Source organism: Enterobacter sp. SECR19-1250 (assembly GCF_013391025.1).
GTDB classification, from domain to species: domain Bacteria; phylum Pseudomonadota; class Gammaproteobacteria; order Enterobacterales; family Enterobacteriaceae; genus Enterobacter; species Enterobacter cloacae.
Genome location: NZ_JACASJ010000010.1, coordinates 1 through 57,671, shown reverse-complemented (window position 1 = coordinate 57,671; position 57,671 = coordinate 1). Strand labels below are relative to the sequence as shown.

The following is a 57,671-nucleotide window of genomic DNA, read 5'->3' as shown; positions in this document are numbered from 1 at the left end:
GGCGTACTTCGTGATTGTGGGCACCGGTAACGCGGTGAACCTGACCGATGGTCTGGATGGCCTGGCCATTATGCCAACGGTCTTCGTGGCCGCAGGTTTCGCGCTGGTGGCGTGGGCGACCGGCAACATGAACTTTGCCAACTATCTGCACATTCCTTATCTGCGTCACGCGGGCGAGCTGGTGATCGTCTGTACGGCCATTGTCGGGGCAGGGCTGGGCTTCCTGTGGTTCAACACCTATCCGGCCCAGGTCTTTATGGGTGACGTCGGTTCACTGGCTCTGGGCGGCGCGCTGGGTATTATTGCCGTGTTGCTGCGCCAGGAGTTCCTGCTGGTGATCATGGGCGGGGTATTCGTGGTTGAGACCCTGTCGGTGATCCTGCAGGTCGGTTCCTTTAAGCTGCGCGGCCAGCGCATCTTCCGTATGGCACCGATTCACCATCACTATGAACTGAAAGGCTGGCCAGAGCCACGCGTCATCGTGCGCTTCTGGATTATTTCGCTGATGCTGGTGCTGATTGGCCTGGCAACGCTGAAGGTACGTTAATCATGGCAGATTACCAGGGCAAAAAAGTCGTTATCATCGGGTTGGGCCTTACTGGCCTGTCCTGCGTGGACTTTTTCCTTGCGCGCGGCGTGACGCCGCGGGTGATGGATACGCGTGTTTCTCCGCCGGGTCTGGACAAACTGCCGGAACAGGTTGAACGCCACCTTGGTGGTCTGAATGATGACTGGCTGCTGGCAGCCGATCTGATTGTGGCCAGCCCCGGTATGGCGCTGGCGCACCCTTCACTGAGCGCCGCGGCGGATGCGGGCGTTGAGATTGTCGGTGATATCGAGCTGTTCTGCCGCGAAGCGCAGGCACCTGTTATCGCCATTACCGGCTCTAACGGAAAAAGCACCGTCACTACCCTGGTGGGTGAGATGGCGAAAGCGGCGGGCAGAAATGTCGGCGTTGGCGGCAACATTGGTTTGCCCGCGCTGATGCTGCTGGACAAAGGCTGCGAGCTGTACGTGCTGGAACTCTCCAGCTTCCAGCTGGAAACCACCTCCAGTCTGCATGCGGCCGCGGCCACAATCCTGAACGTGACCGAAGATCATATGGACAGGTATCCGTTTGGTCTACAGCAGTATCGCGCAGCCAAACTGCGTATATATGAAAATGCCAAAGTCTGCGTCGTTAACGCCGATGATGCCCTGACCATGCCGGTACGCGGTGCCGATGACCGCTGCATCAGCTTTGGTATCACTATGGGTGATTATCATCTGAACCGTCAGCTGGGTGAAACCTGGCTGCGGGTGAAAGGTGAGAAAGTGCTGAACGTGAAGGAGATGAAGCTTTCCGGTCAGCATAACTACACCAATGCGCTGGCGGCGCTGGCGCTGGCGGATGCCGTCGGTTTGCCACGCTCCTCCAGCCTGCAGGCGCTGACCACCTTTACCGGACTGGCACACCGTTTCCAGCTGGCGCTGGAGCATAACGGCGTACGCTGGATCAATGATTCCAAAGCCACCAACGTAGGCAGTACAGAGGCCGCGCTGAATGGTTTGCAGGTGGAAGGTACTCTGCATCTGCTGCTGGGTGGCGACGGTAAGTCCGCCGATTTCACCTCCCTGAAGCAGTATTTTTCTGGCGATAACATCCGTCTCTACTGCTTTGGTCGTGATGGCAGGGAACTGGCGGAACTGCGTCCTGAGATCGCCGAGCAGACCGAAACCATGGAACAGGCAATGCGCCTGATTGCTCCTCGCGTGAAGCCGGGCGATATGGTGCTGCTCTCTCCGGCATGCGCCAGCCTTGATCAATTCAAGAATTTCGAACAGCGTGGTGATCTCTTTACCCGCCTGGCGAAGGAGTTAGGCTGATGCGTTTATCTCTCCCTCGCCTGAAAATGCCACGCTTCCCAGGATTTGGTGTCCTGGTGTGGTTGTTTGCGGCACTGAAAGGCTGGGTGATGGGCTCTCGTCAGAAAGATAACGACAGCCTGATCATGTACGATCGCACGCTCTTCTGGCTCACCCTGGGGCTGGCGGCGGTCGGCTTTATTATGGTGACGTCAGCATCAATGCCCGTCGGGCAGCGACTGGCGAACGATCCTTTCCTGTTTGCCAAGCGTGATGGTCTGTACATCATCCTGGCGTTCTGTCTTGCGCTGATAACCTTACGTCTGCCAATGGCGTTCTGGCAGAGACACAGTACCGCGATGCTGATCGCCTCGATCATCATGCTGCTGATCGTGCTGGTGGTGGGGAGTTCCGTAAACGGGGCATCGCGCTGGATCGCCTTTGGTCCGCTGCGTATTCAGCCTGCAGAATTTACCAAACTGTCCCTGTTCTGCTACCTGGCGAACTACCTGGTGCGCAAAGTAGATGAAGTGCGTAACAACCTTCGCGGCTTCCTGAAACCGATGGGCGTGATTCTGGTGCTGGCGGTCTTACTGCTGGCGCAGCCTGACCTTGGTACTGTGGTGGTACTGTTTGTGACGACGCTGGCGATGCTGTTCCTGGCGGGGGCGAAACTGTGGCAGTTCATCGCCATTATCGGGATGGGTATTTCAGCGGTTGTCCTGTTGATCCTTGCTGAACCATACCGTATCCGCCGTGTGACCTCGTTCTGGAACCCGTGGGAAGACCCGTTTGGCAGTGGCTATCAGCTGACGCAGTCACTCATGGCGTTTGGCCGCGGTGAAGTCTGGGGACAAGGCCTGGGCAACTCGGTTCAGAAACTGGAGTATTTACCCGAAGCGCATACTGACTTCATCTTCTCCATTATTGCAGAAGAACTGGGTTATATCGGTGTGGTATTAGCGCTATTAATGGTATTCTTCGTCGCTTTCCGCGCCATGTCGATTGGGCGGAAAGCGCTGGAGATCGATCACCGCTTCTCAGGTTTCTTAGCCTGTTCAATTGGTATCTGGTTTAGCTTCCAGGCATTGGTTAACGTCGGGGCCGCAGCGGGTATGCTGCCGACCAAGGGCCTGACGTTGCCGTTGATCAGTTATGGTGGTTCCAGTCTGTTGATCATGTCGACGGCCATCATGATGTTGTTACGTATAGATTATGAAACGCGTCTGGAAAAAGCCCAGGCGTTTACACGAGGTTCACGATGAATCAACCGAAGCGGTTAATGGTGATGGCAGGCGGTACCGGTGGACATGTGTTCCCGGGGCTGGCGGTTGCGCACCATTTAATGGATCAGGGCTGGCAGGTACGCTGGCTGGGAACCGCAGACCGCATGGAGGCCGACCTGGTACCGAAGCACGGTATTGAGATCGATTTTATTCGTATTTCTGGCCTTCGTGGCAAAGGCATTAAGGCCCAGCTTCTGGCGCCGGTGCGCATTTTCAACGCATGGCGTCAGGCACGCAGCATCATGAAGCGCTTTCAGCCGGATGTGGTGCTGGGCATGGGCGGTTATGTTTCCGGTCCGGGCGGCCTTGCCGCGTGGTCGTTGGGCATTCCCGTTGTACTGCATGAGCAGAATGGTATTGCCGGACTGACCAATAAGTGGCTGGCGAAAATCGCCACCAAAGTGATGCAGGCATTTCCTGGTGCGTTCCCGAAAGCGGACGTCGTCGGGAACCCGGTGCGTGTGGATGTGCTGGCGCTGCCGTTTCCGGATACCCGCATGGCTGGCCGTGAAGGCCCTGTTCGCGTGCTGGTCGTCGGCGGATCGCAGGGCGCACGCATCCTGAACCAGACGATGCCGCAGGTTGCCGCAAAGCTGGGTGATGCCGTGACCATCTGGCATCAAAGCGGAAAAGGCGCTCAGCAGACCGTTGAGCAGGCTTATGCGGCAGAAGGTCAGCCGCAGCACAAAGTGACGGAATTTATCGACGATATGGCGGCAGCGTACGCCTGGGCCGATGTCGTGGTCTGTCGCTCCGGTGCATTAACGGTGAGTGAAATTGCCGCCGCGGGTTTACCGGCTCTGTTTGTGCCGTTCCAGCACAAAGATCGTCAGCAGTACTGGAATGCGCTGCCGCTTGAAAAAGCCGGTGCCGCGAAAATATTCGAGCAGCCACAATTTACCGCCGATGCGGTCGCCACCACCCTGGCGGGCTGGAACCGGGAAACATTAATGGAGATGGCGCAACGTGCACGTGCGGCGGCCATTCCTGATGCAACGGAGCGGGTGGCAAAAGAAGTGAGCCTGGCAGCCCAGGTTTAACCCTCGCAGCGCGTGTTGCGCTGCACGATTTTTTTAAGTAGTCGATGGCGTTTAGAGAATGAATACACAACAACTGGCAAAACTGCGTTCAATCGTGCCCGAGATGCGTCGCGTCCGGCACATTCACTTTGTTGGCATCGGTGGTGCTGGCATGGGCGGTATTGCCGAAGTGTTAGCTAACGAAGGCTATCAGATCAGCGGGTCTGACCTGGCGCCAAACCCTGTTACGCAGCAACTGGCGTCGCTTGGGGCGACTATCTATTTCAACCATCGCCCGGAAAACGTGCGCGATGCGAGTGTGGTGGTGGTATCCAGCGCCATCTCCTCTGATAACCCGGAAATTGTGGCCGCGCATGAAGCGCGTATTCCGGTGATCCGCCGCGCGGAAATGCTGGCAGAGCTGATGCGTTTTCGTCACGGGATTGCGATTGCCGGGACGCACGGTAAAACCACGACCACGGCGATGGTTTCCAGTATTTATGCCGAAGCGGGTCTCGACCCGACGTTCGTCAACGGCGGTCTGGTAAAAGCAGCAGGTGTGCATGCGCGTCTGGGCCACAGCCGTTATCTGATTGCGGAAGCGGATGAGAGCGATGCGTCGTTCCTGCATCTGCAGCCGATGGTGGCGATTGTCACTAACATCGAAGCTGACCACATGGATACCTACCAGGGCGACTTCGAGAACTTAAAGCAGACCTTTATCAACTTCCTGCATAACCTGCCGTTCTATGGACGCGCGGTAATGTGTGTGGACGATCCGGTCATTCGCGAGTTGTTGCCGCGGGTTGGTCGTCAGATCACCACCTATGGTTTCAGTGAAGACGCGGATGTTCGCGTGGAAGAGTACAAACAGATTGGTGCGCAGGGGCATTTCACCCTGGCGCGTCAGGACAAAGAGCTGCTGCACGTGACGCTGAACGCACCAGGCCGTCATAACGCCCTGAACGCAGCCGCGGCGGTGGCCGTCGCAACAGAAGAAGGCATTGATGACGATGCGATCCTGCGTGCTCTGGAAAGCTTCCAGGGAACTGGGCGTCGTTTCGACTTCCTTGGCGAATTCCCGCTGGATGCGGTAAACGGTAAACCGGGTACTGCCATGCTGGTAGACGACTATGGCCACCATCCAACCGAAGTGGACGCGACCATTAAGGCCGCACGTGCGGGATGGCCAGAGAAGAACCTGGTGATGATCTTCCAGCCACACCGTTTTACGCGTACGCGCGATCTGTATGACGATTTCGCCAGCGTGCTGTCCCAGGTGGACACATTGCTGATGCTGGATGTTTATTCTGCAGGTGAAACGCCGATCCCAGGCGCGGACAGCCGTTCTCTGTGTCGAACCATTCGCGGACGCGGTAAAGTAGACCCTATTTTGGTTTCGGATCCTGCTCAGGTCGCCGAAATTCTGGCGCCGGTACTGACAGGTAACGATTTGATTCTGATTCAGGGCGCGGGAAATATCGGCAAAATCGCCCGTACCTTAGCTGAAATCAAACTGAAGCCGCAAACTCAGGAGGATGAGCATCATGGCTGATAAGATTGCTGTCCTGTCTGGCGGCACCTCCGCCGAGCGCGAGGTTTCCCTGAATTCAGGCGCTGCGGTACTGGCGGGCCTGCGTGAGGCTGGCGTTAATGCACATCTGGTCGATCCGAAAGAGGTCGATGTAACGCAGTTGAAAGCAATGGGCTTCGATAAAGTCTTTATTGCTCTGCACGGTCGTGGGGGAGAAGACGGTACCCTGCAAGGGTTGCTGGATCTCATCGGTATGCCCTACACCGGCAGCGGCGTGATGGCCTCCGCCATCTCAATGGATAAACTGCGCAGTAAGCTGCTGTGGCAGGGAGCGGGGTTGCCGGTTGCGCCGTGGGTTGCGTTGACGCGCCGCGAATTTGAAATGGGCCTTCAGGATAGCGTTAATGCACGCATTGCTGAGCTGGGCTTACCGGTTATTGTAAAGCCCAGCCGTGAAGGGTCGAGCGTTGGGATGTCCAAAGTTGATAAAGCTGACGATTTATCGTCTGCTTTAGCGCTGGCATTTCAACACGATGAAGAAGTTCTGATTGAAAAATGGCTCAGCGGACCGGAATTTACCGTGGCGATGCTTGGTGAAGAAATTTTACCGTCGATTCGCATCCAACCTGCTGGCGTCTTCTATGATTATGAGGCGAAGTATCTCTCTGACGAGACGCAATATTTCTGCCCAGCAGGTCTTGAAGCAGAACGTGAAGCGGATTTACAGTCCCTGGTGCTTAAAGCCTGGCATATTCTTGGTTGCAGTGGCTGGGGACGCATTGATGTGATGCTCGACAGCGATGGGCAATTTTATTTGCTGGAAGCAAATACCTCTCCAGGCATGACCAGCCACAGCCTTGTGCCGATGGCCGCGCGTCAGGCGGGGATGAGCTTCTCGCAGTTAGTCGTACGTATTCTGGACCAGGCGGGCTGATATGTCTCAGGCTGCATTGAACACGCGCAACCGCGATGACGAGGAAGAATATTCTTCTTCACGCCGGAGTAATGGAACGCGTCTTGCAGGGATTATTTTCCTGCTCGGGGTGCTGTGCACCGTGTTTATCAGCGGCTGGATGGTACTGGGCTGGATGGAAGATGCGCAGCGGTTGCCGCTGTCGAAGCTGGTGGTCACCGGTGAACGCCACTACACGCGTAACGATGATATTCGCCAGTCGATTCTGGCACTGGGGTCGCCTGGCACCTTTATGACGCAGGATGTCAACATTATCCAGAGTCAGATTGAACGTCTGCCCTGGATAAAACAGGCGAGTGTAAGAAAGCAATGGCCTGATGAATTGAAGATTCATCTGGTTGAATATGTGCCCATTGCGCGTTGGAATGATCAGCACATGGTTGACGTAGACGGAAATTCCTTCAGCGTCCCGGCCGATCGTGTCAACAAGCAAAATGTACCGATGTTGTATGGTCCTGAAGGCAGCGAAAACGAAGTATTACAGGGTTTTCGCGAGATGGGGCAAGTGCTGGCGAAGGACAGGTTTACGTTAAAAGAAGCTGCGATGACGGCGCGCCGTTCGTGGCAGCTCACCTTAACGAATGGCATTAAGCTCAACCTTGGCCGCGGCGACACGATGAAGCGTCTGGCGCGTTTTGTAGAACTTTACCCGGTTTTACAGCAGCAGGCACAGACTGACGGCAAACGGATAAGCTACGTTGATTTGCGCTATGACTCAGGCGCAGCAGTCGGTTGGGTACCGGCTCCGGTCGAGGAACCTAATCAGCAACAGAATCAGGCACAGGTACAGGCAGAACAACAATGATCAAGGCGACGGACAGAAAACTGGTAGTTGGACTGGAGATTGGCACCGCGAAGGTTGCCGCTTTAGTAGGGGAAGTTCTGCCCGACGGTATGGTCAATATCATTGGCGTGGGCAGCTGCCCGTCCCGTGGTATGGATAAAGGTGGGGTAAACGATCTTGAGTCGGTGGTGAAATGCGTGCAGCGCGCCATCGATCAGGCTGAATTAATGGCAGATTGCCAGATTTCCTCTGTCTATCTGGCCCTCTCTGGTAAGCATATCAGCTGCCAGAACGAAATCGGCATGGTGCCCATTTCTGAAGAAGAAGTGACGCAGGAAGACGTTGAAAACGTAGTACACACGGCGAAATCTGTGCGTGTCCGCGATGAGCACCGCGTATTGCACGTGATCCCGCAGGAATATGCGATCGACTACCAGGAAGGGATCAAGAACCCGGTTGGTCTGTCTGGCGTGCGTATGCAGGCAAAAGTGCACCTGATCACATGTCATAACGATATGGCGAAGAACATCGTAAAAGCCGTTGAACGTTGTGGCCTGAAAGTTGACCAACTTATTTTCGCCGGTCTGGCGGCAAGCTATTCCGTGCTGACCGAAGATGAACGTGAACTGGGCGTCTGTGTGGTCGATATTGGTGGTGGTACAATGGATATGGCCGTGTATACCGGCGGTGCCCTGCGCCACACCAAAGTGATCCCTTACGCGGGGAACGTGGTGACCAGCGATATTGCCTACGCGTTTGGTACGCCGCCAAGCGATGCAGAAGCGATTAAAGTGCGCCACGGTTGTGCGCTGGGGTCTATCGTTGGCAAAGATGAGAGCGTTGAAGTGCCAAGTGTGGGCGGTCGTCCGCCGCGTAGCCTGCAGCGCCAGACGTTGGCAGAGGTGATTGAGCCACGCTATACCGAGCTGCTCAACCTGGTCAACGAAGAGATTTTGCAGTTACAGGAACAGCTTCGCCAGCAGGGCGTAAAACATCATCTTGCGGCGGGGATTGTATTAACCGGCGGTGCAGCGCAAATTGAAGGTCTTGCGGCCTGTGCGCAGCGTGTGTTCCATACGCAGGTGCGTATTGGCGCACCGCTGAATATTACCGGTTTAACGGATTATGCCCAGGAGCCTTACTATTCAACGGCTGTAGGCCTGCTCCACTACGGGAAAGAATCCCATCTCAGTGGTGAAGCAGAAGTGGAAAAACGCGTCTCAGTGGGGTCGTGGGTCAAACGACTGAACAACTGGCTGCGAAAAGAGTTTTAATTTTTTTAAGAGACCGGAGAGAATTAACGGTCTCGGGCGACAGGCACAACGGAGAGAGAAATTATGTTTGAACCTATGGAACTGACCAACGACGCGGTGATTAAAGTCATCGGCGTCGGTGGCGGCGGCGGTAACGCCGTAGAGCATATGGTGCGCGAGCGCATTGAAGGTGTTGAATTCTTTGCGGTTAACACCGATGCACAGGCACTGCGTAAGACGGCAGTCGGCCAGACTATCCAGATCGGTGGTGGCATCACCAAAGGTCTGGGCGCAGGGGCTAACCCGGAAGTAGGTCGCAATGCGGCTGAAGAAGATCGTGAAGCGCTGCGTGCTGCACTGGAAGGTGCGGACATGGTCTTCATCGCAGCAGGAATGGGTGGCGGTACAGGTACCGGCGCAGCACCTGTTGTGGCTGAAGTGGCTAAAGATTTAGGTATCCTGACCGTTGCTGTCGTGACCAAGCCTTTCAATTTTGAAGGCAAGAAACGTATGGCCTTCGCGGAGCAGGGTATCACCGAGCTGTCCAAGCATGTGGACTCGCTGATCACCATCCCGAACGACAAACTGCTGAAAGTGCTGGGTCGCGGTATCTCTCTGCTGGATGCCTTTGGCGCAGCAAACGACGTGCTGAAAGGCGCGGTTCAGGGTATCGCTGAACTGATTACCCGTCCTGGCCTGATGAACGTTGACTTTGCTGACGTTCGCACCGTGATGTCCGAAATGGGCTACGCGATGATGGGCTCCGGCGTGGCGAGCGGTGAAGACCGTGCGGAAGAAGCAGCAGAAATGGCTATCTCTTCTCCGCTGCTGGAAGATATCGATCTGTCGGGTGCGCGTGGCGTGCTGGTCAACATCACCGCTGGCTTCGACCTGCGTCTGGATGAGTTCGAAACCGTGGGTAACACCATCCGTGCGTTCGCCTCTGACAACGCGACCGTGGTAATCGGTACCTCCCTTGACCCGGAAATGAACGACGAGCTGCGTGTAACGGTTGTTGCTACCGGTATCGGTATGGACAAGCGCCCTGAAATCACTCTGGTGACGAACAAGCAGACTCAGCAACCGGTAATGGATCGTTACCAGCAGCACGGTATGTCTCCTCTGACTCAGGAGCAAAAACCGTCCGCGAAAGTGGTTAATGACCCAACGCCGCAAACGGCGAAAGAGCCAGATTATCTGGATATCCCGGCGTTCCTGCGTAAGCAAGCTGACTAAGAATTGGCTGGAATTTGGGGATTTCCGCTCTTTGTGCTAAACTGGCCCACCGTTAGTGATATACACTCTCGGTTGGATAGTTAATTTGGCGAGATTATACGATGATCAAACAAAGGACACTTAAACGTATCGTTCAGGCGACGGGTGTCGGTTTACATACCGGCAAGAAAGTCACCCTGACGTTACGCCCTGCGCCGGCCAATACCGGGGTCATCTATCGTCGCACCGACTTGAATCCACCGGTAGATTTTCCGGCCGATGCCAAATCTGTGCGTGATACTATGCTCTGTACTTGTCTGGTGAACGAGCATGACGTGCGGATTTCTACCGTAGAGCACCTGAACGCCGCCCTGGCGGGTCTGGGTATCGACAACATTATTGTTGAAGTCGATGCGCCAGAAATTCCGATCATGGATGGTAGTGCTGCTCCGTTCGTTTATCTGTTGCTGGATGCAGGTATCGAAGAACTGAACTGCGCGAAGAAATTTGTTCGCATCAAAGAGACCGTTCGCGTCGAAGATGGCGACAAGTGGGCTGAATTCAAACCGTACAATGGTTTCTCGTTGGACTTCACCATCGATTTTAACCATCCGGCGATTGATGCCAGTACCCAGCGCTATGCGATGAACTTCTCTGCTGATGCGTTTATGCGCCAGATCAGCCGTGCTCGTACTTTCGGCTTCATGCGTGATATCGAATATCTGCAGTCCCGCGGCCTGTGCCTGGGCGGCAGCTTCGATTGTGCCATCGTTGTTGACGATTATCGCGTACTGAACGAAGACGGTCTGCGTTTCGAAGATGAATTCGTTCGCCACAAAATGCTTGATGCAATTGGCGACCTGTTCATGTGTGGTCACAACATTATTGGTGCATTTACCGCGTTCAAATCCGGTCATGCGCTGAATAACAAACTCTTGCAGGCCGTCCTTGCAAAACAGGAAGCGTGGGAGTATGTGACCTTCGAAGACGAAGCTGAACTGCCGCTGGCCTTCAAAGCCCCTGGCCTGGTTCTGGCGTAACGGTTCAAGCCGTTTCGTAAAAAATCGACTGGTTAACCTGGTACTCTCTCCGACCAGGGAAACCAGTCGTTTTTATTTTTACCTTTCTTCATTTTGCCCCAGCTTCCCCTTTCGCTTAGCAGGCGTAGAAAATCTGTGCGTTAGCTGCATTCTTGACCGTTTTTCCCCGCTGCAGTACGTCATTCCTGCTGCTGTGTATTGGCTTTAGTGGTAATATCTGGGCGCTTAAAAGAATAACTGAACTCAGCCTGTGTAAGACGGGCTTATGTGGTGGAGCAAGTGAGCGGAATTCTGACGCGCTGGCGACAATTTGGCAGACGTTACTTCTGGCCGCATCTCTTATTAGGGATGGTCGCGGCGAGTTTCGGCTTGCCTGCGCTCAGCAACAGCGCCGAAGCTGCCACACCGGCAAAGACGTCAACCACCAAACACGATCTCACCGCGCGCGTTAACTTCACCAATCTTGCGTGGCTTGAAGCCAGCCGCCGTCCTAACTTTTCGGTAGATTACTGGCAGCAGCACGCCATCCGCACGGTTATTCGCCATCTGTCATTTGCAATGGCGCCACAGGCCATACCGGTTGCTGAAGAGACGCTGCCGGTTCAGGCGCAACACCTTGCGCTGCTGGATACGCTCAACGCGCTGTTGACGCAGGACAGCCAGCCAGCTGTTAGCGTTCCGCAGACAGCGCAATCCATCGTTGTTTCACCCGCCACATTCTCTGTCTCGACGTGGATAAGCCAGGTTCATGGCATCCGCGCCGGGCCTCAGCGCCTCAGTTAAATTAACCGTTTTCAATACCTTAATTTATCTGCCCGTTATGGGGCGTTTGAGAATTTATTATGCTAATCAAATTATTAACCAAAGTTTTTGGTAGTCGTAACGATCGTACCCTGCGCCGTATGCGCAAAGCTGTCGCTGTCATCAACGGTATGGAACCGGCGATGGAGAAGCTGTCTGATGACGAGCTGAAAGCGAAAACCGCAGAATTCCGCGCACGCCTGGAAAAAGGCGAAACCTTAGAAAGCCTGATCCCGGAAGCCTTCGCGGTTGTGCGTGAAGCGAGTAAACGTGTATTCGGCATGCGTCACTTCGACGTGCAGCTGCTGGGCGGTATGGTGCTCAACGAGCGCTGCATCGCGGAAATGCGTACCGGTGAAGGTAAAACCCTGACCGCGACGCTGCCTGCCTACCTGAATGCACTGACCGGTAAAGGCGTGCACGTCGTGACCGTCAACGACTATCTGGCACAGCGTGACGCCGAAAATAACCGTCCATTGTTCGAATTCCTGGGGATGACCGTCGGCATCAACATGTCCGGTCTTCCTGCGCCAGCCAAGCGCGAAGCGTATAACGCCGATATCACCTACGGTACCAACAACGAATACGGCTTCGACTACCTGCGTGACAACATGGCGTTCAGCCCTGAAGAACGTGTGCAGCGTAAACTGCATTATGCGCTGGTGGATGAGGTGGACTCCATTCTGATCGATGAAGCGCGTACCCCGCTGATCATCTCCGGTCCGGCCGAAGACAGCTCTGATATGTACCGTAAAGTCGACAAAATCATTCCACATCTGCTGCGTCAGGAGAAAGAAGACTCCGATACCTTCCAGGGTGAAGGCCACTTCTCCGTTGATGAAAAAGCGCGCCAGGTGAACCTGACTGAACGTGGTCTGGTTAAAATTGAAGAGCTGTTAGTGGCTGAAGGCATCATGGAAGAGGGCGAGTCTCTTTACTCCCCGAGCAACATCATGCTGATGCACCACGTGACTGCCGCACTGCGCGCCCATGCGCTGTTCACTCGCGACGTCGACTACATCGTCAAAGACGGCGAAGTCATCATCGTTGATGAGCACACCGGCCGTACCATGCAGGGTCGTCGCTGGTCTGACGGTCTGCACCAGGCCGTTGAAGCCAAAGAAGGCGTGGATATTCAAAACGAAAACCAGACGCTGGCGTCTATTACCTTCCAGAACTACTTCCGTCTGTACGAGAAGCTGGCAGGGATGACCGGTACAGCAGATACCGAAGCGTTTGAATTCAGCTCCATCTACAAACTGGATACCGTTGTCGTTCCAACCAACCGTCCAATGATCCGTAAGGACATGCCGGACCTGGTCTACATGACCGAAGCGGAAAAAATTCAGGCAATCATCGAAGATATTCGCGAGCGTACAGCTAAAGGCCAGCCGGTTCTGGTGGGGACCATCTCCATCGAGAAATCCGAAGTGGTGTCTAATGAGCTGACCAAAGCGGGTATCAAGCACAACGTACTGAACGCCAAATTCCACGCCAAAGAAGCAGATATCGTTGCGCAGGCGGGTTATCCGGCGGCTGTGACCATCGCCACCAACATGGCGGGTCGTGGTACCGATATTATGCTGGGCGGTAGCTGGCAGGCCGAAGTGGCTGAGCTGGAAAACCCAACGCCGGAACAGATTGCGCAGATCAAAGCCGACTGGCAGGTGCGTCATGACGCGGTTCTGGCATCTGGTGGTCTGCACATCATTGGTACCGAGCGTCACGAATCACGTCGTATCGATAACCAGCTGCGTGGTCGTGCAGGTCGTCAGGGGGATGCCGGTTCTTCCCGCTTCTACCTGTCGATGGAAGATGCGCTGATGCGTATCTTCGCCTCTGACCGTGTTTCCGGCATGATGCGTAAGCTGGGGATGAAACCTGGTGAAGCCATTGAGCACCCATGGGTGACCAAAGCGATTGCCAACGCGCAGCGTAAAGTGGAAAGCCGCAACTTCGATATTCGTAAGCAGCTGCTGGAATATGACGACGTCGCCAACGATCAGCGTCGTGCTATCTATACCCAGCGTAACGAACTGCTGGACGTATCCGACGTGAGCGAAACCATCAACAGCATTCGTGAAGATGTGTTCAAAGCGACTATCGATGCGCACATTCCGCCTCAGTCTCTGGAAGAGATGTGGGATATCGAAGGCCTTCAGGAGCGCCTGAAAAACGACTTCGACCTCGACCTGCCAATCAAAGAGTGGCTGGATAAAGAGCCTGAGCTGCACGAAGAGACCCTGCGCGAGCGTATCTACGAAACCGCGCTGGAGGTATATAAGCGTAAGGAAGAGGTTGTTGGCGCTGAGATGATGCGTCATTTCGAAAAAGGGGTGATGCTGCAGACGCTGGACTCACTGTGGAAAGAGCACCTGGCGGCGATGGACTACCTGCGTCAGGGGATCCACCTGCGTGGCTATGCGCAGAAAGATCCTAAGCAGGAGTACAAGCGCGAATCCTTCTCGATGTTTGCCTCCATGCTGGAGTCGCTGAAATATGAAGTTATCAGCACCCTGAGCAAAGTGCAGGTGCGTATGCCGGAAGAAGTGGAAGCGATGGAGCAACAGCGTCGTGAGGAAGCCGAGCGTCTGGCACAGATGCAGCAGCTCAGCCACCAGACTGACGATAGCGAAGCCGCTGCGGCGATCGCCGCGCAAACTGGCGATCGCAAAGTGGGGCGTAACGATCCGTGCCCATGCGGCTCCGGTAAAAAATATAAGGCGTGCCACGGCCGTCTGAGCTAAGTTCATAAAAAACGAAAAGGCGCAGAAATCTGCGCCTTTTTTATGGAAGTGACAATATGAAAATACTGCAAATTGCTGTCGGGATTATTCGCAACCCGCAAAACCAAATCTTCATCACGCAACGTGCCTCTGACGCCCACATGGCAAACAAGTGGGAGTTTCCTGGCGGGAAAATCGAGTCCGGTGAAACGCCGGAGCAGGCGCTGGTGCGTGAGCTTCAGGAAGAGGTCGGCATCACTCCGATTGGCGCAACGCTGTTTGATAAGCTGGAATACCAGTTTCCGGATCGTCACATCACGCTGTGGTTCTGGCTTGTGGAAAGCTGGCAGGGGGAACCCTGGGGGAAAGAGGGTCAACCGGGTGGCTGGGTTTCGCTTCACGCGAGTGATGCCGAAAAATTTCCTCCGGCAAATGCGCCCGTCATATCCCGGCTAACGGGCAACCTGTAGGCCTGCTAGGCGAAGCGCCAGCAGGCATCTACCGCTACTGCTGGTTTTCGCTCCAGTCATCGCTGTCTGAGAGGTCGCCTTCACTTGGAATGCGTTTCTCTTCCGCCGCCCATTCGCCCAGGTCAATTAACTGACAGCGCTTACAGCAGAATGGGCGAAACGGACTCACCTCTCCCCAGACAACAGTTTTGCCACAGGTTGGGCAGTTTACGGTGGTTACATCAGACATAGGCACTCCTTAACAACAGGCCAGTTCAAAATCGAGGCGTTCCGGCACGGTGCCATTTTCACTATCCAGCGGCATAAAGCGAATCGCAAAACGACTCTTATGTCCGGAGATTTGCGGGTAAAGCTGTTCACCCAGAGAGAGATTCAGACGCAGCAGATCCGCATCATCACCGTTGTCCTGGTAGAAACCGTTCAGGCTGGTTTGCTTGCGGAATGGCGCCGAGTTACGGATGAGATCGAGGATCAGGGATAACGTCTGATGCATTGGCTCCAGGCTGTCCAGCCAGCTTTTCACCTGTGCATCACGCTGGACCTGCGGCATATGCAACCACATATGCAGTGTCGGCAGGTCAAAGCTACAGCAGCCGCCCGGGATACTCAGGCGCTGGCGCACCAGCCCGATTAAGCGGTCTTCGCGCAAAAACTGCCCAACGCGGGGAGCGGCCATCAGCGTACTGCTGCTGTTTTTAAGCTGTTTACGGAGTGAATCAATGCGGCTCTGGTCAACGCCCGGTACTTCGGCCCAGGCCTGTAATTTACGCTGCTGGCGCTCCAGCTCTTTCAGTAGCTCGGTGCGAACGTCGCCTCGTTCAATTACATCCAGAAGATCGCCCACATTGCGGAAGAAGTGCAGCGCCGTCGCATGATCGTTGATGGGCAAATGTTGTGAGAGTTGTTGAATCAGAAATTCGATACGCAGCCAGGTACGCATTTTTTCGTTGAGCGGATGCTCAAAAAGGATGTGGGTCGACATTATGGTTTTTCCTGTGCAACGGCCTGCGCGGCATACGTCAGATACTGCGCGTGCAGGCGGGCAACATCCGATGCAATGGCATCTGGTGCGCCGTTATTATCAATAACATCATCCGCAACGGCAAGGCGCTGAGCGCGCGTGGCCTGAGCGGCAAGAATTTGTTCAGCCTGTTCGCGCGAGACATGGTCGCGCGCCACGGTGCGCTGGATTTGCGTTTCGGGTGAGACATCAATGACCAGTACCCGGTCCGCTTTATTGTGCAGTTGATTCTCTACCAGCAGCGGAACCACCCACAGAACATATGGCGAGCGGGCTGCAGCAATCTGACGCTGGGTTTCCTGGTGGATAATGGGGTGGAGCAGAGCATTAAGCCAGGTCTTTTCTGAAGAATCAGAAAAAATGCACTCACGAAGCTTGCGGCGATTTAGCGTGCCATCCGCGTTGATAATTGCCTGACCAAAATGTGCCTTAATGGCGTTTAGTGCGGGTGTATCTGGCTCTACCACCTGACGGGCAATGATATCGGCATCGATTATGGTGATACCCAGACGAGAAAATGCGTCCGCAACGGTACTTTTCCCGCTACCGATGCCGCCGGTTAATGCGACGATATACCCCATTAAATCAAATCCTGGGAATTATTCATTATTAAAATCAGTTGGTTAAAATTCAAACGTGCGCCAGCCACTGTTTGGCTCTCTTTACCGGCTTTTTACCAGGTAAATTTATAGGATTGTAGCGTAAAAAAAGAGAATTTCGCAGTCTTGCGGAGCAGGTATTAGTGCGTATGATAACGTCACTGGAGTTGTGCTTTTAACATATTTGCCTCTAACCCCAGGAATCCGCACATGCGTATCGAAGAAGATCTGAAGTTAGGTTTCAAAGACGTTCTTATCCGCCCTAAACGCTCTACACTGAAAAGTCGCTCAGACGTTGAACTCGAGCGTCAATTCACCTTTAAACATTCCGGTCAGACCTGGTCTGGCGTGCCGATCATCGCAGCCAATATGGATACGGTGGGAACCTTCGAGATGGCGACCGCGCTGGCGAAATTCGATATCCTTACCGCTGTGCATAAGCACTACAGCCCGGAAGAGTGGAATGCCTTTATCGCCTCTGCATCGGACGATGTGGTGAAGCATGTCATGGTTTCCACCGGTACCTCCGATGCCGATTTCGAGAAGACCAAACAGATTCTTGACGCTAACCCGGCGCTCAATTTTGTCTGTATTGATGTGGCAAATGGTTACTCCGAGCACTTCGTGCAGTTTGTCAGCAAGGCGCGTGAGGCCTGGCCCACCAAAACCATTATTGCGGGCAACGTGGTAACCGGTGAAATGTGTGAAGAGCTGATCCTTTCCGGTGCAGACATCGTAAAAGTGGGCATTGGCCCGGGTTCCGTGTGTACCACGCGTGTGAAGACCGGTGTGGGTTACCCGCAACTTTCTGCGGTGATTGAGTGTGCTGATGCCGCGCACGGTCTGGGCGGCCAGATCATCAGCGACGGCGGTTGCACCATGCCGGGTGATGTCGCGAAAGCCTTTGGCGGCGGCGCGGATTTCGTGATGCTCGGCGGCATGCTGGCGGGTCATGAAGAGAGCGGCGGTACCGTGGTTGAAGAGAACGGCGAGAAGTTCATGCTGTTCTACGGCATGAGCTCAGAATCAGCAATGACTCGTCACGTAGGTGGCGTGGCAAAATACCGTGCTGCGGAAGGCAAAACCGTGAAGCTGCCTCTGCGTGGCCCGGTCGAAAACACGGCTCGTGACATCCTGGGCGGCCTGCGTTCCGCATGTACCTACGTTGGGGCATCCCGTCTGAAAGAGCTGACAAAACGTACGACGTTTATCCGCGTTCAGGAGCAGGAAAACCGCGTTTTCAATAGCCTGTAATGTTTCTGCTGGCGTATGTCCGTACGCCAGCGTTATCCCGCGCTCATTGCATCCCCGAGAGGGAAAATGGGCAGATACATCGCCACCACCAGCGTACCGATAATCACCCCTTTCACAATCAGCAGCACTGGCTCCAGAAGCGCGGCCAGATTATCTGCCAGTTGAAAGGTTTGCTCCGTATGATGGCGGGCAAGGTTTTCCAGCATGATGTCGAGTGACCCAGAGACCTCTCCGGTGCGTATGAGTTGAATGCACAGCGGGGTAAATACGGCCGCTTTCTGAAATGAAGACCAGATGGTAAAGCCTTGTTCAATGTCCCCACGAACGCTGCGCAATATGCCTTGCCAGTACCGGCTATCAACGGTCTCTTCCGCGCTCTGTAATCCCTGTAAAAAGGGGATGCCCGCCTGCTGCGTGAGTGACAGTACGGTAAAGATCTGCCCCAGTTTTTGCCCTCTTGCCAGCCTTCCCGTCACGGGAATATGCATCAGGATACGTTGCCAGCGCGGATCCCGTCGCAGCGCCCAGGCGATGGCCACGGGAATAAGCAACAGCACGAACAGGGCGATGGCGTATGTCTGGATAAACGCCGACAGGCCCATGACCATCTGTGTCAGCAGCGGCAGGGGAGTATTAAACGTTTTGTAGATGGCCGCGAACTCCGGCAAGACCAGAGTGACCATGGCCAGAACGACAAGAATGGCCAGCGCCAGGATGATCGTCGGATAGCGCAACGCCTTCTTCACTTTTGCCGTGAGTTGCTGCTGGGATTGTTGCTGCTGAGCGAGCTGGCGGCAGCACGTTTCCAGCTTCCCCGTTAGCTCCCCTGTTTTTACCATCGAGACATACAGCGGGCTAAATACCGCAGGCCATCGCTTCAGCGCCTCGGAAAAGGCGCATCCCTCGCTCAGATCATCATTCATGTTTTCCAGCAGCGCCTGCCAGTGTTTGACAGGATGCTGCTCGGCCAGCATTTGCAGACTTTGCGATAACGTCAGGCCAGCCTGCAACAGCGTGGCAAGCTGGCGAAACATCTCATAGCAATGCTGGGGTCGCCAGCGGTGCGTCAGCGAGCATCGGGTGAGCGAAAGTGGATGTAACTCTTTACGCATCAGCCTGACGAAGGCCGTTTCGCGATCTGCCGCCCACAGCACCCCACACAGAGATTCGCCTTCACTGGATAGCGCCCGCCAGCGCCAGAGATGATTAATACTCATTGGGCATTCCCAGCACGCGCAGCAACTCTTCGAGCGTGGTCAGACCTTGCTCTACGGCCAGACAACCCTGCTCAAATAACGATGTCATTCCCGCCTGACGGGCGCTGGCTTCGATGACCTCTATCGAGGCACCACTGGCGATGGCCTGCCGGAGCGTGGTGTCGATGGCGAGGACTTCAAAAATGGCGACGCGGCCATAAAAGCCGTGATAGCAGCGATCGCAGCCGCCAGGTTGCCAGCGAGGAAGCGGCCGGGGCCATACGGTGCGCGGTAATTCTGCGCGGCTGCTGGCTTCCTGCCGACAGTGAGGACACAGACGACGCACCAGCCGCTGGGCAATCACCAGCGAAAGCGCAGAGGAGATCATCCAGCGTGCGACCCCCATCTGTTGCAGGCGAATGACGGTTTCCGTCGTGGAGTTGGTGTGCAGCGTCGACAGCACCAGATGCCCGGTCTGTGCGGCGTTAATGGCGATCTCTGCCGTTTCACTATCGCGGATTTCGCCTACCATAATGATGTCCGGATCCTGGCGCAGGAGCGCCCGCAGAACGCTTTGAAAGGTTAAGCCCGCACGGGGATTAATCTGCGTTTGGTTCAGCCCCGCAAGCGGGATCTCGATCGGATCTTCCACGCTGCAGATGTTAACGTCAGGGGTATTACGCGCCTGCAATGCGCTATAGAGCGTGACCGTTTTTCCGCTGCCAGTGGGGCCTGTGACCAAAATCAGCCCCTGCGGTTGATGAAGGATCTCGTTAAAGCGGGCCAGCTGTTTCGCACTCATTCCCAGTTTTTCGGGTTCCAGCGCCTGATGAACCTGATGCAGCAGGCGCAGCACAATTTTCTCTCCGCCGCTGCAGGGAAGCGTGGCGATGCGAAAAGAGACCGGCTCGCTTGCCAGTTCAATCGTAAATTGACCATCCTGCGGTAAACGGCGCTCCGCAATATCCAGTTGGCCCAGCACTTTTAAGCGAGCGGCGAGGGTATTTGCCACCGCTGCAGAAAGCGGTGGCAGCGGGCAAAGCACACCGTCAACACGCAAGCGGACCTGACAGATATCCCCCATCGGTTCGATATGAATGTCAGATGCGCGCTGGTTGATCGCCTGCTGCAGGGTGTGGTTGAGAATATCCACCGTGTTATGCGGTGTTAAAACAACCGGGAGGTGTGATTGCGCGGTTAACTGCCGGTGTTTTTCCATGCGCTCCGCTGTCCAGCATTCAATATCAATACGTTTTTGCGTGGCGAAACGCAGCGCTTCCATCATTTCAGCGGCGGGATTGCCCACGACGGCGATGCTAATCATGTCGGCGTCGCTGGTCAGCAGCAAAGCATGGTGGCGCTGGCACAGGGTGACGAGTTGATCTGAATTCATTATCCGCTCCTGTCAGTTACTGTCGAAACGGAAAACATCTTCACAGGCCTCTTTGAGCGCACCGTCGTTGCTGATATTGCAGCTACGTTTCCAGCCCGTCATACCGTTGCCACTGCTCCATTGCGGTGTCACCACCACCTCAAGTCCGTTGAGGCTCTCCTGGCCCGTTAACGTCACGACGCCCTGCGTCACGCTCATTCCTGAGACATACCGTGTTGTCGTTGGAGAAGGGATACCGTTACTGCCGCCGTCGCAGCTCGTCACGCCGCCATGTTCCAGGGCACAAAGTTCAATCGCCGTGCGATAGGGCACGAACGTTTGCAGCATGTCGGTCAGGGCCGCTTTTCGCAGGTAGTTCTGGTAGGCGGGAATACCAATGGCGCTCAGGATGGCAATAATGCCGATTACCACCATCAGCTCAATGAGCGTGAAGCCTTGTTGTCTGTTCATATCTGCTCCTCAGGGTTAAGTGGCGCTACTCTGACAGCGGGGAAAAAAGCAGACGAGGGGCAAAAAATGGAACGTGAAGCGGCGTTCAGGGAATTTGTACTTACTTGCAGAGAAGAACAGAGAGATTGCGAGGAGGGCTGAAATTTCCCCTCTCCAGCAGAGAGGGGAGACGACGTTATTTGAAGCGCATGGAGAGATCGAGGGCGCGAACGTGCTTGGTCAGCGCCCCGACAGAAATGTAGTCCACGCCGGTTTCGGCGAATTCACGGATCGTTTCGAAGGTGACGTTCCCTGAAACTTCGAGCTGTGCCTGGCCGTTGGTGAGCTTCACCGCCTCGCGCATCTGTGCTGTTGCAAAGTTATCGAGCATGATGATATCGGCACCGGCCTTGATGGCCTGCTCCAGCTCTTCGAGGTTTTCAACTTCCACTTCAACCGGCACATCAGGGTGCAGCCAGAAGGCTTTCTCCACCGCCTGACGCACGGAGCCAGAGGCAATAATGTGGTTCTCTTTAATCAGGAAGGCGTCTGACAACCCCAGACGGTGGTTGGCTCCCCCGCCACAAAGCACCGCGTACTTTAATGCCGTGCGCAGACCCGGCAGCGTTTTACGGGTGTCCAGCAGTTGCGTATGGGTACCGGCCAGCAGGTCAACGTAACGACGCACTTCGCTTGCCACTCCTGACAGGGTCTGAACAAAGTTAAGCGCGGTACGTTCACCGGTCAGCAGCACGCGGGACGGGCCTTCAAGCTCAAACAGCGGCTGGTTTGCGGTAATGGCGTCACCGTCTTCAACATGCCAGGTGATTTGCACCTCATCGCCGGCCAGTTGAGTAAAGACCTCTTCAACCCAGCGCTTGCCGCAAAACACGCCATCTTCACGGGTGATGATCACGGCGTGTGAGCGTGTCTCTTTCGGCAATAATTGTGCGGTAATATCGTTGTCCGCGCTGACGTCACCGCCCAGATCTTCTTTCAAAGCATGGGCAACGCTTGCCGGAATATCCATATTAATACGTTCCAGAAGCGCTTCACGTCGGTGGTCGGGGTTGTAGCGGCGAGGCGGCATGATAAAACTCCAAATTGGTAACGAATCATAATATTGAAACATGCTACTCTGAACCGAGTAACAGCACCATACATAAGGAGTTCCAGCATGTTGTTAGAAGACGGATGGCTGGTGGATGCGCGGCGTGTACCCTCACCGCACCACGATGGCCGCCCGGAGGATGAAAAGCCCACACTGCTGGTGGTTCATAACATTAGTCTCCCGCCGGGTGAGTTTGGCGGTCCGTGGATCGATGCGTTATTCACGGGAACGATAGATCCCGATGCCCATCCTTTCTTTGCTGAGATTGCGCATCTGCGCGTATCGGCGCACTGCCTGATCCGTCGCGATGGCGAAGTGGTTCAGTATGTTCCTTTTGATAAGCGCGCCTGGCATGCGGGTGTCTCGATGTATCAGGGGCGCGAGCGTTGCAATGACTTCTCTATTGGGATTGAACTGGAAGGCACGGACACCACCCCTTATACCGATGCACAGTACCAGCGGTTGGTGGATATCACCCAAACGCTCATCAGGCTTTACCCTGCGATTGCAGAGAACATTACGGGACACTGTGATATCGCCCCGGCGCGAAAAACCGATCCTGGCCCTGCATTTGACTGGCCCCGGTTTCGCGCCATGCTTACCGCGTCGTCAGAATAAGGAGATAACATGACGTTGTTTACCATGCTGCTGGTTATCATCGCTGAACGCTTGTTCAAACTCGGTGAGCACTGGCATCTGGATCACCGGCTGGAGGTGCTTTTCCGCCGGATTAACCATTTTTCCATGCTGCGTACGCTGCTGATGACCGCGGGCGTGATGGTGATTACGTTCTTGCTGCTGCGCTCGTTATACGGCCTCTTTTTCAACGTGCCGCTACTGGTGGTGTGGATCCTGCTCGGCGTGCTGTGTATTGGCGCAGGCAAGGTGCGTATGCACTATCACGCTTATCTGAAAGCCGCTTCCCGTGATGATGCGCATGCACGTAGCGCCATGGCCAGCGAGCTGACGATGATCCACGGCGTGCCGCCGGATTGCGATGAACGCGAGTTCCTGCGTGAACTGCAAAACGCGCTGCTGTGGATTAACTTCCGCTACTACCTGGCGCCGCTGTTCTGGTTTGTGGTGGGGGGCCCGTGGGGGCCGGTACTGCTGATGGGATATGCGTTCCTGCGCGCCTGGCAGACCTGGCTTGCCCGCTATCTCACCCCGCATGAACGTTTGCTCTCCGGCATTGATGCGATCCTGCACGTGCTCGACTGGCTTCCGGTTCGTCTGGTGGGTGTGGTCTACGCGCTTATTGGCCACGGCGAAAAAGCGCTCCCGGCGTGGTTCGCGTCGCTTGGCGACCGTCATACCTCGCAGTACCAGGTGCTCACACGCCTGGCGCAGTTCTCTCTGGCGCGTGAGCCGCATACCGACAAGATAGAAACGCCGAAAGCGGCGGTCTCGATGGCGAAGAAAACGTCGTTTGTGGTGGTCGTTATCGTAGCGTTGCTAACCATTTACGGCACGCTGGTCTGAACCCGCGTGCCGTAGCGGTTACGGCGTATCGGCAGGCGGGATGCCAAAATCAGGCATCCCGTTTTCGTGCCAGCGGACGAGCTTCAGGCGGGTATGACGATTGGGGTCATAAAGCGGATCGCCTTCAATTTCGGTGTAATTTCGCGCGTGATACACCAGCACATCTTCTCCTTCCGGCGTTTGTGTAAAGCTGTTATGGCCTGGCCCATACTGGCGGTTTTCGTAGCTGGTGACGAAGACCGGGCGCGAGGCCTTGTGCCAGTTGGCAGGATTTTGCGGATCGGCATTGATCTCTGTCCACAGCAGCCCCATGCAGTAGTTCTCGTCGGTCGCGCTGGCGGAATAGCTGATAAACAACTTGTCGCCGTGGAACAGCACCGCCGGGCCTTCGTTGACCCAGAAGCCGCGGCACTCCCAGTCATATTCCGGTTTACTGAGCATCACCGGCTCGCCTTTCAGCGTCCACGGGTTCTCCATTTCACATAAATAGAGATTGGAGTTGCCGGAGATATCCGGGGCTTTTTGCGCCCACAGATACCAGCGTTTCCCCTGATGCACGAACGTGGTCGCGTCCAGCGCAAAGGTGTCGAATGGCGTTTTTACCTGGCCTTTTTCAGTCCACGTGCCGGTTAGCGGGTCGCGGTCGGCACACTCCAGCACAAACATGCGGTGCTGGAACATGCCCAGACCATCCAGCGCCTGGGTGTGCGCGGCGGCAAAATAGATGTACCACTTACCGTCGATATGATGCAGTTCCGGTGCCCAGATAAGCTGGCTCATTGGGCCGGTCTCCGGTTTGCGCCATACGACCACCTCGTCGGCACTGCGCAAACCTTCCAGCGACGCTGCCCGGCGGATCGCCAGCCTGTCGTATTGCGGCACGGAGGCGATAAAATAATATTGCCCTTCATGACGCAGAATGTACGGGTCAGCGCGTTGTTCTATAAACGGGTTAGGCCAGTTATGCATGCGGCGTTCCTTCTTTTGTTTCGGCTCTCGTTTCCTGCCAGGCGTTCAGTTCGCTGTAGTTGGTGCGGCGTTTCTCCAGGTCGAGCTGGATCTGTTTCATGGTTTCCCGATCCACTTTCAGCAGTCGTACTACGCCCGCAGTGATCAAATACCCCACACCCGGGATCACGGTAAACAGCAGAACGATCCCGTTAATGGCCTCTGCGCTTTGCGCTTTCGCACCGGCGTCGTAGCCATACCATGAGAGCAGGAAGCCCACCATCGCGCCAGCAATCGCCAGCCCCAGCTTGAGGAAGAAGATATTGCCCGAGAAGCTGATCCCGGTGATGCGTTTACCGGTTTTCCACTCGCCATAGTCGTCCACATCGGCCATTAGCGACCAGTGCAGCGGAGATGGGATCTGGTGAAGAATGTTAAGCAGGAAGTAGAGCACCACGATGGTGACGGTCGCTTTCGGGTCGAAGAAATAGAACGCGCAGGAGAAAAGCGCCAGCACGATGTTGGTCCAGAAGAACACTTTCAGTTTACACCAGCGGTCGGTCAGCACTTTCGCCAGCATACTGCCGAGCATCATCCCCACCACGCCCAGGCTGATAAACAGGGTGGCAAAGTGAGTGCTCTGGCCCATTACCCAGGTGACGTAATACATGGTGGCCGCCATGCGGATAAAGCCCGGGCAGACGTTGCAGAGGGTCAGCAGCAGAATGCGTACCCACTGGTCGTTTTTCCACACGTCCTTCAGATCGTTTTTCAGCTCATCATGGGTCTGCACCGCCGGACGTACGCGCTCGCGCACGGTGGCGAAGCAGAACAGGAACATACAGGTACCAATCAGCGCCAGCACGGTCATCGCCATCTGGTAGCCTTTGGCTTTGTTATCGCCACCAAACCAGTCGGCCATCGGCAGGAGCGTGAGCGACAGTAAAAGCGTGGCAATACCCACCATCACAAAGCGATAGGACTGGCAGGCCACGCGCTCTTTTGGGTCATTGGTGATCACGCCGCCCAACGAGCAGTAGGGAATGTTGATGGCCGTATAGGTTAACGAGAGCAGGAAGTAGGTCACAAAGGCATAGATAACTTTGCTGTTATAGCTCCAGTCAGGCGTGGTGAACATCAGGATACTGAACAGCGCATAGGGGAACGCAATCCACAAAAGCCATGGACGAAACCGCCCATATTTACTGCGGGTACGGTCCGCGATGGCCCCCATAATCGGGTCCGTAACGGCATCAATGACGCGCACGGACAGCAGCAACACGCCGACCAGCGCAGGTGCCAGCCCAAAAATATCGGTATAAAAATAATTAACAAACAACATGATGGCGCCGAAGATGATATTGCATCCTGCATCGCCCATCCCATAGCCGATCTTCTCTTTTACTGACAGTTTATTGTTATCCATTGACTGCTCTCCGGGTGACGGTATGGAGAGAATTATTTGCTGGCTAATCGATATATGCGTTGCAGTATCAGGGCGGTGATATGGATAAAGCGGCTGACGAGGTGAATTTGTGAGGAAGGTAACAAACGCTCAGCACCCGCGAAACGAGTGCTGAGCTGAGGGGCTATTAATGTGCTTTTACGGTTTTACCGTTTTTCTGTTTTACCAGATACCCCACGCCGAGGATCGCAATCCAGACCGGGATCAGGTAAACGGAAATCGCCATGCCTGGGGTGAGTAGCATAATTACCAGCACGCCCGCCATAAACAGCAGGCAAACCCAGTTACCCAGCGGATAGAGCAGGGCAGGGAAGCGTGTGGTTACGCCCTGCTGCTGTTTAGCGCGGCGGAACTTGATGTGCGCCAGGCTGATCATCGCCCAGTTAATCACCAGAGCCGAGACCACCAGGGCCATCAGCAGGCCAAACGCCGATTCAGGTGCCATGTAGTTAATCAGCACGCAAAGCGCCGTCACGATAGCCGAAACAATGATGGTATTGACCGGCACGCCGCGCTTATCGACGTTCAACAGGGCTTTCGGTGCGTTACCCTGCTGCGCAAGGCCGAACAGCATGCGGCTGTTGCAGTACACGCAGCTGTTGTAAACGGAAAGCGCCGCCGTCAGCACGACGATATTGAGTGCATTCGCCACGAAGGTATCGCCCAGTTCGTGGAAGATAAGGACGAACGGGCTGGTGTCGGCCGTGACGCGTGTCCACGGCAGCAGCGAGAGCAGAACGGCCAGTGAACCCACATAGAAGATCAGAATTCGGTAGATAACCTGATTTGTCGCTTTCGGGATGCTTTGCTCCGGGTTGTCGGCTTCAGCGGCGGTGATCCCCACCAGCTCCAGCCCCCCGAAGGAAAACATAATAATGGCCATCATCATCACCAGACCGGTCATCCCGTGAGGCAGGAATCCACCTTGCTCCCAGAGGTTACGCACTGTGGCCTGTGGGCCACCGTTGCCGCTAAACAGCAGCCAGCCGCCAAAGATAATCATCGCCACCACGGCAATGACTTTGATGATGGCAAACCAGAACTCCATCTCACCGAACACTTTTACGTTGGTCAGGTTGATGGCGTTGATAATGACGAAGAACGCTGCCGCAGAAACCCAGGTTGGGATCTCGGGATACCAGAACTGAATGTATTTCCCCACGGCGGTCAGTTCTGCCATGGCCACCAGAACGTAAAGCACCCAGTAGTTCCAGCCGGAAGCGAAACCGGCAAAACTGCCCCAGTATTTGTAGGCAAAGTGGCTGAACGAGCCTGCAACCGGCTCTTCAACGACCATCTCACCTAACTGGCGCATAATCAGAAACGCAATAAAACCTGCGATAGCGTAACCCAAAATAATGCCTGGACCGGCCGACTGGATGACGGATGCGCTTCCCAGAAACAGGCCTGTGCCGATAGCACCACCCAATGCGATGAGCTGTATATGGCGGTTTTTAAGGCCGCGCTTTAGCTGATCGCCGTGCTGTTGAGCTTCCATTTGAAACCTCGTGTGTGGTTGTTATGTTCACGCTGTGCGTGTGTAATTATGAATATCCGTTTTCTGTATTTATTTCTTTACGGTTAATAAGACCGAAAAAAGCGGAGATGTCTTCCGTAAGCGCAAGAATAGTGGTAAGCGCATGTGAATGCACCTGCTTTATGAAAGGCTGATGACGAGTTGAATAAAAAGAAAGCATTTGTAAATCGCACCGTTAATTCTTACTACCCCAACCTATAGAATAGAAATGCCTTAAAAGTGGGAGAATTTTCATTTTTTGCGTTGTTGAATCGCTTCAGATTGCAAAAACCCTCGTTTCATTATGGTTAAAACTCCCTCTTTGGTAGTAATCAGCTCATTTGTGCAAAGTTACATTTCTGAAACGTTATTTCTGTAAGGTTGTTAAAATGTGCAGGGTTTACTGATTTCAATCAAAACCAATATGGACAGAAGGTGAATACTTTGTTACTTTAGCGATACGAACTTGAAATTGGTAAGACCAATTGACTCCGGGCAAAAAGGCGTAAGACAGGGAATATGGCCTACAGCAAAATTCGCCAACCAAAACTATCCGATGTGATTGAGCAGCAGCTGGAGTTTTTAATCCTCGAGGGGACACTGCGCCCGGGTGAGAAACTTCCGCCAGAACGCGAGCTGGCTAAACAGTTCGACGTATCCCGCCCCTCTCTGCGTGAGGCGATTCAACGCCTCGAAGCAAAGGGCTTGCTGCTTCGTCGCCAGGGCGGCGGAACCTTTGTTCAAAACAGCCTGTGGCAGAGCTTCAGCGATCCGCTGGTAGAACTTCTCTCTGACCACCCAGAATCCCAGTTTGATCTGCTTGAGACCCGTCACGCGCTTGAAGGTATCGCGGCCTATTACGCCGCCCTTCGCAGCACTGATGAAGATCGCGTGCGTATCCGCGAACTGCATCAGGCCATTGAACGGGCACAGCAGTCCGGCGATTTAGACGCCGAGTCCAATGCCGTCGTCCAGTATCAGATTGCCGTCACCGAAGCGGCACACAACGTAGTGCTCCTCCATCTGCTACGCTGCATGGAGCCGATGCTGGCCCAGAACGTTCGTCAAAATTTTGAATTGTTGTATGCCCGTCGGGACATGCTCCCGCTGGTAAGCAACCATCGCACCCGAGTATTCGAGGCGATAATGGCCGGGGAACCGGAGCAGGCGCGCGAAGCGTCGCACCGACATCTGGCTTTCATTGAGGAAATCTTGCTGGACCGCAGCCGAGAACAATCGCGTCGCGAACGTTCATTACGCCGCATACAGCAACGAAAGGATTAAGCGCCAGGTACTTTTAGAGCGCGGCAACTAAACGCAGAACCTGTCTTATTGTGTTTTCTGACGAAAATACAATGGGACAGGTTCCAGACAAATCAACGTATTAGATAGATAAGGAATACCCCCATGTCAGAACGTCTCCAAAATGACGTGGATCCGATCGAAACTCGCGACTGGCTACAGGCGATCGAATCGGTCATCCGTGAAGAAGGTGTTGAGCGCGCTCAGTATCTGATTGATCAGCTGCTTTCTGAAGCCCGCAAAGGCGGCGTGAAGGTTGCTTCAGGTGCAGGGGCTAGCAACTACGTAAACACGATTGCCGTTGAAGACGAACCGGAATACCCGGGCAATCTGGATCTGGAACGCCGTATCCGTTCTGCTATCCGCTGGAACGCCATCATGACCGTTCTGCGTGCGTCCAAGAAAGATCTGGAGCTGGGTGGCCACATGGCGTCCTTCCAGTCCTCTGCGACCGTTTACGAAGTGTGCTTCAACCACTTCTTCCGTGCTGCTAACGAGAAAGACGGCGGCGACCTGGTGTACTTCCAGGGCCACATCTCTCCGGGCATCTATGCACGTGCATTCCTGGAAGGTCGTCTGACTGAAGAGCAGATGAACAACTTCCGTCAGGAAGTTCACGGTAAAGGTCTGTCTTCTTACCCGCACCCTAAACTGATGCCTGAATTCTGGCAGTTCCCGACCGTATCCATGGGTCTGGGCCCAATTGGTGCAATCTATCAGGCGAAATTCCTGAAGTACCTGGAACACCGTGGTCTGAAAGATACCTCTGAGCAAACCGTTTACGCCTTCCTGGGCGATGGTGAGATGGATGAGCCAGAATCTAAAGGTGCGATCACCATCGCTACTCGTGAGAAGCTGGACAACCTGTGCTTCATCATCAACTGTAACCTGCAGCGTCTGGATGGTCCGGTAACCGGTAACGGTAAGATCATCAACGAACTGGAAGGCATCTTCGCAGGTGCTGGCTGGAACGTTATCAAAGTAATGTGGGGTTCCCGTTGGGACGAACTGCTGCGTAAAGACACCAGCGGTAAACTGATCCAGCTGATGAACGAAACCGTTGACGGTGACTACCAGACCTTCAAATCCAAAGACGGTGCCTACGTTCGTGAGCACTTCTTCGGCAAATATCCTGAAACCGCCGCACTGGTTGCAGACTGGACTGACGAGCAGATCTGGGCGCTGAACCGTGGTGGTCACGATCCGAAGAAAATCTACGCTGCACTGAAAAAAGCGCGCGAAACCAAAGGTAAAGCGACTGTAATCCTGGCCCACACCATCAAAGGTTACGGCATGGGTGATACCGCAGAAGGTAAAAACATCGCTCACCAGGTTAAGAAAATGAACATGGACGGCGTGCGCTATATCCGCGACCGTTTCAACGTGCCAGTGACCGATGAGCAGGTAGAAAACCTGTCTTACATCACCTTCCCGGAAGGTTCTGAAGAGTACAAGTACCTGCACGAACGTCGTCAGGCGCTGAAAGGCTACCTGCCAGCTCGTCAGCCTAACTTCACCGAGAAACTGGAACTGCCAGCGCTGGAAGACTTCTCTCAGTTGCTGGAAGAGCAGAACAAAGAGATCTCCACCACTATCGCTTTCGTTCGTGCCCTGAACGTGATGCTGAAGAACAAGTCGATCAAAGATCGTCTGGTGCCAATCATCGCTGACGAAGCGCGTACTTTCGGTATGGAAGGTCTGTTCCGTCAGATCGGTATCTACAGCCCGAACGGCCAGCAGTACACCCCGCAGGACCGTGAGCAGGTTGCATACTACAAAGAAGACGAGAAAGGTCAGATCCTGCAGGAAGGTATCAACGAGCTGGGCGCAGGCGCATCCTGGCTGGCTGCTGCGACCTCCTACAGCACCAACAACCTGCCGATGATCCCGTTCTACATCTACTACTCCATGTTCGGGTTCCAGCGTATCGGTGACCTGTGCTGGCAGGCAGGCGACCAGCAGGCTCGCGGCTTCCTGATTGGTGGTACTTCCGGTCGTACGACCCTGAACGGTGAAGGTCTGCAGCACGAAGATGGCCACAGCCACATTCAGTCTCTGACTATCCCTAACTGTATCTCTTACGACCCGTCTTACGCGTACGAAGTGGCAGTCATCATGCATGACGGTCTGCAGCGCATGTACGGCGAAGCGCAAGAGAACATTTACTACTACATCACCACCCTGAACGAAAACTACCACATGCCGGCAATGCCAGCAGGTGCCGAGGAAGGTATCCGTAAAGGTATCTATAAACTCGAAACCATTGAAGGTAGCAAAGGTAAAGTTCAGCTGCTGGGCTCCGGTTCTATTCTGCGTCACGTTCGTGAAGCAGCGCAGATCCTGGCGAAAGACTACGGTGTGGGTTCCGACGTGTACAGCGTGACCTCCTTCACTGAACTGGCGCGTGATGGCCAGGATTGTGAGCGCTGGAACATGCTGCACCCAATGGAAACCCCACGCGTTCCGTACATCGCTCAGGTGATGAACGACGCGCCAGCGGTGGCGTCTACTGACTATATGAAACTGTTCGCTGAGCAGGTTCGTACTTACGTTCCAGCTGATGATTATCGCGTACTGGGTACTGACGGCTTCGGTCGTTCTGACAGCCGCGAAAACCTGCGTCACCACTTCGAAGTTGATGCTTCTTACGTGGTTGTAGCAGCACTGGGCGAACTGGCTAAACGTGGCGAAATCGATAAGAAAGTGGTTGCGGACGCAATTACCAAATTCAACATCGATGCAGAAAAAGTTAACCCGCGTCTGGCGTAAGAGGTAAAAGAATAATGGCTATTGAAATCAATGTACCGGACATCGGGGCTGATGAAGTTGAAATCACCGAGATCCTGGTCAAAGTTGGCGACAAAGTTGAAGCTGAACAGTCGCTGATCACCGTAGAAGGCGATAAAGCCTCTATGGAAGTCCCGTCTCCTCAGGCTGGCATCGTTAAAGAGATCAAAGTCTCTGTTGGCGATAAAACCGAGACTGGCAAACTGATCATGATTTTCGATTCCGCCGACGGTGCAGCAGCTGCTGCACCTGCGCAGGAAGAGAAGAAAGAAGCTCCGGCCGCCGCTGCTCCAGCAGCTGCCGCGGCAGCGAAAGAAGTTAACGTGCCTGACATCGGTGGTGACGAAGTTGAAGTCACTGAAATCCTGGTGAAAGTGGGCGATACCGTTGCGGCTAAGCAGTCTCTGATCACCGTAGAAGGCGATAAAGCGTCTATGGAAGTGCCGGCGCCGTTCGCGGGTACCGTTAAAGAGATCAAGATCAACACCGGTGACAAAGTGTCTACCGGCTCTCTGATCATGATCTTCGAAGTGGCGGGTGCTGCACCTGCCGCTGCGCCAGCTCAGACTGCTGCTCCGGCTCCAGCGGCGGCACCAGCAGCAGGCGGCGTGAAAGACGTTAACGTTCCTGACATCGGCGGTGACGAAGTCGAAGTGACCGAAGTGATGGTGAAAGTGGGCGACAAAGTTGCCGCTGAACAGTCACTGATCACCGTTGAAGGCGACAAAGCCTCTATGGAAGTGCCTGCGCCGTTCGCGGGTACAGTTAAAGAGATCAAAATCAGCACCGGCGACAAAGTCTCTACCGGCTCTCTGATCATGGTCTTCGAAGTGGAAGGCGCTGCGCCTGCAGCCGCTCCGGCTGCCGCGGCTGCTCCAGCACCGGCTGCAGCACCTGCTCAGGCTGCTAAACCAGCGGCACCTGCTGCAAAAGCGGAAAGCAAATCTGAGTTCGCTGAAAACGACGCTTACGTCCACGCGACCCCGCTGATTCGTCGCCTGGCGCGCGAATTCGGCGTGAACCTGGCGAAAGTGAAAGGGACTGGCCGTAAAGGTCGTATCCTGCGCGAAGACGTTCAGGCTTATGTAAAAGACGCGGTGAAACGCGCTGAAGCTGCACCAGCTGCAGCCGCAGGCGGCGGTATCCCGGGCATGCTGCCATGGCCGAAGGTGGACTTCAGCAAGTTCGGTGAAATTGAAGAAGTGGAACTGGGCCGCATCCAGAAAATCTCTGGTGCTAACCTGAGCCGTAACTGGGTCATGATCCCGCACGTTACGCACTTCGACAAAACCGATATCACCGATCTGGAAGCGTTCCGTAAACAGCAGAACGCCGAAGCTGAGAAGCGTAAACTGGACGTGAAATTCACCCCAGTGGTCTTCATCATGAAAGCCGTTGCCGCTGCCCTGGAGCAGATGCCACGCTTCAACAGCTCCCTGTCCGAAGATGGCCAGAAGCTGACGCTGAAGAAATACATCAACATCGGTGTTGCGGTTGATACGCCAAATGGTCTGGTTGTTCCGGTCTTCAAAGACGTGAACAAGAAGAGCATCACTGAGCTGTCCCGTGAACTGACCACCATCTCCAAAAAAGCGCGTGATGGTAAGCTGACTGCCGGCGAAATGCAGGGCGGCTGCTTCACTATCTCCAGCATCGGCGGCCTGGGTACTACCCACTTCGCACCGATTGTTAACGCGCCGGAAGTGGCTATCCTCGGTGTGTCCAAGTCCGCGATGGAGCCGGTGTGGAATGGCAAAGAGTTCGTGCCGCGTCTGATGATGCCAATCTCTCTGTCCTTCGACCACCGCGTGATCGACGGTGCTGATGGTGCGCGTTTCATCACCATCATCAACAACATGCTGAGTGACATTCGCCGCCTGGTGATGTAAGTGAAAAACCGGCCAGTCGGCCGGCTTTTTTCTGTTAATCTCATGTGGTTTGTGAGGTTATTGGCGAAAGCGACAATTCGTGAGCCGTTTGTTGTTTCAAAATTGTTAACAATTTTGTAAACTGCGAGCGGATAGAACGTCCCGGTGGATGAAGGGCGACAAGTACCTGGACCGCCGGAAATCAATAAGAGGTCATGATGAGTACTGAAATCAAAACTCAGGTCGTGGTACTTGGGGCAGGTCCCGCAGGTTACTCTGCAGCCTTCCGTTGCGCTGATTTAGGTCTGGAAACCGTCATCGTAGAACGTTACAACACCCTTGGTGGTGTTTGTCTGAACGTAGGTTGTATCCCTTCTAAAGCGCTGCTGCACGTAGCGAAAGTTATCGAAGAAGCCAAAGCGCTGGCTGAACACGGTATCGTCTTCGGCGAGCCGAAAACCGATATCGATAAAATCCGTACCTGGAAAGAGAAAGTTATCACTCAGCTGACCGGTGGTCTGGCTGGCATGGCGAAAGGCCGTAAAGTGAAAGTGGTTAACGGTCTGGGTAAATTCACCGGCGCGAACACCCTGGAAGTGGAAGGCGAAAACGGCAAAACCGTAATCAACTTCGACAACGCGATCATCGCGGCGGGCTCTCGTCCAATCGAACTGCCATTCATTCCACATGAAGATCCACGCGTATGGGATTCCACCGATGCCCTGGAACTGAAAACCGTTCCAAAACGTCTGCTGGTTATGGGCGGCGGTATCATCGGTCTGGAAATGGGTACCGTGTACCATGCACTGGGTTCAGACATTGACGTGGTTGAAATGTTCGACCAGGTTATCCCGGCTGCGGATAAAGACATCGTTAAAGTCTTCACCAAGCGTATCAGCAAGAAATTCAACCTGATGCTGGAAACCAAAGTGACTGCCGTTGAAGCGAAAGAAGACGGTATTTACGTTTCCATGGAAGGTAAAAAAGCGCCATCCGAACCACAGCGTTACGACGCCGTGCTGGTGGCGATCGGCCGTGTGCCGAACGGTAAGAACCTCGACGCGGGCAAAGCTGGCGTGGAAGTGGACGACCGTGGCTTCATCCGCGTTGACAAACAGCTGCGCACTAACGTGCCGCACATCTTTGCTATCGGCGATATCGTCGGTCAGCCAATGCTGGCGCACAAAGGTGTTCACGAAGGTCACGTTGCCGCTGAAGTTATCGCCGGCATGAAACACTACTTCGATCCGAAAGTGATCCCATCTATCGCGTACACCGAGCCAGAAGTGGCATGGGTAGGCCTGACCGAGAAAGAAGCGAAAGAGAAAGGCATCAGCTACGAAACCGCCACCTTCCCGTGGGCTGCTTCTGGCCGTGCTATCGCTTCCGACTGCGCAGACGGTATGACCAAACTGATCTTCGACAAAGAGACTCACCGCGTTATCGGTGGTGCGATTGTCGGTACCAACGGCGGCGAGCTGCTGGGTGAAATCGGTCTGGCGATCGAAATGGGTTGCGACGCGGAAGACATCGCGCTGACCATCCACGCTCACCCAACTCTGCACGAGTCCGTGGGCCTGGCGGCAGAAGTGTTTGAAGGTAGCATCACCGACCTGCCAAACGCGAAAGCGAAGAAGAAATAAGTTTCTTCAGACAAAAAAAGCGGCCTGTGGCCGCTTTTTTTATGTGCTGGATTCAGGGAGTCACAGGCTGCCAGGTTTTATCCGGGCTATAGGCGGTTAACGCCTGGGCTTTCTGCTCAGAGTCATTGCCGAGATCGGCCTGGTACACTTTGTCATCCTGGTTTATCACAAAGCTCATGACGCCTGTCTGGCCATAGCTGACGGGCCACGCCACCATCGCAAAGCCTTTTTCATCAGGCAGGATACGGAACCGATAGCCGTGATAGCCTGCACCGGGCTCTTTGGGGCTGAAGGCCGGTCCCAGCGGGCTGGGGGCTTCACCCGGCGAAACGGGCCAGTAGAGACCATCTTTTTTCCCTTCAGAGCTGACAATTTTCTGCGCGTATTTTTGATTCATGGCGAAATAGCTCTGCTGGGCATCCACATAGGCATGTAATGCTTCGATGGCGGCAAGCTCGTTACGCCCGATCTCGCGGGTCAGGATCTCCTCGGCGCCCTCCTTGATATCGAATTGCCATCCGGCAGCGGTTTTGACAACCGGGATGGGCAACTGCCAGTCGTTATTTCCGACAACCAGATGTGCCGTATTACCGTCGATAACCGTGTTGTGCCGCACCTTCCAGTCGCGGAGGAAACGATCGACGGCATCAGGATCGACCCCTTCAGGCGGCAGAAAATCGCGCCAGTTCTCTCCAAGCAGATTGTTCATCGCCGTTTCATTCTGATCACTGATGGCATGCGCCAGCGCATCGGTCGCCTGAGCGGGCGTGCTGAAGGATTGCTGTGCCATCGCAGCGGCGGACATCATGAACAACACCATTCCACAGACAAGATTCTTTTTCATGTTGGCTCCCTTAACGATGACGGAATTCACGGTGTTCAGCACGTCCGGCAGGGGCCTGACGCGGCTGCTGATGACGGGCAGCCAATTGTCTGCTTTGCGCCCCCCGTTGCTGCTGGGCTTGCCAGTTGGCAGAGCGGCTGTCGTTACCACTCAGGGCATTTGCGCGAGGTTGGCTGGTTCGCTGCGGGATATGGCGTTGCTGAGCAGGCTGCGCGATCCGTTTCTCCTGCCGCTGGGTTACGGCAGGGTGATTATCACGCTGCTGCGAGGTGGTTCGCTTTGCCGTTTGCGGTCTGGTGTCGTAGCCACGGTAGTTGTTGCGCTGGGATATCTGCTTCAACTGTTCGCCTGAAGCCTGGCGCTGTGCATCTCTGGTTCCCGGACGCGCGGTTTGCGGGAAGGTTTTACCCGTCGATTTCTCCATCTGGCTCAGGGCCGCCTGACGCTGGCTGTCGCGGTTAACCGGTTTTTGCTGCGTAGAACTGAGCCCCGTTACCGTGTTAGTGGAATGGAAGCGGTTATTGAGCTGGCTGGTGGGGTAGGGCACACCTTCCCGATACGCCGGGTTATGCTGCCAGGTGCGGTTGGCATCCGTCAGGCGTTGACCACTGATTTTGTTGAAGTTCTCAACGTTGATATTGATATTGTTATCACCGTTGCGGTTATAGCCGCCGTGATTCCAGTCATCGTCATGATGGTGGTTCCAGTCGTCGTCATCATCCCAGTCGATGTTGCTGAAGATGGCGTAGGTTGTCGCCACACCCAGGCTGAAGCCTAAGCCTTTGACCAGACTGTCCGTAAACTGCTCTCCCGGTGAAGGAGGAAGATAGGTTGGCGGATAGGCAGTGTTTGGCCAGGTACCGTAGACGGTATTGGGGTTATAGGTGGGGACGTAAACGACCTGCGGATCCGCGGATTCAATTTTGATCACCGTCGGGGCAGGCGTGGTGGAAGTCGTCGATTCGCTGGTGGCCGATTTGGCCGGGGCAGGTTTCGTCACGGTGGTGACCGTCTGCTGAGGCGTCGATTGTAAGGCGCCGGTCTTTTGAGCCAGCGCGCGCAGGCGTTGGACGGAATCCATGACATCCTTCGGTTGCGCGAGAAACGCATCCCCCAGATTTTGTACCCACGGCGGGTTTTCACCCATCAGCGACATCAGTTGAGGAAACGCGACCAGCGATTTTACGCTGGGATCCCAGGGCTGGCTGGTAACGGCCTGGATAGCGGCGTCTCCTTCCATTTTAGGGTTGTCTTTGGACCACTGCGCCGCCTGGATGACGTTGGCCGGGTAGGTCGAGGCCATTAAAATTTGTGACAGCAGGGCATCCGGATAGAGTGCGATGGGAGCAACCCACTGATCGATTTGCGCGGCCGTATAGGCTGGGGCGACGACGGGGGCGGGTTGCGCTGCTGCGGGGGGTACCGGTTGTTGTGCGACGGGAGCGGGGACGACAGGCTCTGTCGCCCGACTTTTGACAAACATGACACCTGAGGCGGCAAACAGCCCGGCACTGCACAGAAGAACAAGCAGATGTGGTTTAAAGGGCAACTTCATAAAATGACTCCAACGAGACAAGCGCTGTGCCGTGAGGCGTTACGGTTGGCGTGAGTATTATTCACTCGCCTTTTACTGTTTTGACTTTTGTTGGGGAACAGCCGGTACGTCCGGATAAAGAGTGTGAGTATTTATTACACAATTATATGTGATAGCTGAAAAGCCGCTGGATTTCAGAAGGCCGCTCTTGCGAGCGGACCGCAACTAGTTGCCAAAATTCCACCCGTCAGCCCTCTACACCATGCTTAACGATTCAGCAAATTTTTTAATGTTGCTTTTTTGTAAACGGATTAACACTGTGCAGAAATCCTGCTATGCTGCCCGACGCGGTATCGGGCATTTACCCTACAAACTGCTGTCTCACAGGAGCGTGAAGAGAACGCCCGCCGCATATGACAATGAGAGCGAGGAGAACCGTCGTGCTAGAAGAATACCGTAAGCACGTAGCAGAACGTGCCGCCGAGGGAATTGTACCCAAACCGTTAGATGCAACCCAAATGGCCGCGCTCGTCGAGCTGCTGAAGAACCCGCCTAAGGGCGAAGAAGAATTCCTGTTAGATCTGCTGATCAACCGCGTACCGCCTGGCGTAGATGAAGCTGCCTACGTAAAAGCCGGATTCCTTGCTGCTATCGCCAAAGGCGAAGCCACCTCCCCACTGGTTACTCCTGAAAAAGCCATTGAACTGCTCGGCACCATGCAGGGTGGTTATAACATTCATCCGCTGATTGACGCGCTGGATAACGACAAGCTGGCACCGATTGCCGCTAAAGCGCTCTCTTCAACGCTGCTGATGTTCGATAACTTCTACGATGTGGAAGAAAAAGCCAAAGCAGGCAACGTCTATGCGAAGCAGGTGATGCAGTCCTGGGCCGATGCCGAATGGTTCCTGAACCGTCCTGCGCTGGCTGAAAAAATTACCGTTACCGTATTCAAAGTCACCGGTGAAACCAACACCGATGACCTCTCTCCGGCACCGGATGCATGGTCTCGCCCGGATATCCCGCTGCACGCACTGGCGATGTTGAAAAACGCCCGTGAAGGCATTGAGCCGGATCAGCCAGGCGTTGTCGGCCCGATCAAACAGATCGAAGCGTTGCAGAAAAAAGGGTTCCCGCTGGCTTACGTCGGTGACGTTGTCGGTACCGGTTCTTCCCGTAAATCCGCCACTAACTCCGTCCTGTGGTTTATGGGTGACGATATTCCGCATGTGCCGAACAAACGCGGTGGCGGCTTGTGCCTGGGCGGTAAGATTGCCCCAATCTTCTTCAACACCATGGAAGATGCTGGCGCACTGCCAATTGAAGTGGATGTCTCTAACCTGAACATGGGCGACGTGATTGACGTTTACCCGTATAAAGGTGAAGTCCGTAACCACGACACCAACGAGCAGCTGGCAAGCTTCGAGCTGAAAACCGATGTGCTGATCGACGAAGTGCGTGCCGGTGGCCGTATCCCGCTGATCATCGGTCGTGGCCTGACCACCAAAGCGCGTGAAGCGCTGGGTCTGCCGCACTCAGACGTGTTCCGTCATGCGAAAGACGTAGCAGAAAGCAATCGTGGCTTCTCGCTGGCGCAGAAAATGGTTGGCCGCGCGTGCGGCGTGGCCGGTATCCGTCCTGGCGCTTACTGCGAGCCGAAGATGACCTCTGTGGGCTCTCAGGACACCACTGGCCCAATGACCCGTGACGAGCTGAAAGACCTGGCGTGCCTGGGCTTCTCGTCCGATCTGGTCATGCAGTCCTTCTGTCACACGGCGGCGTATCCGAAGCCGGTTGACGTAACCACGCACCACACGCTGCCAGACTTCATCATGAACCGTGGCGGCGTCTCCCTGCGTCCGGGCGACGGCGTTATCCACTCCTGGCTGAACCGTATGCTGCTGCCGGATACTGTAGGTACCGGCGGTGACTCCCATACCCGTTTCCCGATTGGTATCTCCTTCCCGGCGGGCTCCGGTCTGGTGGCGTTTGCCGCAGCGACCGGCGTGATGCCGCTGGATATGCCGGAATCGGTACTGGTGCGCTTCAAAGGTAAAATGCAGCCGGGTATCACCCTGCGCGACCTGGTTCACGCTATCCCGCTGTATGCCATCAAACAGGGCCTGCTGACCGTTGAGAAGAAAGGTAAGAAGAACATCTTCTCTGGCCGCATCCTGGAAATTGAAGGGCTGCCGGATCTCAAAGTTGAGCAGGCATTCGAACTGACCGATGCGTCCGCAGAGCGTTCCGCCGCGGGTTGTACCATCAAGCTGAACAAAGAGCCGATCATTGAGTATCTGAACTCTAACATCGTCCTGCTGAAGTGGATGATTGCGGAAGGCTACGGCGACCGTCGTACGCTGGAGCGTCGTATTCAGGGGATGGAGAAATGGCTGGCGGATCCGCAGCTGCTGGAAGCCGATGCTGACGCAGAATATGCGGCGGTGATCGACATCGATCTGGCAGACATTAAAGAGCCAATTCTCTGTGCACCGAACGATCCTGACGATGCGCGTCTGCTGTCTGACGTGCAGGGCGATAAGATCGACGAAGTGTTCATCGGTTCCTGTATGACCAACATCGGTCACTTCCGTGCTGCCGGTAAACTGCTGGATACTCATAAAGGCCAACTGCCAACCCGCCTTTGGGTAGCGCCACCAACCCGTATGGATGCGGCGCAGCTGACTGAAGAGGGTTACTACAGCGTGTTTGGTAAGAGCGGTGCGCGCATCGAAATCCCTGGCTGTTCCCTGTGTATGGGTAACCAGGCGCGCGTGGCAGACGGTGCGACGGTGGTCTCCACCTCTACCCGTAACTTCCCGAACCGTTTAGGTACCGGGGCGAACGTCTACCTGGCGTCTGCTGAGCTGGCGGCGGTTGCGGCGCTGATTGGCAAACTGCCAACGCCGGAAGAGTACCAGACCTTCGTTGCTCAGGTTGATAAGACGGCGGTGGATACCTATCGCTATCTGAACTTCGACCAGCTCTCTCAGTACACCGAGAAAGCTGACGGGGTTATCTTCCAGACGGCGGTATAAAAGCAAAACCGTCTCCACGAGACGGTTTTTAGTGTTTGCACCCTCTCCCGTGGGAGAGGGCCGGGGTGAGGGCATCAGGCCGCAGGGCCTTGCTCTCACCTTTTTATTTTCATTCCTCCCACCTCACACGCTTTTTTTCTTCCTCTCTGCTGCGATAATTACCGTAATGGCTTTGCAGAGGAAAACACTATGGATTACGAATTTCTGCGCGACATCACCGGGGTGGTGAAAGTGCGTATGTCGATGGGCCACGAAGCCGTTGGACACTGGTTTAACGAAGAAGTGAAAGAAAATCTTGCGCTTCTTGATGAAGTTGAACAGGCGGCGAATGCGATAAAAGGCAGTGAACGCTCCTGGCAACGTGCGGGTCATGAATACACGCTGTGGATGGATGGCGAAGAGGTGATGGTGCGGGCCAATCAGCTGGAATTCTCGGGCGACGAGATGGAAGAGGGGATGAGCTACTACGACGAAGAGAGCCTGTCGCTGTGCGGCGTGGAGGACTTTCTGCAGGTCGTGGCGGCGTACCGGGAGTTTATGAAACAGAAATAGCACACAGGAGCGTCCTTGCTCCGTGCGAGTCTTACACGGCCGGAATATTGCGGCCGTAGTAGATTTCGCGCATCTCTTTCCAGAGCAGGTCGGTAATGACTTTACGCTCTTCTTCGCTTAAATCTTCTGGCTTTGTGTGGAACATGTAGTGCTTAAGGTCAAACTCCTTAAGCAGCATCTTGGTGTGGAAGATGTTCTCCTGGTACACGTTCACGTCCATCATGTCGTACAGCGATTTCATGTCCTCGGACATAAAGTTCTGAATGGAGTTGATCTCGTGATCGATAAAGTGCTTCATGCCATTGATATCGCGCGTAAAACCACGCACACGATAATCAATGGTGACGATATCGGATTCCAGCTGGTGAATTAAATAGTTCAGCGCGTTTAGCGGGGAGATCACGCCGCAGGTGGATACTTCGATATCGGCGCGGAACGTACACAGGCCGCCTTCCGGGTGGCTCTCCGGGTAGGTGTGCACGCAGATATGGCTTTTATCGAGGTGGGCGACAACCACTTCAGGCAGCGGGCCCGGATGCTCGGTTTTGTCGATAAGCTTAGGATCGACCGGCTCTTCGCTGACCAGAATGGTCACGCTGGCGCCCTGAGGTTCATAATCCTGGCGGGCGATGTTCAGAATATTTGCGCCGATAATAGAACAGGTTTCCGACAGGATCTCGGTCAGTCGGTTGGCATTGTAGAGTTCATCGATATAGGCGATGTAGCCATCGCGCTCTTCCGCTGTTTTGGCGTAGCAGATATCGTAAATACAAAAACTCAGGCTTTTCGTCAGGTTGTTAAAGCCATGCAGTTTAAGCTTTTTCAATTAGTTCACCCCCTGGGAGGACAGTGCATCTTGCAGGTACTGCGGCAAGGCGAAGGCTGCGGTATGGACCGCCGGATTGTAGTAACGGCACTGGAGACCTGCCTGATGGAAGCGCGCCTGGATAATCTCCGTGGAGAGATGACGCAGGACGTCGTTATCCGTCGCCCAGGCAAAGGTCATGATCCCGCCGTAGTAGGTCGGAATGGCAGCCTGATAGAAGCTAACATCGCCAAAATAGGTGCTCAGTTTGCGGTGGCTGTCGAGCGCTTCATCCTGCTGCAGGAAGCAGACGCCATTTTGCGCCACGAAGATACCGCCAGGGTTCAGACAACGCTTGCAACCCTCGTAGAACGATGAGGTAAACAGCGAGGCTCCCGGGCCGATAGGGTCGGTACAGTCGGAGATAATGACGTCAAACGTCTGATTCGTCTGGTTGACGAAGTTCACGCCATCGTCAATCACCAGCTTAAAGCGCGGATCGTCGTAGCTACCCGCGTTATGGTTAGGCAGGTACTGACGACAGAATGAGACCACGCCCGCGTCGATCTCTACCATGGTGATGGTTTCAATGGACTGGTGGCGGGAGACTTCGCGCAGCATCGCCCCGTCGCCGCCGCCGATAATCAGCACGTGCTTCGCGTGGCCATGGGCCAGCAGCGGGACGTGGGTCATCATCTCATGATAGATAAACTCATCTCGCTCGGTGGTTTGCACCACGCCGTCCAGCGCCATTACGCGGCCAAAAGCGGCATTCTCGAAGATGATCAGATCCTGATGATCGGTTTTCTCATGATAAAGCACGTTATCAACGGCAAAGTACTGACCAAACTGGTCATGCAGTGTTTCATGCCACAACGTGTGGTCGGCCATACGCGGACTCCTCTTCGTTAACATCCGTTACACTCACGAAAAATGAGCGAAACATGATAGCTAACTATAACCGTGGTTGCACGGTTCCAGGCGAAACAAGAGGCGTCGGGAAGGTTATTTCACGTAGGCGAGCAGGCTAAGCGAATCGCGGGCCAGCGCTTTGCATTTTTTTGCCGTTGGGATGCCAATACCGCTTAAATCACGGTAACTGTCTTCACCGAGCGCTTTCATGTCGAAGCTGTCGTAGTTGCTGAGGTCCCATTGGTTCTGCTGGGCAAAAAAGACCAGTGCGCGACGAATTTGCCCGTTGGGTAAATTCTGGTAGCCACAATCATTTTTCAGGAACACAAAAACCGCCGTCAGATCGGCCATATCTTCCGCTTCATTTTCACTGAGCGCATAGCTGTTCGCACACATTGCCATCAGGCTGGTGAACAAAATTGTCCTGAAAAACGTCTTCATTGCTTCTACCACTGCATCACGGAAAATCAACGTTAGCATATTTGGTGCCAGTGCGACGATCTTTATTATTGCCGCGTTACTTGACCTTCCGGTAAGGGGAGGGTTTATGCTCAAAAGATCGTCTGCACGAAATAAGGAAATGAATATGCAACGTCGTGAATTTCTAAAATATTCCGTTGCGTTGGGGGTTGCCAGCGCATTACCACTGTGGAGTCGCGCGGTTCTGGCGGCTGACAGACCTGCCTTACCCATTCCTGATTTATTGACCGCCGATGCCCGTGGCCGTATCCAGCTGGTGGTTCAGTCCGGTAAAACGGCGTTTGGTAAAAATAACGCCACCACCTGGGGCTATAACGGCAATGTGCTTGGCCCGGCGTTGCAACTGCGCAGAGGAAAAGCCGTCACCGTTGATATTCACAACACGCTGGCAGAAGAGACGACGCTGCACTGGCACGGGCTGGAAGTGCCGGGCGAGGTCGACGGCGGTCCGCAAGGGATTATAAAAGCGGGCGGGAAGCGCACCGTGACCTTTACCCCCGAGCAGCGGGCGGCGACCTGCTGGTTCCATCCGCATCAGCATGGTAAAACGGGCCATCAGGTGGCCATGGGACTGGCAGGCCTGGTGCTGATTGAAGATGACGAAAGTCGCTTGCTGCGTCTGCCCAAACAGTGGGGTATCGACGATGTGCCGGTCATTGTGCAGGACAAAAAATTCTCCGCAGACGGTCAGATTGATTATCAGCTGGATGTGATGACCGCGGCGGTAGGCTGGTTTGGCGATACGCTGCTGACCAATGGCGCGATCTACCCCCAGCACGCTGCACCAAAAGGCTGGCTGCGGTTACGTCTGCTCAACGGATGCAACGCGCGCTCGCTGAACTTTGCCACCAGCGATAATCGTCCGTTGTACGTCGTGGCGAGCGACTGAGGACTGCTGCCTGAGCCGGTCAAAGTGAATGAACTCCCTGTGCTGATGGGCGAGCGCTTTGAGGTGCTGGTGGACATCAGCGACGGTAAGTCATTTGACCTGGTGACGCTCCCGGTCAGCCAGATGGGGATGGCCGTTGCGCCATTCGATAAGCCGCACCCGGTTTTACGTATTCAGCCGCTGCAGATCACCGCCTCTGGTACGCTGCCGGACACCTTAACCACGCTGCCGGCACTTCCGTCGCTGGATGGGCTTACGCAACGTAAGCTTCAGCTCTCCATGGATCCGATGCTCGACATGATGGGCATGCAGGCGCTGATGAAAAAGTATGGCGATCAGGCGATGGCGGGGATGCACCACGGGCAGATGATGGGCCATATGAACATGGATCACGGCAAGATGGGCGGTATGAATCACGGCGGCCACGGGTTTGATTTCCACAATGCCAATATGATCAACGGCAAAGCGTTCGATATGAACACGCCAATGTTTGCTGCTACAAAAGGGCAGTTTGAGCGCTGGGTGATTTCAGGCGAAGGCGACATGATGCTGCATCCGTTCCATATTCACGGCACCCAGTTCCGTATTCTTTCAGAGAACGGCAAAGCGCCGGATGCGCATCGCGCGGGCTGGAAAGATACAGTGAGAGTGGAAGGCGGCATCAGCGAGGTGCTGGTGAAGTTTGACCACGAGGCGCCGAAGGAGTTTGCATATATGGCGCACTGTCATCTGCTGGAGCATGAAGATACGGGAATGATGCTGGGTTTTACCGTATAAAAAAGCCGGGTGGCAGCTTCGCCTTACCCGGCCTACATTTCGCAGGTGTGGCCTGATGCCCTCACCCTGGCCCTCTCCCGGTGGGAGAGGGAACAAACATAAAAAACGGCAACCGAGGTTGCCGTTTTGCATTTATTTTGCGTCATCCGGCAACGCATACGCGACAATATAGTCGCCCATCTTCGTGCCAAACGAACCGTGACCGCCCGCAGAGATGACAACGTACTGCTTGCCATTCACTTCATAGGTCATCGGCGTTGCCTGTACACCGGCTGGCAGACGGCCTTGCCACAGTTTCTCACCGTTGGTCATGTTGTACGCGCGCAGGTAGTTATCTGCGGTTGCCGCGATGAACAGCACGTTACCGGCGGTGGAAATTGGGCCACCCAGCATTGGCATACCCATGTTGAACGGCACCGGAACCGGCATCGGGAACGGCATGCTGTCCTGCGGGGTACCAATACGTTTTTTCCACACGATCTGGTTGGTTTTCAGATCCAGACCGGAGATATACCCCCAGGCAGGCTGTTTACACGGCAGACCAAACGGAGACAGGAACGGATTCAGGGTCACGCCAAACGGTACGCCATACTGCGGCTGAATACCGGCTTCGGTACCGCTGCCTTTCGCGTCTTTCGGCTGCTCCATCGGGTTACCCGGACCACGTGGGATCAGTTTAGAGACAAACGGCAGCGCCATCGGGTTGGCGATCGCTACCTGACGGTTAGGGTCAACGGAGATCCCGCCCCATTCGAACATCCCAAGGTTACCCGGGAAGACCAGCGTGCCCTGCTCAGAAGGGGGGGTAAAGATGCCTTCATAGCGCAGCTGATGGAACATTACGCGGCACACCAGCTGGTCAAACATGGTGGCACCCCACATGTCTGCGCCGCTGAGGTCTTTCTTCGGACGGAAGCTCAGTTCGGAGAACGGCTGCGTTTTAGTGACGTAATCGCCTTTAGCCGCGCCCTGAGGAACCGGTTTTTCCGGTGCAGGCACAACCAGCTCGCCGTTACGACGGTCCAGTACGAAGATGTTACCGGTTTTCGCCGGAGCATAAATCACCGGAACGGTTTTGCCGTTAACGGTAATGTCCGCCAGCGTTGGCTGGGACGGCATATCCATATCCCACAGATCGTGGTGTACGGTCTGGTAGCTCCACGCCAGTTTCCCGGTGGTCGCGTTCAGCGCCAGAATGGAGCTGGCATAACGTTCCTGCTCAGGGGTACGGTTACCGCCCCAGATATCAGGCGTGGTCACGCCCATTGGCAGGTAGACCAGATCCAGCTTCGCATCATACGCAGCCGGTGCCCAGGAGTTTGGCGAGTTGAAGGTAAAGGTGTGTTCATCAGACGGGATCGCGTTAGGATCTTTCGCGCCCGGATCGAAGGCCCACAGCAGTTTACCGGTATTCACGTCGAAACCACGGATAACGCCAGAGGTTTCGCGGGTAGAGAAGTTATCCGTGACCGAACCAGCAATCACGATGGTTTTATCAGTGATGATTGGCGGTGAGGTGGGTTCATACAGACCCGGCGTGGTGTCCGGCATGTTGGTCTGCAGGTTCAGGATACCTTTGTTGGCGAAGGTTTCGCACAGCTTGCCTGTTTCGGCGTTAATCGCGAACAGGCGGCCATCGTTCACCGGCAACATAATGCGGCGAGGACAGTCGGCAATGACGTCCGGGCTGGCATTATCCGCACGCGCTTCGTGGTAAGAGACACCGCGGCAGGTGATGTGCTGGAACGACGGGTTGGAGTTCAGCTGCGGATCGAAGTGCCATTTCTCTTTACCGGTGGCCGCGTCGAGCGCGAACAGACGCTGGTGCGCCGTACACAGATAAAGCATGTTGCCCACTTTAATTGGCGTCACTTCGTTGGTCAGTTCACCCGGATCGTTTGGCATCTTCAGATCGCCGGTACGGAATACCCAGGCTTCTTTCAGGTTTTTCACGTTGTCCGCGTTGATCTGCTTCAGCGGGGAGTAGCGCTGACCTTCCTGGTTACGGCCATACGCTGGCCAGTCGCCGTCAGCCACCTGCGAGATAGCCGCCGCAGGGGTGGATTCTGCATTCAGCGTACCGTTGATCTCCTGCGGGTCGTTAAAGCCAGCCCAGGTCAGGATACCGCCACTGATTAGCAGAGCGACAAGCAGCGCCGCAACGGCACCGCTGGAAGGCACAATCAGGCGACGCCAGACGAACGGCAGGATCAGCCAGATACCGAAGAAGACCAGAATGTCGCTGCGTGGCGTCAGTGCCCAGAAGTCGAACCCGACTTCCCAGACGCCCCAGATCATGGTTGCGAGGAGTAATGCCGCATAAAGCCACAGTGCGGATTGTTTTCTACGCCAGAGCAGAACAGTTACGCCAAGCATAACCAGGCCCGCAATAGGGTAGTACCAGGAGCCGCCGATTGCGACCAGCCAGACGCCACCGATTAACAGGTACAGGCCGCAGAAGGCGGCGAATAACGCTGTTAGTGTCACCAGTAGACGCGGCTGTTTAGAGTTTGTTTCAGCCATAGAAAGTGTACTCGTCAGTTTTTGTTAATAATTTGCTAGCAACTAATTATAGGTATTAACAAGTGTGATCGGAATCACAATATTTGCTTTTTATAACTCATACGCCAGGCTTAGCCATTTGCTGATATAATGGCTGGCTTGCGTATCGATGCCGGAATAACATTCATCCGCATTGAGAGATTTTCGTTAAAATCATATGGTTAGTAATATGAAACATACTGTTGAAGTGATGATCCCGGAAGCCGAGATCAAAGCGCGTATCGCCGAACTGGGTCGTCAAATCACCGAACATTACAAGGACAGCGGTAGCGAAATGGTGCTGGTTGGTCTGTTGCGTGGCTCTTTCATGTTCATGGCAGACCTGTGCCGTGAAGTGCAGGTGTCACATGAGGTCGATTTTATGACCGCCTCCAGCTACGGCAGCGGCATGTCCACAACCCGTGATGTGAAAATCCTGAAAGATCTGGATGAAGATATTCGTGGCAAAGATGTATTGATCGTCGAAGACATCATCGACTCCGGTAACACGCTTTCTAAAGTGCGCGAGATCCTGAGCCTGCGTGAGCCGAAATCCCTGGCCATCTGTACTCTGCTGGATAAACCAGACCGCCGTGAAGTGCAGGTGCCGGTGGAGTTTGTTGGTTTCTCTATTCCGGACGAGTTCGTCGTCGGTTACGGTATTGACTACGCGCAGCGTTATCGCCATCTGCCGTATGTTGGGAAAGTGGTATTGCTGGACGAGTAGTTGCGGCCTGATGCCCTCATCCCGTCCCTCTCCCAACGGGAGAGGGAGAAAATCCCCGCTTTATTTATGGTTCACATGCTTAAGCTTGAGGTTGGCAATGCCCGAACGGTAACGCTGCTCCAGCGTTTCGCGGTTGGTGGCGGTCACTTCCAGATTGCGCAGCAGGCCGTCGTGAATGCCGTACGCCCAGCCGTGGATAGAGACCTTCTGCCCGCGCTTCCACGCTGACTGCATGATCGTTGAATGACCCAGGTTATACACCTGCTCCATCACGTTCAGTTCACACAGCGTGTCCATCCGGCGCTCCTGCGGCATTTCACCCAGCAGTGAGCTATGTTTGAACCAGATATCGCGGATGTGCAGCAGCCAGTTATCGATGAGCCCCAGTTCCGGGTTTTCCACAGCGGCCTGCACACCGCCGCAGCCGTAGTGACCGCAAATAATGATGTGCTCGACCTCCAGGACGTCTACGGCGTACTGAACGACAGACAGGCAGTTGAGATCGGTATGAATCACCAGGTTGGCAACGTTACGGTGAACAAACAGTTCGCCGGGCTCAAGGCCCGTCAGTCGCTCAGCCGGAACACGGCTGTCGGAACATCCAATCCAGAGAAAGCGTGGATTCTGCGCTTGCGCGAGCTTTCCAAAAAAACCGGGGTCTTCCTCCACCAGCATTTTTGACCATAGTGCATTGTTGCTGATGAGTGTATCTATGTTGTTCATGGAGGTTAGCGACCTGTAACCAAGTGATTGCGTTGCGCTACTATAGGGTAACCCGACTTTTAATGAAACCACACAACGTGTGTCAGAACCTAAGGTAAGTTTAATTCATGGCGATTGCACTGGAGCTTGAGCAGCTTAAAAAAACCTATCCGGGCGGCGTTCAGGCGCTACGCGGGATAGATCTCAAAGTAGAAGCGGGGGATTTCTATGCGCTTCTGGGGCCGAATGGCGCGGGGAAATCGACGACCATCGGCATTATCAGCTCGCTGGTCAATAAGACCTCTGGCCGGGTCTGCGTGTTTGGCTACGATCTGCAAAAAGATGTGGTCAACGCCAAACGTCAGCTCGGTCTGGTACCGCAGGAGTTCAACTTCAACCCGTTTGAGACGGTGCAGCAGATCGTCGTCAACCAGGCGGGTTACTACGGCGTTGAGCGAAAAGAAGCGTTGGCACGCAGCGAAAAGTACCTGAAGCAGCTTGATCTATGGGAAAAACGTAACGAACGTGCGCGTATGTTGTCTGGCGGCATGAAGCGGCGTCTGATGATTGCCCGTGCGCTGATGCATGAGCCAAAACTGTTGATCCTCGACGAGCCCACCGCTGGGGTAGATATTGAGCTTCGTCGCTCAATGTGGGGGTTCCTGAAAGATCTCAACGACAAAGGCACCACCATTATTTTGACGACGCACTACCTTGAAGAAGCGGAAATGCTGTGCCGCAACATCGGCATCATTCAGAACGGCGAACTGGTGGAAAACACCTCAATGAAGGATCTGCTCTCGAAGCTCAAATCAGAAACGTTCATTCTGGATCTGGCGGCAAAAAGCGCGCTGCCGAAGCTTGAAGGGTACCAGTATCGCCTGGTCGACACCTCCACGCTGGAGGTGGAAGTATTGCGGGAGCAGGGCATTAACAGCGTCTTCTCCCAGCTGAGTGCTCAGGGCATTCAGGTTTTAAGTATGCGTAACAAAGCGAACCGACTGGAAGAGCTGTTTGTCTCTCTGGTGCAGGATAAACAAGGAGACAAGGCATGACGCATCTTTATTGGGTCGCGCTGAAAAGCATCTGGGCGAAAGAGATTAACCGCTTTATGCGCATCTGGGTACAAACCCTGGTGCCGCCGGTGATCACCATGACGCTCTATTTCATCATCTTCGGTAATCTGATTGGCTCCCGCATTGGTGAGATGCATGGCTTTACCTATATGCAGTTTATCGTTCCGGGTTTGATCATGATGGCGGTGATCACCAACGCCTATGCCAACGTGGCTTCGTCGTTCTTTAGCGCTAAGTTCCAGCGCAACATTGAGGAACTGCTGGTGGCACCGGTGCCAACGCATGTAATCATCGCGGGTTACGTCGGCGGTGGTGTGGCGCGCGGCCTGTGCGTCGGGATCCTGGTGACGGCTATCTCCTTGTTCTTCGTGCCGTTCCAGGTGCACTCCTGGCTGTTCGTGGGGCTGACGCTGCTGTTGACGGCGATCCTGTTTTCGCTTGCCGGTCTGCTGAACGCGGTGTTTGCCAAAACGTTTGACGATATCAGCCTGATCCCGACCTTTGTGCTGACGCCGCTGACCTATCTGGGTGGGGTGTTTTATTCCCTGACGCTGCTGCCGCCGTTCTGGCAGGCGTTGTCGCACCTGAACCCGATTGTCTACATGATCAGCGGTTTCCGCTTCGGCTTCCTCGGCATTACTGACGTACCGCTGTTCACTACCGTTGCGGTGCTGGTGGTCTTTATCGTCGCCTTCTACCTGCTGTGCTGGTACTTAATCCAGCGCGGACGCGGACTGCGCAGCTAACCTTCCGCCCGGTGACTTTCGGGTTGCCGGGCCTTTTCTTTGACTGTTATCACCGTAAGCTAATCTTCACTTCGCTAAACTACTCGCCTGCTAAGGAGAGAGTTATGCTGGGATGGGTCATTACCTGCCACGATGAACAGGCGCAGGAGATGTTGATAAAGCTTGAAGCCAGGTTTGGTCCACTGGCGCAGTGTCGTGCGGTGAATTACTGGCAAGGGCTGAGCACCAACATGCTGAGCCGGATGATGTGTGATGCCCTGCATGAAACCGACACTGGCGAAGGCGTTATCTTTCTCACCGATAAATCTGGCGCTGCGCCGTATCGCGCGGCTGCTCTGTTGAGCCACAAACACGACTGCTGCGAAGTGATCTCCGGTATTGATCTTCCCCTGCTTGAGTTAATGTATCCACGGCGTGAATTATTAAGCAGCGCAGAGTTTCGCGATGCCATCGTGGCGCAGGGTGAGCCGGGCGTCAGCAGCCTGTGGCATCAGCAGCAGAAAAATCCCCCCTTCGTTCTTCTTCACGACCTGTATAAGAATTAAACATTGGTATTGATGGTGCATTTGTTACAATGGCACCAGTTTATTCGTACCGATATCACATACATGTTCACGCGTATTTTGTTCCTGTGCCTGCTGGTTCTCTCTGGCGGGGCATCAGCCAGTTTATTAAGTCAGCAAGGTCTTCCAGCCCAGTACATGCAAACCACTGAAGATGCGGCTATCTGGGCGCAGGTGGGAAACGAGGTCGTTAACGTCGGCCATGTCAGAGCCGGACAGATCCTTGCCGTTGTGCCTACCGCTGCGGATTATTACGAGTTTCGCTTCGGCTTCGGGACAGGATTTATCGATAAAGGCCATCTGGAGCAGGTGCAGGGAAAGCAGCGCGTTGAGGACAGCCTTGGCGATCTTAATAAGCCGCTCAGTAATCAAAACCTGATCACCTGGAAAGACACACCGGTCTACAACGCGCCGTCCAGCGGCAGTGCGCCATTCGGTACGCTGAGCGCCAATCTTCGGTATCCGGTTTTAAGCAAACTCAAAGACCGCTTAAACCAGACGTGGTACCAGATCCGTATCGGCAACCGACTGGCATGGATCAGCAGCCTGGACGCGCAGGAAGATAATGGCCTCCCGGTGCTGACCTACCATCATATTCTGCGTGATGAAGAGAACACGCGCTTCCGGCATACCTCTACCACCACCAGCGTGCGCGCGTTCAATAACCAGATGGCCTGGCTGCGTGACCAGGGGTATACCACCCTGACGATGTATCAGCTGGAAGGGTATGTGCGTAACAAACTGAACCTGCCGGCCAAATCGGTGGTGATTACGTTTGATGACGGGCTAAAGTCCGTAAGCCGCTATGCTTACCCGATTCTGAAAGAGTACGGGTTTAACGCCACGGCGTTTATCATCTCATCCCGCATTAAGCGGCATCCGCAAAAGTGGGATCCGAAATCACTTCAATTTATGAGCGTTCAGGAGTTGAAGGGCATCCAGGACGTGTTTGACATTCAGTCCCACACGCACTTCCTGCACCGCGTGGATGGTAACAAGCATCCGATTCTACTGAGCCGCAGCTACCACGTGATTTTGTTTGATTTCGAACGCTCGCGCCGGGCGCTGGCGCAGTTTAACCCGCGCGTGCTGTATCTCTCTTATCCGTTTGGTGGCTATGACAATAAAGCCATAAAAGCCGCGAATGACGCCGGTTTTCACCTCGCAGTGACAACGGTAAAAGGGAAGGTCAAGCCGGGGGATAATCCGTTCTTACTGAAACGCCTGTACATCTTAAGAACGGATTCGCTGGAGACCATGTCGCGGCTGATCAGCAACCAGCCGCAGGGGTAAGCTATTCGTAGGTAAACTGCAGGGTGCCGATGGCGCTGAACGTGCCTGAAGTGACTTTTTCTGTATCAGACTTAACTAACCGGGCCGTAAGTAACCAACTGAATATCGCAAGGGTAGTGTTCTCTTGTGCGGTATAGCTGCTAGTTGAATTAGGCACTATCTGCCTGTTGTTCGGCCACTTCAGTAACACGCCCACGCCTTGTGCCGCGTTCGACGATGCGGTGTTGGCGAGTAATGAGCCATCGGTCCCGGTTGTTTTACTGGTGGTCAACTTCACGGTGACTTTACGGGTGTTGGTGCAATTCCCTGTCACCCCAAAATCGGCGTTTATGGTTTTATCGTTCTCGATATCGGATACACCATAATCCCTCAGGTCTACGGTTTTGGGAGCCGTGAGCGTGCAGGTGGGTTTTTCTATTGGTGTAATGAAGGCCATATTGGCTATGGTAATGGTCGGTTTGGGATGATCGTCTGGATCGGATCCCACCGGGTCTCCAATGGTAATTTTTCCAATTGTTCCACCAACCGGGCCAATAGATACTACGTTAGCAGGAATACCGGCAAACGTGGGAAGTTGGTAAAATTCGACCATGGCCCGCCAGGCGCGATTATCCAGCAGCTCATCCTGGTCATTCATGTGTAATGCAAGAAACCAGCTCGTACTGGGAGCGAAATAGGCCGTGGCGGTATTGTCTACTGTGCCAAAAGCCAGAGCATAGGCTATTCCGGTTACATTGGTTTTGAATAAAGCTTTACCATCAATACTGCCGACTAACAGACTGGCGTCTGCCAGGGTGAAAATGTTTTCGCCATGTTTTCCTATCGTGCATTTACTACTTAATCCGGGGCTCAGATTCAGGCGATATGGCGAGCTGATTTTTGTAGGAACAGCGACATTATCCACGATTTGCAGGGTCGGCTTTGCGCCATTATAGTCGCCGATGGACTGCATGTCGCCAAATCGAAATTTACACTCAATATCTGCATGGGCGTAAAAAGCGTTCATGGTTAAAAACATAAATAAAATGATAAAACCGTTAAAACGTGGGGACACGGTTATCCCAGGACGCTGTGCCATAATTCTTCCTTTTAGCGTTGCCTGTTAGCGATATGTCACGCTGACTAATGCGCACGCGGTCACTTTTCCTGCGCTGACCGGGCCGTAATTTTGATAGCGGGCGTAAAAGTTATACGCTTTCAAATAGCTTTGTTGGTCTGATGGGGTCGCTATTTTGACCTCCACATCAGACTGCCCCTCGCTGTCGAGGACATTTTGATTATCGGATTCAGAAAAAATAACAATCCCCACGTTTTCAGCGCCGCCAGCAAGGGCGGATGTTTCATTACTGAATATCTGTTTTGAAATCCCATCAATTTGGGCAGACTGCGGTTTAAAGGTAAAGTGCAGCGCTTGTCCGGATCCCGATTCATCCCCGCTGCAGTCCACAACCTGAATCATAAAGCGTGTTCCTCCCGCGGGGTCTGCTGGTTGAAGTCGATCGGTGCCCTCCGCGGTATAAAACCACGTTTTTCCCACCGTTGGCAGCGTTACGTTTCCACTTTCTGGAATACTGACCTGGCACGTATTGTTGATAATATTTGCCGTCATATCCATTTCCAGGCTGGAGGCAAAACCCGCTGCGGGAAACCCCATGCAGAGGGCCAGCCATGACATCGCATTTCTTAAGATTAAGCGGGACTGGAACATCCTGTTTAAGCTACCTGTCTGAATAAACATTATTGATAGGTCACAGTAAACGTCACGGGCGCATTGACCGAACCTGTCGTCACGTCCGAAATTGTTTTACCTTTTGCAATGACGATGCGCGCATCCATCTCAAAATTCCCCGTCCCGTTAGACAGGTTGATGACAGACGTCGGGACAGTGGCGCAGTTCAATATGGAGCCTGAGTCGACAGAGCCTTTCCAGATTTCAAAACCGACGTTATGTCCGGCTGCATACGCGTTACCGGTACACGACCCGCCTGCACCCGGCATGGCCTGAATGGCGGCGTTTTTTACCCCGGCACAGTTCGTGAAGGCAATTTTGAAGGTTTCTCGTCGGCTCTGGCTCACCAGGTCAGACTTAAACACATCGCCAAACGGCAAAATGTCAATGGGGGCTCCGCTGGCGTTTTGAATCTCCGCGTTACAGGTCCCGGCCTCTATGGTGGATGTAAACGTTGCCTGCACGCTCGTCGTCCCCGTAATCGCACTTAACGCAACGGAAGGCAGGGTGGCAGTCATTGCAAGCACCAGTAATGTCATTTTCATTTTCATATCAACGCTCCGCATTGCTGCCAGTTATTCATAGGTGAAATTAAACGTAGCGATACCGCTAAAATTGCCGGTCGTGCCCTGACCGTTTGCGGTTTCCACCAGCGTCGCCAGAAGTGGTACCTCGCCAGCACTTATCTCTCCGCTCGACCAGACGAGGCGCTGTGTATCGGTGGATGAATTAATGACAAAAGGGGCATTCGGGGTGGCGGTACGGGAAATCGCCACGCCAATATTTTCCGCACTGCCGTCGCCGGAGAGTGAGTTCTTAATTGCCGTCGTCAGCGGGCTGGCGCTACCGCTGATGGTGGTTTTCAGCGATGCCAGACTCGGCGGGCATGAGACCATTTTGAGTTTAAAGTTGGTCGTGGCTTTGGCATTTTTCAGGATGATGTAATCCAGGCGCACCTTGCCGTTAGTCCCAATGGGGATAACGTTGCTGGTGCCATCACCGCTGCCACCTTCGATTTTCATATCGCAGGTGGTGTCACGGATATTTGCGGTAAAGGTAATATCGAGATTATCGGCGTGTGTTTCCAGCGACAGCGCCATTAGCCCCGTGCTTAAAATAACTAACCCTGTTTTTTTCCAGGCTCTAAAAAGCATGTTTTAACTCCCTTTATAAGGCTGTGACGCGGCAGGTCTGGCCCGTCAGCAGCGTTGTCGGTCCAATCTTTCTCGCATCCGGTGGGATGTGGTAGGAGACGGTACAGGATGTGCCGGGCTCATTTCCCCAGACGATGTTTAACGTCCCTTTATCTTCAATTCCGCGGATCCAGGCCTGCCCGGCCTGACCCACGCTACCCACGGATACGCCTTGATCGGTTTGCACATCGGCGCCTAACGGGATAAACCCGCCATCGTCACGCATCAGTTCCATTAACACTGAGCGCCCCTGATCGGTTTCAAAGTTAACCAGCACAACGGCACCGCTACGGGGAACGGTGGTGGAGCGGGTATTTTTCACTTCCACGTCTGAGTGCATTTCACTGATATCTAGACCAACGCTGTTTTCACGGTAGGCGGACAGATAGGGCATAAGGGCATAGCCTGAGGCGCCGATTTCACCGTTACCGATAGAGACGCGGGCGCCTTCTGCCCCCTCAGCTTTAATTAAGGCAAGCGTATCGCTTTCGCTGATGCTGCCAGGGGCGAGTGTTACGCCACCGGAGTGCAGAACCATCCCGCCGCTATAGCTGGCAGAATATTGTCGTGTACCGTCATCTGAGGCGGAGACGGAAAGGCTTAGCGGTCCATGCGGGCCGTTGTAACTGCCGTACCCGCTTAACTGATTTAACGTATCGTCGTAACGCGTGGTACTTTCGGTAATGCTGTAACTGAAACGGTTATCTTCGGTGTTGCCATTGGCGCTGGCGTTAAAGCTACTACCGCCTTTTAAATCGCTGCCGATGCCCGTCGTGAGTGAGGAGAATCCACCCGCTCGCTTGCTGTTACCCATCAGCGTGTCGAATGGAATCGTGAGGTTCAGATAGACGCTGTCATCTTTTTCCCCAAACTCATTGTAGGTGCGCTGCACGGTGAGGCTATAACTTCCCCAACTTAGCGAATGACTGTGGCCAACCGAGTATTGCGCCGATGAACTGCTTTCATTCCAGTAGTCCTGCCAGGTTGAGTTGACATACAGCGATCCCAAATCAAGATCGGCAATATTCAGCGGTTGGCTGATATTCACCTGGATCTGGTTTTTCATGCGCTGGAAGGTCTGATACACGTCGCTATTGTTACGTTCCGGGTTACGCTCCCTGTCACGGTATTTGATCTCATTGGTCAAGGAGGCCGCATCGTTCAGGCTGAGATAGTCAGACGTTGAAAACCGGTAGGCGGCGACGTTGAAAGAGGTATTCGTGGCTTCCATGAGTTTGCTGTAGGAGACGCGATAACTTTCGCCCGTGAGATGTCGTAAGCCGTCTATCCGGGCATCCGAATGCGTGACATCAAGGGCGAATGCACCAACTCCGGTATTCATGGCAATACCCAACAATGCGGCGTAAAAATCGCTATCGGTATATTCCAGGCCAGCATACCCCGTGAAGGTATTGGTTAAGCCATAGTAGCCCGTTGCATATCCCACCTTTGGTTTGTCACGCAGGCTGTCGTCACGCAGTTCACCCACGCCAACATCCCATCGGGAGTAGCCTGGACGAAGCATTTGTGCGACGGAAGAATAGGCGACTGAGAAGGAACGTTTGCTCCCATCCGTCTCTTCTACCGTGACGATGAGATCGCTACCGTAACCTGTTGTACTGAGATCCGTGATTTCAAACGGTCCTGGGGGGACGGTGGTTTCGTAAATCGTATTGCCGCTTTGGGCGATCGTGACTTTGGCGTTGCTGTTTGCAACCCCTCGGATCACCGGCGCATAGGTCGATATACCATTCGGAAGCATACGGTCATCGTTATATAAACGCGCCCCGCGCAGGCTAATGGAATCGAAGGCGTCGCCACGGGTATAGGAATCGCCGGCGATAAACTGCGCTTTCAGCGGCGTGATATCATGCTGAAGATAGATATCCTGGCTGGCGTAATGGGTACCGGAATCCTGATCCCAGTTCAGGTTGCCTCGCGCCCGGAGTCGCCATGGCCCAAGGTTTGCCCCATAGCGCAGACCAGCATAGGCCGTATCAGTGCTGGAATCCGGCATGTCTGCGTGCCAGCCGTTAAGATCCCATGAGAGCATGGCCACCGGGATCCCGTCTTCCCACAGTGAAGGATCGACAAATCCCGCTGGACGCTGAATGACGAAAGCCTGAGGAATGGAAAGGTCTAACTCCTGTGTGGAGGGATCGTAAGCCACACGCGAGCCGGGATAGGCGTCTGGCATAGAGACACAGGTGTCAGCAGAATCCTCCTCAGGGTGTTTCAGTTGCTCGGTGGTGACATGATCTTGACCCTCCATCTCCGAACAGCTTTTGTATCTTAAGTTAACGATGTCCG

At 54.5% G+C, this 57,671-nt stretch carries 49 protein-coding genes and 1 pseudogene (1 of these 50 running past the window's edge); 28 read left to right on the top strand and 22 right to left on the bottom strand.

Translation table 11 applies throughout. From position 1 onward, the window contains the following. The 13 genes from mraY to mutT all read left to right on the top strand — a co-directional run. On the top strand, positions 1-547 hold the 3' portion of the coding sequence (gene mraY / locus HX884_RS04570) for a phospho-N-acetylmuramoyl-pentapeptide-transferase (protein WP_008501985.1). Its footprint begins 536 nt before the window's first position; only the last 547 of its 1,083 coding nucleotides appear in the window; its start codon lies off the left edge, out of view; the stop codon is at positions 545-547. Between the two features lie 2 nt (positions 548-549). Then, the gene (gene murD, locus HX884_RS04565) at positions 550-1,866 is read left to right on the top strand and encodes a UDP-N-acetylmuramoyl-L-alanine--D-glutamate ligase (RefSeq protein WP_178327770.1); all 1,317 of its coding nucleotides are present in this window, start codon (positions 550-552) and stop codon (positions 1,864-1,866) included. Further along, positions 1,866-3,110: a cell division protein FtsW gene (gene ftsW, locus HX884_RS04560; protein WP_013095573.1), complete on the top strand. Its 1,245-nt coding sequence runs from the start codon at positions 1,866-1,868 to the stop codon at positions 3,108-3,110. Before murD ends, ftsW begins: the two co-directional genes overlap by 1 nt. Next, positions 3,107-4,171, top strand: a complete 1,065-nt coding sequence (gene murG / locus HX884_RS04555) for an undecaprenyldiphospho-muramoylpentapeptide beta-N-acetylglucosaminyltransferase (RefSeq protein WP_178327769.1) — start codon at positions 3,107-3,109, stop codon at positions 4,169-4,171. Before ftsW ends, murG begins: the two co-directional genes overlap by 4 nt. A gap of 58 nt (positions 4,172-4,229) precedes the next feature. Next, complete coding sequence (gene murC / locus HX884_RS04550; RefSeq protein WP_013095575.1) at positions 4,230-5,705, top strand: UDP-N-acetylmuramate--L-alanine ligase; 1,476 nt, start codon at positions 4,230-4,232, stop codon at positions 5,703-5,705. Next, positions 5,698-6,618: a D-alanine--D-alanine ligase gene (locus HX884_RS04545; RefSeq protein WP_038981206.1), complete on the top strand. Its 921-nt coding sequence runs from the start codon at positions 5,698-5,700 to the stop codon at positions 6,616-6,618. The genes murC and HX884_RS04545 overlap by 8 nt, the downstream gene beginning before the upstream one ends. Before the next feature lies 1 nt (position 6,619). Next, positions 6,620-7,462 carry a cell division protein FtsQ gene (gene ftsQ, locus HX884_RS04540; RefSeq protein WP_178327768.1) on the top strand — a complete coding sequence of 281 codons (843 nt, stop codon included), beginning with the start codon at positions 6,620-6,622 and terminating at the stop codon, positions 7,460-7,462. After that, entirely contained in the window at positions 7,459-8,715 is a 1,257-nt protein-coding gene (ftsA, locus tag HX884_RS04535) for a cell division protein FtsA (RefSeq protein ID WP_006173845.1), read from the top strand. The genes ftsQ and ftsA overlap by 4 nt, the downstream gene beginning before the upstream one ends. Positions 8,716-8,778: 63 nt before the next feature. Continuing rightward, on the top strand, positions 8,779-9,930 hold the full coding sequence (ftsZ, locus tag HX884_RS04530) for a cell division protein FtsZ (protein ID WP_178327767.1): 1,152 nt from the start codon (positions 8,779-8,781) through the stop codon (positions 9,928-9,930). 101 nt (positions 9,931-10,031) lie between these two features. Next, entirely contained in the window at positions 10,032-10,949 is a 918-nt protein-coding gene (gene lpxC, locus HX884_RS04525) for a UDP-3-O-acyl-N-acetylglucosamine deacetylase (RefSeq protein WP_013095578.1), read from the top strand. Positions 10,950-11,228: 279 nt separating this feature from the next. Further along, positions 11,229-11,732, top strand: coding sequence for a secA translation cis-regulator SecM (gene secM, locus HX884_RS04520; RefSeq protein ID WP_013095579.1), 504 nt, complete (start codon positions 11,229-11,231; stop codon positions 11,730-11,732). A 59-nt stretch (positions 11,733-11,791) separates the two neighbouring features. Next, positions 11,792-14,497 carry a preprotein translocase subunit SecA gene (gene secA / locus HX884_RS04515; protein WP_013095581.1) on the top strand — a complete coding sequence of 902 codons (2,706 nt, stop codon included), beginning with the start codon at positions 11,792-11,794 and terminating at the stop codon, positions 14,495-14,497. 56 nt (positions 14,498-14,553) lie between these two features. Then, positions 14,554-14,946, top strand: a complete 393-nt coding sequence (mutT, locus tag HX884_RS04510; protein ID WP_178327766.1) for an 8-oxo-dGTP diphosphatase MutT — start codon at positions 14,554-14,556, stop codon at positions 14,944-14,946. Positions 14,947-14,980: 34 nt separating this feature from the next. Here the strand turns inward: mutT and yacG are convergent, their stop codons facing one another. Genes yacG through coaE form a run of 3 tightly spaced genes read right to left on the bottom strand, consistent with a single transcriptional unit; the run spans position 14,981 to position 16,548 of the window. After that, positions 14,981-15,175, bottom strand: a complete 195-nt coding sequence (gene yacG / locus HX884_RS04505) for a DNA gyrase inhibitor YacG (protein WP_003856332.1) — start codon at positions 15,173-15,175, stop codon at positions 14,981-14,983. A gap of 9 nt (positions 15,176-15,184) precedes the next feature. Continuing rightward, complete coding sequence (zapD, locus tag HX884_RS04500; RefSeq protein WP_178327765.1) at positions 15,185-15,928, bottom strand: cell division protein ZapD; 744 nt, start codon at positions 15,926-15,928, stop codon at positions 15,185-15,187. Next, on the bottom strand, positions 15,928-16,548 hold the full coding sequence (gene coaE, locus HX884_RS04495; RefSeq protein WP_048972710.1) for a dephospho-CoA kinase: 621 nt from the start codon (positions 16,546-16,548) through the stop codon (positions 15,928-15,930). Before coaE ends, zapD begins: the two co-directional genes overlap by 1 nt. A gap of 228 nt (positions 16,549-16,776) precedes the next feature. On the opposite strand from coaE, the gene HX884_RS04490 reads away from it, so the two are divergent. Next, complete coding sequence (locus tag HX884_RS04490; RefSeq protein ID WP_178327764.1) at positions 16,777-17,820, top strand: GMP reductase; 1,044 nt, start codon at positions 16,777-16,779, stop codon at positions 17,818-17,820. 32 nt (positions 17,821-17,852) lie between these two features. Here the strand turns inward: HX884_RS04490 and hofC are convergent, their stop codons facing one another. The 4 genes from hofC to nadC form a co-directional block, all read right to left on the bottom strand. Next, complete coding sequence (gene hofC / locus HX884_RS04485) at positions 17,853-19,037, bottom strand: protein transport protein HofC (protein WP_178327763.1); 1,185 nt, start codon at positions 19,035-19,037, stop codon at positions 17,853-17,855. Further along, entirely contained in the window at positions 19,027-20,409 is a 1,383-nt protein-coding gene (gspE, locus tag HX884_RS04480; protein ID WP_178327762.1) for a type II secretion system protein GspE, read from the bottom strand. Before gspE ends, hofC begins: the two co-directional genes overlap by 11 nt. Positions 20,410-20,421: 12 nt before the next feature. Further along, positions 20,422-20,859, bottom strand: coding sequence for a prepilin peptidase-dependent pilin (ppdD, locus tag HX884_RS04475; protein WP_040022095.1), 438 nt, complete (start codon positions 20,857-20,859; stop codon positions 20,422-20,424). 175 nt (positions 20,860-21,034) lie between these two features. Further along, complete coding sequence (gene nadC / locus HX884_RS04470) at positions 21,035-21,928, bottom strand: carboxylating nicotinate-nucleotide diphosphorylase (RefSeq protein WP_029882708.1); 894 nt, start codon at positions 21,926-21,928, stop codon at positions 21,035-21,037. A gap of 87 nt (positions 21,929-22,015) precedes the next feature. Here nadC and ampD point away from each other — a divergent pair, with 87 nt between their 5' ends. Together ampD and ampE are read left to right on the top strand one after the other, a co-directional pair. Beyond that, positions 22,016-22,567: a 1,6-anhydro-N-acetylmuramyl-L-alanine amidase AmpD gene (ampD, locus tag HX884_RS04465; protein WP_020688507.1), complete on the top strand. Its 552-nt coding sequence runs from the start codon at positions 22,016-22,018 to the stop codon at positions 22,565-22,567. Positions 22,568-22,576: 9 nt separating this feature from the next. Further along, positions 22,577-23,431: a beta-lactamase regulator AmpE gene (gene ampE, locus HX884_RS04460; protein ID WP_020688508.1), complete on the top strand. Its 855-nt coding sequence runs from the start codon at positions 22,577-22,579 to the stop codon at positions 23,429-23,431. 18 nt (positions 23,432-23,449) lie between these two features. Here ampE and HX884_RS04455 read toward each other — a convergent pair whose 3' ends face one another. The 3 genes from HX884_RS04455 to aroP form a co-directional block, all read right to left on the bottom strand. Further along, complete coding sequence (locus tag HX884_RS04455) at positions 23,450-24,400, bottom strand: family 43 glycosylhydrolase (protein ID WP_038418687.1); 951 nt, start codon at positions 24,398-24,400, stop codon at positions 23,450-23,452. Continuing rightward, on the bottom strand, positions 24,393-25,805 hold the full coding sequence (locus HX884_RS04450) for a glycoside-pentoside-hexuronide (GPH):cation symporter (protein WP_020688510.1): 1,413 nt from the start codon (positions 25,803-25,805) through the stop codon (positions 24,393-24,395). The genes HX884_RS04455 and HX884_RS04450 overlap by 8 nt, the downstream gene beginning before the upstream one ends. A gap of 166 nt (positions 25,806-25,971) precedes the next feature. Continuing rightward, on the bottom strand, positions 25,972-27,342 hold the full coding sequence (aroP, locus tag HX884_RS04445; RefSeq protein WP_013095594.1) for an aromatic amino acid transporter AroP: 1,371 nt from the start codon (positions 27,340-27,342) through the stop codon (positions 25,972-25,974). A 537-nt stretch (positions 27,343-27,879) separates the two neighbouring features. Between aroP and pdhR the strand changes: the two genes are divergently transcribed. The 4 genes from pdhR to lpdA all read left to right on the top strand — a co-directional run bounded on the left by pdhR (position 27,880) and on the right by lpdA (position 34,960). Next, positions 27,880-28,644, top strand: a complete 765-nt coding sequence (pdhR, locus tag HX884_RS04440) for a pyruvate dehydrogenase complex transcriptional repressor PdhR (RefSeq protein WP_013095596.1) — start codon at positions 27,880-27,882, stop codon at positions 28,642-28,644. 123 nt (positions 28,645-28,767) lie between these two features. Next, entirely contained in the window at positions 28,768-31,431 is a 2,664-nt protein-coding gene (gene aceE / locus HX884_RS04435) for a pyruvate dehydrogenase (acetyl-transferring), homodimeric type (RefSeq protein ID WP_013095597.1), read from the top strand. Positions 31,432-31,445: 14 nt separating this feature from the next. After that, positions 31,446-33,338, top strand: a complete 1,893-nt coding sequence (gene aceF / locus HX884_RS04430) for a pyruvate dehydrogenase complex dihydrolipoyllysine-residue acetyltransferase (RefSeq protein WP_178327761.1) — start codon at positions 31,446-31,448, stop codon at positions 33,336-33,338. A 197-nt stretch (positions 33,339-33,535) separates the two neighbouring features. After that, entirely contained in the window at positions 33,536-34,960 is a 1,425-nt protein-coding gene (lpdA, locus tag HX884_RS04425) for a dihydrolipoyl dehydrogenase (protein WP_014830669.1), read from the top strand. 52 nt (positions 34,961-35,012) lie between these two features. On the opposite strand, the gene HX884_RS04420 is transcribed toward lpdA, so the two are convergent. Then, positions 35,013-35,804, bottom strand: a complete 792-nt coding sequence (locus HX884_RS04420; RefSeq protein WP_178327760.1) for a DUF2950 family protein — start codon at positions 35,802-35,804, stop codon at positions 35,013-35,015. 10 nt (positions 35,805-35,814) lie between these two features. Continuing rightward, positions 35,815-37,359 (bottom strand): DUF3300 domain-containing protein, encoded by a 1,545-nt coding sequence (locus HX884_RS04415; RefSeq protein WP_178327759.1) that lies wholly within the window; start codon positions 37,357-37,359, stop codon positions 35,815-35,817. A 419-nt stretch (positions 37,360-37,778) separates the two neighbouring features. Here HX884_RS04415 and acnB point away from each other — a divergent pair, with 419 nt between their 5' ends. Together acnB and yacL are read left to right on the top strand one after the other, a co-directional pair. Next, on the top strand, positions 37,779-40,376 hold the full coding sequence (gene acnB, locus HX884_RS04410; protein WP_178327758.1) for a bifunctional aconitate hydratase 2/2-methylisocitrate dehydratase: 2,598 nt from the start codon (positions 37,779-37,781) through the stop codon (positions 40,374-40,376). Positions 40,377-40,565: 189 nt separating this feature from the next. Next, a complete protein-coding gene (gene yacL / locus HX884_RS04405; RefSeq protein ID WP_045292712.1) occupies positions 40,566-40,928 on the top strand; it encodes a protein YacL in 363 nt (120 codons plus the stop codon). Between the two features lie 31 nt (positions 40,929-40,959). Here yacL and speD read toward each other — a convergent pair whose 3' ends face one another. The 3 genes from speD to HX884_RS04390 form a co-directional block, all read right to left on the bottom strand. Then, positions 40,960-41,754 (bottom strand): adenosylmethionine decarboxylase, encoded by a 795-nt coding sequence (speD, locus tag HX884_RS04400; protein WP_013095609.1) that lies wholly within the window; start codon positions 41,752-41,754, stop codon positions 40,960-40,962. Continuing rightward, positions 41,755-42,624 (bottom strand): polyamine aminopropyltransferase, encoded by an 870-nt coding sequence (gene speE, locus HX884_RS04395; RefSeq protein ID WP_020688518.1) that lies wholly within the window; start codon positions 42,622-42,624, stop codon positions 41,755-41,757. Positions 42,625-42,738: 114 nt separating this feature from the next. After that, entirely contained in the window at positions 42,739-43,086 is a 348-nt protein-coding gene (locus tag HX884_RS04390) for a YacC family pilotin-like protein (RefSeq protein ID WP_014830675.1), read from the bottom strand. A gap of 145 nt (positions 43,087-43,231) precedes the next feature. Here HX884_RS04390 and cueO point away from each other — a divergent pair. Beyond that, positions 43,232-44,791, top strand: a pseudogene (cueO, locus tag HX884_RS04385) (multicopper oxidase CueO). 132 nt (positions 44,792-44,923) lie between these two features. On the opposite strand, the gene HX884_RS04380 reads toward cueO, so the two are convergent. Next, positions 44,924-47,314 (bottom strand): glucose/quinate/shikimate family membrane-bound PQQ-dependent dehydrogenase, encoded by a 2,391-nt coding sequence (locus HX884_RS04380; protein WP_178327757.1) that lies wholly within the window; start codon positions 47,312-47,314, stop codon positions 44,924-44,926. 208 nt (positions 47,315-47,522) lie between these two features. On the opposite strand from HX884_RS04380, the gene hpt reads away from it, so the two are divergent. After that, complete coding sequence (hpt, locus tag HX884_RS04375) at positions 47,523-48,059, top strand: hypoxanthine phosphoribosyltransferase (protein WP_013095614.1); 537 nt, start codon at positions 47,523-47,525, stop codon at positions 48,057-48,059. Between the two features lie 60 nt (positions 48,060-48,119). Here the strand turns inward: hpt and can are convergent, their stop codons facing one another. Further along, complete coding sequence (gene can / locus HX884_RS04370) at positions 48,120-48,782, bottom strand: carbonate dehydratase (protein ID WP_013095615.1); 663 nt, start codon at positions 48,780-48,782, stop codon at positions 48,120-48,122. Positions 48,783-48,889: 107 nt separating this feature from the next. Here can and HX884_RS04365 point away from each other — a divergent pair, with 107 nt between their 5' ends. The 4 genes from HX884_RS04365 to HX884_RS04350 all read left to right on the top strand — a co-directional run bounded on the left by HX884_RS04365 (position 48,890) and on the right by HX884_RS04350 (position 52,439). Further along, positions 48,890-49,816, top strand: coding sequence for an ABC transporter ATP-binding protein (locus HX884_RS04365; protein WP_013095616.1), 927 nt, complete (start codon positions 48,890-48,892; stop codon positions 49,814-49,816). Then, on the top strand, positions 49,813-50,583 hold the full coding sequence (locus tag HX884_RS04360; RefSeq protein ID WP_013095617.1) for an ABC transporter permease: 771 nt from the start codon (positions 49,813-49,815) through the stop codon (positions 50,581-50,583). The genes HX884_RS04365 and HX884_RS04360 overlap by 4 nt, the downstream gene beginning before the upstream one ends. A 104-nt stretch (positions 50,584-50,687) precedes the next feature. Then, entirely contained in the window at positions 50,688-51,128 is a 441-nt protein-coding gene (locus HX884_RS04355; protein WP_013095618.1) for a PTS sugar transporter subunit IIA, read from the top strand. Between the two features lie 63 nt (positions 51,129-51,191). Beyond that, complete coding sequence (locus tag HX884_RS04350; RefSeq protein ID WP_029883642.1) at positions 51,192-52,439, top strand: polysaccharide deacetylase family protein; 1,248 nt, start codon at positions 51,192-51,194, stop codon at positions 52,437-52,439. 1 nt (position 52,440) lies between these two features. Here the strand turns inward: HX884_RS04350 and HX884_RS04345 are convergent, their stop codons facing one another. The 5 genes from HX884_RS04345 to HX884_RS04325 form a co-directional block, all read right to left on the bottom strand. Beyond that, positions 52,441-53,517: a fimbrial protein StkG gene (locus tag HX884_RS04345; protein WP_178327756.1), complete on the bottom strand. Its 1,077-nt coding sequence runs from the start codon at positions 53,515-53,517 to the stop codon at positions 52,441-52,443. A 24-nt stretch (positions 53,518-53,541) separates the two neighbouring features. Next, positions 53,542-54,147 carry a fimbrial-like protein gene (locus HX884_RS04340; RefSeq protein ID WP_178327755.1) on the bottom strand — a complete coding sequence of 202 codons (606 nt, stop codon included), beginning with the start codon at positions 54,145-54,147 and terminating at the stop codon, positions 53,542-53,544. A gap of 29 nt (positions 54,148-54,176) precedes the next feature. Then, positions 54,177-54,719: a fimbrial protein gene (locus HX884_RS04335; RefSeq protein ID WP_013095622.1), complete on the bottom strand. Its 543-nt coding sequence runs from the start codon at positions 54,717-54,719 to the stop codon at positions 54,177-54,179. Between the two features lie 24 nt (positions 54,720-54,743). Further along, positions 54,744-55,322 (bottom strand): fimbrial protein, encoded by a 579-nt coding sequence (locus HX884_RS04330; RefSeq protein ID WP_028028162.1) that lies wholly within the window; start codon positions 55,320-55,322, stop codon positions 54,744-54,746. A 13-nt stretch (positions 55,323-55,335) separates the two neighbouring features. Further along, positions 55,336-57,671: outer membrane usher protein (locus HX884_RS04325; RefSeq protein WP_178327754.1), on the bottom strand; the 2,336-nt coding region annotated here is incomplete at its 5' end.

Excerpts from the sequence above, each read along its gene's own strand:
- murD (WP_178327770.1), top strand. The coding sequence starts at position 550 with ATGGCAGATTACCAGGGCAAAAAAGTCGTTATCATCGGGTTGGGCCTT.
- ftsW (WP_013095573.1), top strand. The coding sequence starts at position 1,866 with ATGCGTTTATCTCTCCCTCGCCTGAAAATGCCACGCTTCCCAGGATTT.
- murG (WP_178327769.1), top strand. The coding sequence starts at position 3,107 with ATGAATCAACCGAAGCGGTTAATGGTGATGGCAGGCGGTACCGGTGGA.
- murC (WP_013095575.1), top strand. The coding sequence starts at position 4,230 with ATGAATACACAACAACTGGCAAAACTGCGTTCAATCGTGCCCGAGATG.
- HX884_RS04545 (WP_038981206.1), top strand. The coding sequence starts at position 5,698 with ATGGCTGATAAGATTGCTGTCCTGTCTGGCGGCACCTCCGCCGAGCGC.
- ftsQ (WP_178327768.1), top strand. The coding sequence starts at position 6,620 with ATGTCTCAGGCTGCATTGAACACGCGCAACCGCGATGACGAGGAAGAA.
- ftsA (WP_006173845.1), top strand. The coding sequence starts at position 7,459 with ATGATCAAGGCGACGGACAGAAAACTGGTAGTTGGACTGGAGATTGGC.
- ftsZ (WP_178327767.1), top strand. The coding sequence starts at position 8,779 with ATGTTTGAACCTATGGAACTGACCAACGACGCGGTGATTAAAGTCATC.
- lpxC (WP_013095578.1), top strand. The coding sequence starts at position 10,032 with ATGATCAAACAAAGGACACTTAAACGTATCGTTCAGGCGACGGGTGTC.
- secA (WP_013095581.1), top strand. The coding sequence starts at position 11,792 with ATGCTAATCAAATTATTAACCAAAGTTTTTGGTAGTCGTAACGATCGT.
- mutT (WP_178327766.1), top strand. The coding sequence starts at position 14,554 with ATGAAAATACTGCAAATTGCTGTCGGGATTATTCGCAACCCGCAAAAC.
- yacG (WP_003856332.1), bottom strand. The coding sequence starts at position 15,175 with ATGTCTGATGTAACCACCGTAAACTGCCCAACCTGTGGCAAAACTGTT.
- zapD (WP_178327765.1), bottom strand. The coding sequence starts at position 15,928 with ATGTCGACCCACATCCTTTTTGAGCATCCGCTCAACGAAAAAATGCGT.
- coaE (WP_048972710.1), bottom strand. The coding sequence starts at position 16,548 with ATGGGGTATATCGTCGCATTAACCGGCGGCATCGGTAGCGGGAAAAGT.
- HX884_RS04490 (WP_178327764.1), top strand. The coding sequence starts at position 16,777 with ATGCGTATCGAAGAAGATCTGAAGTTAGGTTTCAAAGACGTTCTTATC.
- hofC (WP_178327763.1), bottom strand. The coding sequence starts at position 19,037 with ATGAGTATTAATCATCTCTGGCGCTGGCGGGCGCTATCCAGTGAAGGC.
- gspE (WP_178327762.1), bottom strand. The coding sequence starts at position 20,409 with ATGAATTCAGATCAACTCGTCACCCTGTGCCAGCGCCACCATGCTTTG.
- ppdD (WP_040022095.1), bottom strand. The coding sequence starts at position 20,859 with ATGAACAGACAACAAGGCTTCACGCTCATTGAGCTGATGGTGGTAATC.
- nadC (WP_029882708.1), bottom strand. The coding sequence starts at position 21,928 with ATGCCGCCTCGCCGCTACAACCCCGACCACCGACGTGAAGCGCTTCTG.
- ampD (WP_020688507.1), top strand. The coding sequence starts at position 22,016 with ATGTTGTTAGAAGACGGATGGCTGGTGGATGCGCGGCGTGTACCCTCA.
- ampE (WP_020688508.1), top strand. The coding sequence starts at position 22,577 with ATGACGTTGTTTACCATGCTGCTGGTTATCATCGCTGAACGCTTGTTC.
- HX884_RS04455 (WP_038418687.1), bottom strand. The coding sequence starts at position 24,400 with ATGCATAACTGGCCTAACCCGTTTATAGAACAACGCGCTGACCCGTAC.
- HX884_RS04450 (WP_020688510.1), bottom strand. The coding sequence starts at position 25,805 with ATGGATAACAATAAACTGTCAGTAAAAGAGAAGATCGGCTATGGGATG.
- aroP (WP_013095594.1), bottom strand. The coding sequence starts at position 27,342 with ATGGAAGCTCAACAGCACGGCGATCAGCTAAAGCGCGGCCTTAAAAAC.
- pdhR (WP_013095596.1), top strand. The coding sequence starts at position 27,880 with ATGGCCTACAGCAAAATTCGCCAACCAAAACTATCCGATGTGATTGAG.
- aceE (WP_013095597.1), top strand. The coding sequence starts at position 28,768 with ATGTCAGAACGTCTCCAAAATGACGTGGATCCGATCGAAACTCGCGAC.
- aceF (WP_178327761.1), top strand. The coding sequence starts at position 31,446 with ATGGCTATTGAAATCAATGTACCGGACATCGGGGCTGATGAAGTTGAA.
- lpdA (WP_014830669.1), top strand. The coding sequence starts at position 33,536 with ATGAGTACTGAAATCAAAACTCAGGTCGTGGTACTTGGGGCAGGTCCC.
- HX884_RS04420 (WP_178327760.1), bottom strand. The coding sequence starts at position 35,804 with ATGAAAAAGAATCTTGTCTGTGGAATGGTGTTGTTCATGATGTCCGCC.
- HX884_RS04415 (WP_178327759.1), bottom strand. The coding sequence starts at position 37,359 with ATGAAGTTGCCCTTTAAACCACATCTGCTTGTTCTTCTGTGCAGTGCC.
- yacL (WP_045292712.1), top strand. The coding sequence starts at position 40,566 with ATGGATTACGAATTTCTGCGCGACATCACCGGGGTGGTGAAAGTGCGT.
- speE (WP_020688518.1), bottom strand. The coding sequence starts at position 42,624 with ATGGCCGACCACACGTTGTGGCATGAAACACTGCATGACCAGTTTGGT.
- HX884_RS04390 (WP_014830675.1), bottom strand. The coding sequence starts at position 43,086 with ATGAAGACGTTTTTCAGGACAATTTTGTTCACCAGCCTGATGGCAATG.
- HX884_RS04380 (WP_178327757.1), bottom strand. The coding sequence starts at position 47,314 with ATGGCTGAAACAAACTCTAAACAGCCGCGTCTACTGGTGACACTAACA.
- hpt (WP_013095614.1), top strand. The coding sequence starts at position 47,523 with ATGAAACATACTGTTGAAGTGATGATCCCGGAAGCCGAGATCAAAGCG.
- can (WP_013095615.1), bottom strand. The coding sequence starts at position 48,782 with ATGAACAACATAGATACACTCATCAGCAACAATGCACTATGGTCAAAA.
- HX884_RS04365 (WP_013095616.1), top strand. The coding sequence starts at position 48,890 with ATGGCGATTGCACTGGAGCTTGAGCAGCTTAAAAAAACCTATCCGGGC.
- HX884_RS04360 (WP_013095617.1), top strand. The coding sequence starts at position 49,813 with ATGACGCATCTTTATTGGGTCGCGCTGAAAAGCATCTGGGCGAAAGAG.
- HX884_RS04355 (WP_013095618.1), top strand. The coding sequence starts at position 50,688 with ATGCTGGGATGGGTCATTACCTGCCACGATGAACAGGCGCAGGAGATG.
- HX884_RS04350 (WP_029883642.1), top strand. The coding sequence starts at position 51,192 with ATGTTCACGCGTATTTTGTTCCTGTGCCTGCTGGTTCTCTCTGGCGGG.
- HX884_RS04345 (WP_178327756.1), bottom strand. The coding sequence starts at position 53,517 with ATGGCACAGCGTCCTGGGATAACCGTGTCCCCACGTTTTAACGGTTTT.
- HX884_RS04340 (WP_178327755.1), bottom strand. The coding sequence starts at position 54,147 with ATGTTCCAGTCCCGCTTAATCTTAAGAAATGCGATGTCATGGCTGGCC.
- HX884_RS04335 (WP_013095622.1), bottom strand. The coding sequence starts at position 54,719 with ATGAAAATGAAAATGACATTACTGGTGCTTGCAATGACTGCCACCCTG.
- HX884_RS04330 (WP_028028162.1), bottom strand. The coding sequence starts at position 55,322 with ATGCTTTTTAGAGCCTGGAAAAAAACAGGGTTAGTTATTTTAAGCACG.